Raw genomic sequence first — 57671 nt, 5'->3', positions numbered from 1 at the left:
TGGCAGCGCTATCTGCGCGAACAGGCGCGTGGCCATTGCGGTGGACACAAGCGAAATCGTCAGGACCAGAGTGATCAAAACGCGCATCGAAATTCCTTGTATCGGTGGGGCCGGCAGACGACGAACCGGCCGCGCAAAAAATTTAGCATGATGCGGAAGAAACGATAGGGTGGCGTCGTTTCTTCCTCGGACATAGCAAAAAGGCAAATATGCGCTTCGAAGAGGAACTGGTCGAATTACTGCCGCGCTTGCGCCGGTTCGCTCGCGGATTGGCGCGCCATGCAAGCGACGCCGACGATTTGTGCCAGGCCGCGATCGAACGCGCGCTGAAATCGCGTGACCAATGGCAACAAGGGACAAGACTGGATAGCTGGATGTACCGCATTACCCGCAATCTCTGGATCGACGAGCGCCGTGCCGCGGGCCGGCGCGGCGTTCAGACACCGATCGACGACAAGGTCGTACAGATCGCGGGCCAGGGTGCGGCCGAGGTGGAGGCGGGGGCTTTGCGCGGTGACGTCGATGGCGCGATGGCACGGCTTCCCGACGAACAACGCGAGGTCGTGATGCTCATACTCGTCGAAGGTTATGCCTATCGCGAGGCCGCGGACATACTCGAGGTGCCGATCGGCACCGTTACCTCGCGCCTCGCCCGAGGGCGCGAAACATTGATGTTTTATCTGAGAGAGGCGGCATGAGCTTGGATCCCGAAACGGTCGCTGCCTTCGTCGACGGCGAACTCGACGACCTGACCGCCCGCCGGATCGAGCGCGAGGCCGCAACCGATGCCGCGCTCGCCGCGGAGATCGCACGCCACCGCGCGGTCAAGTCGCGTTTGGCTGCGCATTATGCGCCCATCGCGGAAGAGGCGGTTCCCGATCGGCTGCGCTCGCTGCTCGCGGTCGATGATAAGGTCGACACCAGCCTTGCCGATCGCCGCGATGCAAGGCGCACGCGCTTCGGCGCCATACATTGGGGCGCCATCGCCGCCTCGCTCGTGCTTGGGCTGACGATTGGGCTGCGTCCCTGGATGCCCATAGCCGATGTGGCGAGCGAGGGCGGCACGCTGGTCGCGGCAGGACCGCTCGCCGAGGCGCTCGACATGCAGCTTGCGTCCAGCCAGCCTGGCGACGCTGCGGTACGGATCGGCGTCAGCTTCCAAGACAAGGCCGGGCGCTATTGCCGCACCTTCGAGAGCGCTTCGATCGACGGGATTGGCTGCCGCGAGAGCGAGCGTTGGCAACTCGAACGGACGCTTCGCGGACAGGCGCGAGGCGCCTACCGGCAGGCGTCGTCGGGGGAGCTCGCTGCTGTAGCTGCGACGATGATGGCGGGGGAGCCGCTCGATGGCGCAGCCGAGCAAGCGGCGCGCGATGCCGGGTGGGATCACAGCCGCTAGACTCGAATATCCGCCCGCTTCCGCATTGCAATTCGCCGGTCTAAGTCGCGATTTGCGGAGCTCGCGTTGCAGGTGCGTGCCAGCATTTGGTCCATCGTCAACTTACTCGTTCCCGCTACCAAAACCGGACAGACGGCAATCGGCCAGAACCCACATCAATGATCGTGTGACGGCCCAGTCGCGGTTGTTTTCGTCAAGTCTGGGACGATGAAGGACACGGATCTGCCAGTCAGAACCTTGTGCTCGGGCGTCGCCAGTTCGATCAATATCTTATGGGGGCCGGGAGGAAGGCCGTTCACGACGACGGCGCCATTGTCGCCAGCGGCCGCCCATCGCCAGGGCAAATCATCAACACTGACATGCAGATGGCCTGCGCGCGGCGAGACATCGACGGCGCTTGCTCCAAAGACCGGCAGAATCCGGAAATGCTTCGTCTGATAGGGAATGATGACTGCCCCCCGTGCAAGCGGACCAGCAAGCGGCGGATCGACGAACAGTTCAGCAGGCGGTTCATTGATTATCGGCACGAATTGCGAAGCTTCGCGCCCGGCATCAATCGGCTGCGCGGCTGCGGTGGTCGCCAAGATCGAACCGAGCGCTGCAAAGAGCAGGGTACGGATCATCGCGACGTCTCCTGTGTTCCCGTTTCGCTTGTTGGCACCTCGGCAGGCACAAGCAGCGGTTTGCCTTTTTCGACGATATAGGTCGCGAGTTCAGCGCCATTCGTGGCGGTGCGATTGCGCGCCATATGCGCGACGCCCGCGGGAACAAAGAGAACCTGGCCGGCCGTGACGGTGACCGGCGGTCGACCCTCGAGCTGATATTCGAGTGTCCCCTCGATGACATAGATGACTTCCTCGCCGGGATGGCGATGCCATGGGGCCACCGCACCCGGGGCAATGTCGATGCGCGCTTGGATGGTTTCGCGGCCCGCGATCGACAGGTCGTGCCGCTGCAGGTCGGTGCGCGTGACGCCTGCGGGCGTGTTAGTTGCAGCGGCTGCCGCGCCAGCCGTGAACAGGATGGCGGCAAATAAATTTGAGATTGCGTGCTTCACCTTACGCCTCCTTGCCGATGACCCGGTCGATGCGGGCCTGCAAACGCGGCCCGATCAGAAGGATCGCGGGAATGACGATGACATAGGCGATCGCCCAGGAACGCAGCCATGTCTCGACAAAGCCGGTCGCAAAACCGAGATTGAGCGCGAGGAGGGTGAAGGAAATAATCCCGGTTGTCACGACTCCCATCAGGAGGGCGAAAGCGATTTTCCGTTTCATTTGGATGTTCATGATCCAGGTCCTTATTCATCCGCAGTTTGGCGGCAAAAACCGTCGCGCCATGTCATGGCGACAGGCGCGACGGTTTTGGGTGGGTCAGACGATATTGATGTCGACCGCGATATTGCCGCGCGTCGCCTTCGAATAAGGGCAGATCTCGTGCGCGCGGGCGGTCAGCGTTTCGGCGGTGTCGCGGTCGATGCCGGGCAGGCTGACGTTGAGACGCGCGATCAGCGAAAAGCCCCCATCGTCCAGCGCAAGATCGACTTCGGCGTCGATAGCGGCGTCGGCAGGCAGCCGCAATTTCTGTTCGCTGGCAGCCTTGCCAATCGCGCCGAGGAAGCAGGCCGACCAGCCGGCCGCGAACAGCTGTTCGGGGTTGGTCCCGGTGCGGTTCGATCCGGGCGGCGACAGCGCGATATCGAGTTCGCCGTCCGAGCTGCGCGACGCGCCGTCGCGGCCGCCGGTGGTGTGGGTTTTTCCGGTATAGACGATATTCTGTGACATGATTCTACTCCTGCTATGCTTCGGGGGTTAGGCGGCTAGATACCGGGCCGCGGGGGTGCTGGTGGACAATTCGCCCGCCATGGCCTGCCGGGCTGCCTCGAAGGCGGCCCAGCGGGATTCGTCGTGAAGACTGGGGATTGTCGCAAATTCGCCACGCGCGAGGCCAGTCAGCGCGGCGTCAACGAGCTGGTCGGCGCGCATGACGATCTCGCCGGGCAAATGCTCGACGGGGGTTCCCGCGATGTCCCAGAAATCGGTCGCGGTCGCTCCCGGCAGGACGACCTGCACGCCGACCCCGGTACCGTCGAGTTCGTGACGCAGGTTCTGGCTGAATGCGAGAACAAAGGCTTTGGACCCGCCATAAACACCGTTCAGCACCTCAGGGGCAACCGCGACGATCGAGGCGATGTTGACGATCGTGCCGCGGCCGCGTGCCACGAAGGCGGGCACGACCGCATAGGTCAGACGCATCAGCGCCTCGACATTGAGCGACACCATTGCGCTCATCGTATCGACGTCGGCGTCGAGGGCGCGAGCGGTCGACCCGATGCCGGCGTTGTTGACCAGCAAGGTGATGCTGCGCTCGTTCGCGAGCCGGGCTTCGACGAGAAGAAGTTCGGCGGGGTTCGCAAGGTCAGCGGGCAGCGTGTCGATCTGGCGGCCGGTGGCTTTCCGGATCGCTTGTGCCACGCGCTCGAGTTTGGTGGCGTTGCGCGCGACAAGGATCAGGTCATAGCCTTGGCGAGCCAGGCGATCGGCGTAAAGCGTGCCAATTCCACTCGACGCTCCGGTAATGAGGGCAGTGCCCTTTGCTTCGTTCATCGTTCTTCCTTTCCAACAAGGGATGGATGCCCACCGACCGTGATGGACGGGGCGGACCAGAACGATTTAGTCGTGCGGGAAAATGCCGGTAGCGGGCGAAAGCGAGAGCGAGCCTCTCAATCGCGGCAAGGGTCGGGTCAGGGGCAGTCGAAACCCGTGCATGCGGCGCGTAGCCGCGGCGTCGCCCAGTCAATAAAGGCGCGCACCTTTAGCGGCAGCAGCCCTTGGCGCGGATAGACGATATGCACCGGGCGCGGCTCGCTGTCGCCGTCGTGAAGTACCCGCACGAGCGCGCCCGACTGGAGTTGCCCCGACAGCTGATAATCGAAGAGGCGCGCGATCCCGACCCCGCCGAGCGCCGCTGCCAGATTGCCCGCAGCGCTATTGACGGCAATCCGCGTCCGCGGCGCGCAGATCATCTCCTCGCCGTCGATGCGGTAGGTCCAGAATATTTGCCGGGTGCCGAACAGGATGCCATCGTGAGCGGAAAGTTCGCGCGGGTCCGTGGGCGTGCCATGCCGTTCGAGATAATCGGGGCTCGCACAGGTGATCAGGCGAAAGTCGCCTGTCTTGACCGCATAGAGAGCGCTGTCGGCCAGATGGCCCAGGCGGATGGCGACGTCGATATGTTCATCGACCATATGGGTGCGCCGGTCGGAGACGATGAGGTTCAAGGTGACTTCGGGATATTCGGCCATGAACGACAGCGCGATCGGCATCACATGGTGTGCGCCGAACTCGACCGGCATGGTGACCGTCAGTTCGCCGCGCGGCGTGTTATATTCGCCCGACGCGCGCCGTTCGGCCTCGTCGAGGTCGGCGATAATCCGCCGTGCGGCTTCGACATAATCGCGCCCGGCATCGGTGAGCTGGATGTTGCGGCTGGTGCGGACGAGGAGGTTGGTGCCGAGATGCCGCTCGAGTTCGGCGACCTTGCGGCTGACGCTGGGGAGCGGCGCATTCAGCTTGCGGCTCCCCGCGGACAGGCTGCCCGCGTCGACGACCGCCAGAATCACCCGCATGGCGTCAAGACGATCCATCTGTCTCCCTCTCTTGCCCGCACGCTGAATAGCGGAATTTGCCCGGTCGTCACAGCTGCAAGCAATTGCCGCTCGCGTCGCAAACAAACACCCGCCATCGGCGATCAATGGCGGGTGTTTTCGGGGGTGCGTTGACGAGACTCAGCCCGGGGGACCAGCGAGCTTCTTTCGATATTCTGCGACGGGCATTCCGCCCCAGCCCCAGTCCTCCATCTCGACTTCCTGGAAGATCACCCAGGTCCATTCGGGGGGCTTCTTGAGCACATCGAACAGAACCTGGCTCATTCCCTTATAGATAGCGGCTTTCTGCTCGGGGGTTACATGATCGACACCGGCTTCGGTGCCCTCCTTGGTGACTTGTACGGTTACGATCGGCATGATCTGTCTCCTCGCTCTCGCCGGATCAGTGGCCGGCTGACTGGCCGCCATCGACATGGAGGATCTCGCCCGTCACGAAACCGGCGCTTTCAAGATATAGCACGGCCTCGACGATGTCCGAAATATCGCCCATGCGCCCGACGGGGTGCAGCGCCGACAGGAAGTCATGGGTTTCGGGGGTGTGCATCGGCGTCTTGATCACCCCCGGCGATACGGCATTCACGCGGATACCACGCGCCGCATATTCGATCGCGAGGCTTTTGCTCGCGGCGTTGATACCGCCCTTCGACAGCGCAGCTAGTACCGACGGCACCTGAGACAGGGCATGGTCGACGAGGCTCGTCGTGATGCTGACGATGTGACCGCGGCCGAGCTTTTCCATCGCCGCAATCGCAGCCTGGGTGATGTAGTAGAAGCCATTGATGTTGGTCGAAACGACGTCGGCATATTGCTGTGCGCTGTAATCGGTGAACGGACCGGCAAGGAAAATGCCGGCGTTGTTAACCAGCGTATCGACGCGCCCGAATTTTTCGATCGCTGCGGCGATGACGCGCGGCCCGGTTTCGGGATCGCCGATGTCGCCGGCGATCGTCAGGATGTCGGGATTGTTCGAGGGCTGGATCGAGCGCGACGTGGCGACGACACGATAGTTGCGATCGAGATAGGCGCTGACGAGGGCCGCGCCGATCCCCTGTGATGCGCCGGTGATGACGACGACTTTCTTTCCATTGCTCATGATATTTGACCTTTCTTCGGTTGAATGCGGGCCAAATTTCATTGGTCCGGCCGGCGCAATCTGCGTCGACAGGATCTATCTAGGGCAGGTCATTTTCCGTGATAATCTAGACAGATTGACAGACATCATGCCGATTAACGGCATAATAGCTTAGAGCTTGCTAGCGTCGAGAGCCAGCCGGTTGAACGCAGCACGCAGCCGCGGCGCCGCGAAATCGATGAAGGCACGGACCTTCGGTACGGACCGGCGCCCGGCCGGAGTCAGCAGGTGCGCTGGCTGGACCGGTGGTTCGGCGTCGGCAAGCGCGACCTGCAGCCGTCCCGCCTTCACTTCGTGCGCGACATGATAGGAATAGACGCGCGTCAATCCGCCACCCGCCACCGCCGACGCCACCGCTGCGCGCACGCTGTTGACGATGAGGCGGGGCGCGAAGTGAACGGTGCGCGCGGCGCCGGATTTACCGGCGGCGGCGAAGGCCCAGGATTCCAGCCCGAAATGGGTCAGCGATATGATCTGGTGCCCGACGATATCGGCGGGCGCTTCGATCGGTGGGTGCTGCGCCAGATAATGCGGCGCCGCAACGATGACCCGGCGTACCCCGTCTCCGACCCGCGTTGCGAGCAGCGACGAGTCAGGGAGCTCCGCGACCCGCAGCGCGATATCGACCCCTTCGTCGATCAGGTTGACCGACCGGTCGACCAGAAGCAGGCGCGCCGTGACCAGCGGATAGGCATCGAGGAACTCATCGAGGATGGGGCGCAATATTTCCTCGCCGCTGATCGGCGGCGCGGTGAGCGTCAGGAGCCCTCGCGGCGCGGCGCGTTCGCCCCCGGCAAGCAGATCGGCTTCTTCGAGCTCGGCAAGGATGCGGCGGCACGATGCCGCATAGTGCTGGCCTGTGTCGCTGAGGCGGATGCTGCGGGTCGTGCGGTGGAGCAGTTCCGCGCCCACATGCGCCTCCAGCGAAGCGATCGCGCGACTGATGGCAGTCGGCGAACGGCGCAGGCGACGCGACGCGCCCGCGAGGCTGCCCTCGTCGACGGCCGTCACAAAAATCTTCATCGCATCGATGCGGTCCATCGCCCATCCGAACACAGCTTTGACAGGTTGATGCTACATGCGGCGCGCGGATTGGTCGAGCGTTGGCCGTCCAGCGTGCAAGACCAGCCACGAAAATGCCTGCGAACTAAGAATTTGAAGCGTTTCGTCCGTGGCCATGTTGGCCTCAGGAGAACGATCATGGGAAGGTCAGAATTTGACTATCCAGTAGCACGGCCGGCGTGGAATTCCGGCAAGAAAATTGGAACAAAGCGCCCGCTGAAGCCACGACAGATTTGGGCCATTCGCTTCCATCTGGATCGCGAGCACCGACTTCGAGACCGGGCGCTGTTTGACCTTGCAATCGACAGCAAACTGCGGGGCTGTGATCTGGTGAAGATCAAGATCGGCGATCTAGTGACTGGTGGAGAATTGCGAACGCGGGCAATCGTAATTCAGCAGAAGACGGGCCGACCAGTTCAATTCGAAATCATGTCGGACGCTCGCGGGAGCCTCCTGGCGTGGCTCGAGCGTCGCGGCGGATCGATCGAGGACTATGCGTTCCCCAGCCGCATCGACCACTCCGCCCATATGAGCACGCGGCAATATGCGCGTCTCGTTGATGAGTGGGTCACGGCGGTCGGCCTTCGCAGCGAAGACTATGGAACACATTCGCTCCGGAGAACGAAGGCGTCGATTATCTACAAGGCGACTGGGAATTTGCGCGCCGTACAAATTCTTCTGGGCCACACCAAAATCGAAAACACGGTGCGATACCTCGGCGTTGATGTGGAAGATGCCCTGACGTTGGCGGAAGGCATCGAAGTCTAACGATCAATGCTCGACATCCTAGAGAGCGAGCGCTCCGAATTGCTGCGGAACGCCCGCTCTCTTTGTTTGGGCGCCAAAAGCTGTCAGTCAGCTTTCGGCCAATTGCAGTCCTGCTAAGCATGTGCAGTCCTGATCGCGCAGCTTGAAAAAAGGACGGTGCGAGATGCCGCTTACCGGCAAGCGCCTTGCTCAGGGGAGCTATCAGCTCCTCATAGAGGCGGAAGGCCGTCCCGCGATCAAACGGGAAGTCGCCTTCGCCCTCAGCAGACCATCGCTCATCTTCTTCAGGCGTAACGTCGATATTCGCGCCGACGTCCCAGAGCAGGCGGCGGACATGACCTGCCAGTTCCGCTTCGGTCATGGTGGAGCGGTGCCAGTCGATGCGTTCGCGCGTCACGACCAGACTATGCGTGCCGCGCGGCGTGGGCACGATCATCAAAAAGGCCTCGTCGGCAGCGAGCATGGCCGTGGCGGAAGCCTCGTCAACAAGGGCGGGCTTCACCAGCTCGAAATAGCCCGGCGTCGCAGCGGTCAGCCGGGCGTCGATCGCCTCGAGCGCGGCATCGGCCGTGCCGATATCTCGCCAGAGCGCACGATCTGCATCGCTGCCGGTTTTCATACCCTCGCTCCTCGCGAAGAGCGCGCCGAGTTCGGCAGCCTTGGCGTCGCGTTCTGCGGCAAGTCCGGCAGCGCCCGACGCGGCAGCCGCGCGCGTCGCTGCCGATCGCGCCAGGGCCCGCGAAGTTCGGCCCGCCATAATGTCTTGCAAGACAAGGAGCGCATCACCTTTGGTCAATGGACTCGCCTGATCAGCTTCCCAAAGCACGTCGGCGTAGAGACGTGACCATTCGGCGAACGTCTCTTCGCCGGTGTGAAAGGAGGGATCCCGCTCGGCGAGTTCGACCATCTGCTCGTCGAGCACACCAACCCCGAAGCCGCGCCGATAGGCAAGGGAAGAGGCGGCAGCGATACGCGCCGACGCCAGCGCCGCGGCCGCATCGCCGCCTTCGAGCGTGAGCTTCGCATGCGCGGCAGCGGCCATGCCGAGCGCCTTGCCCTCGACGGTGCGCCCGCGCGGCACCGTGCGTTCGGCCGCGTCGCGCAGGTCGGCGCCGCCTTGCCAGGCTCCTAGAACGTCGGCCAATATTTTGGTGGCTTCAGGTCTTCGGCCGTTTTCCGCTAGCGAGTGGGCGAGAGCACGCACGGCATAAAGTGTGTCGCTCGCTCGATCGCCCTGGAGCTTGCGACGAATATCGAGAGCCCGCGTGCGAAGTGCTGCATCCTCGGCCCAACGCTTCTCCGAATAATATTCGAAAGCGAGCAGCTGGAGGGCATCGGCATGGGCAACGCTGTCTTCGCCATGATATTCGGCAATCAGCGTGGCGCGCTCGGTGAGCAGGGCGATGCGCGCGGCTTGGTCGCTATACGGAAGCGCACTCTGCCGCCTCCTGATGTCCGCCATGCGGTTGTCGAAATCGGCTTTACGCGCTTCATCCTGAACTTGGGCCGATTGCGCTTCGGCAGGCGCTGCATGGGCCACGCCGATCACGCAGGCAATTGCCGCAATCTGTCCGAAAAATCTGCGCATCACCATCCGCCCCCGCTGGTCTGCATAGAGCTAGCTGCTGATCGCCCGGGCGGCAATGCGCCGGCCGCCGATTTGGCGTCTCCATCCAATCGCAACCTGGATCCGGGCCCTACCAGCGCCGCGCGACCGAAGGAGAGCTCGACCTCGCAAGAGGGCGAATTCTCCACCTCACGCCCGCTCGGACCAACCCGAGCGGGCGCTTTTTTTGGCCCCGCTGCAGAGAACGAACGTCCGCTCCTTTATATTTGCCTGACTGCCGACGGGCAGGTCGCGCCCAGCCACTGACGCTGTAGCGGCAGCCGGCGCTGCGATGCATCGCGTTCTTTTTGCGTTTCTGCCTGACCGGGGCAATGGGGTCACCTTACGTACCCCTTGCCACCCAGCAGAGCTCTTCCTCTTTCAAGCCCACTCATAAACGCGGCAAATCAACTGCTCGACCTCCCGTGGAAAGTCGATGTCACCTTCGCTCGCTTGAAAACTCTGTTTCAATACTGCGATGCGGAGGAGCGAGGCAGAGTTTGCCGTCCCGTTCTGAACGTTGAGGTCCGCGCGGTACGCGAGTTCGAGCACGAACAGCCTGACCAACTCGGCCAGCGCGGGGAAGCCCATTTCGTTGAACCCGGCCCGGGCTGCGCCCCAACTTAGAACCCTTGCATCGGACGGCACAGCAATCCTGCAATCTCCGGTCATGAAGGAGATCACGACGGCGGTGTTCCAGATGAGCTTTTCAGAATGCGTCAGCGCTTCCGGGCCATGCTTCGCGATTGTCTCTGTGATGGCACGCAGGACCGCATTCGGTGCCTCAGGATGCGTTCGTGCAACAGGGATACGCGGCCCGGCGTCGCGCGCCGAAGGTTTTGCGAGCTGTCGGACCAAGAGACCTAGCAGCATAGCGGCAGCGTCGGCACGGGCATGCCGGGAAGGACCGGCGGCGCGTTGGCCGGTCGCCGCACCAGCGCATTGGTCTCAGCAAGCCGCGCTTGGCCCGATGCTTCCTGTCGATCGCTGACTTCGACCCCTCTGAAGGATGTCGCCGCACACAGGAAAGCCTCGCGCGGCCCATTGGCTTCGATGTGCCCGAGGGCCGGGAGCAGCTGCCAAGGCAAGGCGTCTGCAACATCCCCGCCCAGAAGACAGGTGATGAGAGGTGAAAGGAAAAGGCGGGCCGTCGTCAGCGCCGCAGTGGGATTTCCCGGGAGCCCGAGAATATGCCGCGCTCCGGCTTTTCCGTACCAGACCGGCTTGCCGGGTTTCATGGCGACGTCGGCGAAAGCGATTTCCAGGCCGAGCGGAGCGAATGCGGCGCGGCCATGGTCCCGATCGCCGCGCGATGCGCCGCCGAGGACGACGATGATGTCGGCCGATGCCGATTCCATTGCGCGCGCGATCATGTCCGGGTCGTCGGGGAGCCTGACCCTCGACACCACCGTCGCTCCTGCGGAATGACAGAGCAGCTCAATCGCTGCGCTCAGGCTGTCCGGAATAACGGATGCGCCGCCCGCTGCGGAGCCCGGCGCGACGATCTCGTCGCCCGTCGCGAGGAGCTGAATGCGCGGGCGCGGCGATACGAGCAGTTCGTGATGGTCGGCGGCCGCCGCTGATATAGCCACCGCCGGCGTAACTTTCGTGCCCTCGGGAATCAGAAGCTGACCCAACGCAAAATCCGACCCCCGCCGCCGAATGTGCGGTTTCCCGAACGGCGGATTATCGATCCTGACGTCGCCTTCGCTTTGGCGGCAATATTCGATCATGACGACGCGATCGGCGGCGCGGGGCACAGGAGCGCCCGTCATCACGCGCATCGTCTCGCCCGGTCCGATTTCCCCTGCGTCGTGGCTGCCAGCATATCTGATGCCGATCGAACGGAACGTCGCGGCGCCTCTGGAAAGGTCACAATCGCGCACGGCATAGCCGTCCATCGCGGCGCAGGCGTGCCGCGGAGAGTCGAGGAGGGCGTGAATTGGCGCCGCCAGATGGCGACCGCCCGCGTCAGAGAGCGGCACGGCTACCGGGTCAAGCGGCCTTGCACCGGAAGCAAGTACGGCTAGTGCTGAATCGAAATCGATCGAGGCTGCGCACGCTGCGGTGATTTCACTCAGCTTACCCATGGGTCGACCGCGCGACATTCGTCAATCCGGCACGTGCGACATCAGCTTGAGTCACCGCCGCCCCGACGACGATCAGAGTGGGTGCGTCAGCGGCGAATGATCGGGTCGCCAGTTCGAGCAGGTCGAGGCGTGTTGTGAGGCGCTGTTCGCCGGGACCGCTGACATGACATGCAATCATCACGGACGTGTCGCCGACCATCCCTGCACGCATGAGGCCCCGCATGATATCTCCGGCGGCCTCGCGTCCCATGTAAAACGCCAAGGTCGATCCACCGCCTGCAAGGGAATTCCAATCGACATCGAGCGCTGCACCGCGCTTGCTGTGCGCGGTGACGAAGCGGACATCGCGGGCGACGCCGCGAAGCGTGAGCGATATTCCGGCCGAAGCGGCGGCGGCGCACGCGGTTGTGATGCCCGGGCAGATGGAGACCGGATATCCAGCTTCGCGCAACGCACTAAGCTCTTCCGCCGAACGGCCGAAGATGGAAGGGTCGCCTCCCTTGAGACGAACGACCCTTTTGCCGGCCGCCGCCGCCTCGACGAGCATCGCATCGATCGTCCGCTGGTCTTTGGAATGCCGCCCCGATCGTTTGCCGACGCTCACCGCATCGGTCTTGGAAGGGATAAGGCTCAGGATGCCGGCTCCTACAAGCGCATCGTGAAAGACGATGTCGGCGCACGCGATCAGCTTCACTGCCTTCATGGTCAGCAGGTCCGGATCACCGGGGCCCGCGCCGACCAGCCACACAGTCCCCGGGGCGAAATCGTCACGCTGCATCGCTTGTCTCCTCGGCCAATATTCTTGCAAGTGCCGGACGGCACGACCCGCAATTGGTGCCGGCCCCGATCGCTGCGCCGATCGCGGCAACGTCGGCGAGTTGCTGGTCGCGGATCGCCGCGGCGATCGTCTTCAGGCCGATGTCGAAACAGATGCAGATGATCGGGCCGCGGTCGGCCGGAGCGCCGGGTGCACGACCGGCTAGCAGCGTCGGGGCGACTTCGGGTGCGGCAAGCTGCGCGATCAGCCAGTCGCGCGGGGGCAGCTCACCGCTTTCTGTGATGAACAGCGCAGCGGCGAGGCGGCCGTCGGCGACGATGGCGACGCGGCGCGTCCCGCGCGCGGCGTCCTGTGCGTCGATCCGCTCACCGCGCGGGAGCAGCGCTTCGATAGACTTCAGGTCGCCGTTGCCGGCGAGTTCCCATAGCGTGCCCGACGGGACGGCGATGCGCGTCGCCCACAGGCATTTCGGCGGCGCGTCGAGTTCGTGCGCCAGCAGCAGGAAGCCGCGCCATTTCGTCGCGACCGCCACGATCGAGGCAGGGGTTCGCTTGAAACCCGGCTGGCCCGAGACGGGGTCGACGAGCGGCCGCGAGAGCAGGCCGGTGCGGCCGCCGCTGCTGGTGCGGTCGGTCCAGTGGATCGGGACGAAGAGTTCGCCGGGGCGCTGTCCAGCGCTGAATTGAACGCGATATATGCTGTCACCCTGCGGCGTGTCGACGCGAGCGAGGCCGCCGTCGATGAGGCCGAGGCGCTCGCCATCGTCGGGATGCACCTCGACGAGCGGCTCCTCGCGGTGGCGCGCAAGCTTGGGCGAGAGGCCGGTGCGCGTCATGCTGTGCCATTGGTCGCGGTAGCGGCCGGTGTTGAGCGTCAGCGGCCATTTTTCGAGCGGCGCGGGCAGGGGCTTTTGCGCAACCGGAACGAGCCGCGCGCGCCCATCGTCGGTGGGGAAATATCCGTCGGCAAAAATCTGATCGCCGCCCCAGCGGAACGGCTGCATGTCGTTGTAGGGGGCGTTGCCGCCCGGCGCCGCGCCGGGCAGCGCGAACAGGCGGCTGCCGTCATTGTCATAGGTCGACAGGCGGCAATGCTCGCGCCAGATATCGGCGGGCCGGTCATAGGCGAAGGCGTTTTTCCAGCCCATGCGCCGCGCGACCTCCTTGACGATCCACCAGTCAGGCATCGCTTCGCCCGGCAGCGGGAACAGCGCGCGCTGACGGCTTATCGTCCGGTCGCTGTTGGTGACGGTGCCGTCCTTTTCACCCCATGCGGCCGCGGGCAGACGGACATGCGCGAAGGCGCCGGTGTCGGTCTGTTCGATGACGTCGCTGACGACGACGAAAGGGCAGGTGGCGAGCGCCTCGCGGACGCGATTGGCGTCGGGCATCGACACGGCGGGGTTGGTCGCCATCACCCACAGCGCCTTGATCCGACCTTCGCCGATTGCGCGGAACATATCGACCGCCTTCAGGCCGGGCTTTTCGGCGATCGCAGGCGCGGCCCAGAAACGCTGGACGCGGTCGCGGTTCTCGGGCGCGAAATCCATATGCGCGGCGAGGGTCGAGGAGAGCCCGCCGACTTCGCGACCGCCCATCGCATTGGGCTGGCCGGTGATCGAGAAAGGCGCCGCGCCGGGTTTGCCGATGCGGCCGGTGGCGAGGTGGAGGTTAGTGATCGCGTTGACCTGGTCGGTCCCCGACGTCGACTGGTTGATTCCCTGGCTGAACATCGTGACCGTGCGCGGCGTCGCGGCAAACAGCTCGTAGAAACGCCTGAGGTCGGCAGCCGGCACTTCGCATGTCCGTGCCACCGACCACAGGTCGTTCCCCTCTCCAAGCTGGTCCCAGAAATCCGCGGGCACCGCGACGTGCGCGGCGAGGTATGTTTCATCGACGACGCCCGCCTCGTGGCAATGCTGGAGCAGGCCGTTCATCAGCGCGACGTCGCTGCCGGGGCGGATCGCGAGGTGCAGGTCGGCTTCCTCGGCGGTTTCGGTGCGGCGCGGATCGATGACGACCAGTTTAGCGCCCCCCTCGCAGCGCGCGCGGATGCGCTGATAGACGATCGGGTGGCACCATGCGGTGTTGCTGCCGACGAGGACGATCAGGTCGGCGGCATCGAGATCGTCATAGGTCGCGGGAACGATGTCTTCGCCGAACGCGCGCATGTGGCCTGCGACCGCGCTCGACATGCACAGGCGTGAATTGGTGTCGATGTTCGCGGTGCCGATGAAGCCCTTCATCAGCTTGTTCGCGACGTAGTAATCTTCGGTCAGCAATTGGCCCGAGACGTAAAAAGCGACGCTGCCCGGGCCGTGGCGCGCGATCGTTTCCTTGAAGCGCTTTGCGACGAGGTCGAGCGCCTTGTCCCAGCTTGCGCGTTTCTTGCCGATCATGGGGTGGAGGAGACGCCCCTCAAGTCCCACAGTTTCGCCGAGATGCGTGCCCTTTGAGCATAGCTTGCCGCGGTTGGCGGGATGGTCTGGGTCGCCTTCAATCCGAACCTCGCGCTCGGCGGTTACCGTCGCGCTTATGCCGCAGCCGACGCCGCAATAGGCGCAGGTGGTGCGGACCGCCTCGGCCATCAGGCCGCGGCCTTCAGCGTGCTCGCGCGGCAGATGAGGACACGGCCGGCGTCGATTTTGACCGGCACCGTCGGGGTGCAGCCCTTGTCGTCGCCGAGCGCCTCGCCGGTCGACAGGCTGATCCGCCAATTGTGCAGCGGGCAGGCGACCGCCCCGCCATAGACAATCCCCTGGCTCAGGCGCCCATGCTTGTGTGGGCAGCGGTCGAGGAGGGCGAACACCTTGCCCTCCGCGGTGCGGAAGACCGCGATATCGTCGCCGCCCGCCACTTGCACGGTGCGGCTCCCGCGAACGGGGATTTCATCGACCCAGCCAATGTCGAGCCAGTCGCCGGTCATGCCATTTCCTCCTGCGGGGTGAAGCGCGCCATTGGCGCATGATGTTCACGCTCGGCGCCCTCGGCGCGCTGCGCCCAGGGATCGTCCTGCGAGAAGCTTTGGGCATAGAGGAAGCGCGCGCGCAGCGCCTCGCGGCCCGCTGCGTCGTCGACGATCCGCGCCTTGATCTGCTCGACCCCGACGCGCTCGATCCACGGCGCGGTACGCTCGAGATAGCGGGCCTCTTCGCGGTAAAGCTGGATGAAGGCAGCGCAATAATCCATCGCCTCCTGCTCGGTCGCGACCTTGCAGAGCAGGTCGGTGACGCGGACGTGAATGCCCCCATTGCCGCCGACATGCAGCTCGTATCCGCTGTCGACGCAGACGATGCCGAAGTCCTTGATCGTCGCCTCGGCGCAGTTGCGCGGACAGCCCGACACCGCGATCTTGAACTTGTGCGGCATCCAGCTGCCCCAGCTCATCCGCTCGATCTTGACGCCGAGCCCGGTCGAATCCTGCGTGCCGAAGCGGCACCATTCGGACCCGACGCACGTCTTTACGGTGCGCAGCGCCTTGCCATAGGCGTGGCCCGACACCATCCCGGCGGCGTTGAGGTCGGCCCACACCGCGGGCAGATCCTCCTTCTTGATCCCGAAGATGTCGAGCCGCTGGCCGCCGGTCACCTTTACCATCGGCGCATCATATTTCTCGACGACATCGGCGATCGCGCGCAACTCGGTGGGGTTGGTGAGCCCGCCCCACATGCGCGGGACGACCGAATAGGTCCCGTCCTTCTGGATATTCGCGTGGAGGCGTTCGTTGACGAAGCGGCTCTGCTGGTCGTCGACATCGTCGCCGGGGAGCGCGCAGAGCAGATAATAATTGAGCGCCGGGCGGCATGATGAGCAGCCGTCGGGGGTGGTCCAGTGCAGTTTCTGCATCACCTCGGGGATCGAGCGCATGTCCTGCGCGACGACTTCGCGGCGGACGTCGTCGTGGCCGAAGCTGGTGCATTTGCACATCGTCTTGGGTCCGGCCTGCACCTCGTCGCCCAAGGTGAGCGCGAGCAGATTTTCGACGAGGCCGGTGCAGCTGCCGCAGCTCGCCGACGCCTTGCAGGTTCCGCGCACCGCGTCGAGGCTGCGCGCCCCCTTGGCGATGCACGCGACGACCTGGCCCTTGGTAACGCCGTTGCAGCCGCAAATCTCGGCATCGTCCGAGAGCGCCGCAACGGCCGCCTTAGGGTCCGCGGCGCCTCCTCCCGAGGCGAAGGACTGGCCAAAGATCAGGAGGTCGCGGAGATCGGAGACATCCTCCTGCTTCTTGAGGAGGTCGAAATACCAGCTGCCGTCGGCGGTATCGCCATAGAGCACGGCGCCGACGATGCGGTCGTCCTTGACGATCACCCGCTTGTAGACGCCGCGGCTGGCGTCGCGGAGAACGATGTCTTCGCACCCATCGCCACCCGAAAAGTCGCCCGCCGAAAACACGTCGATCCCCGACACCTTGAGCTTGGTCGAGGTCACCGAGCCGCGATAGCCGCTGGGCTTCTCGACCAGCCCGTCGGCGAGGCTGCGGCACATGTCCCACAAGGGCGCAACGAGGCCATAGACCTGTCCGTCATGTTCGACGCATTCGCCGACCGCGAGCACGGCGGGATCGCTCGTGACCATATGGTCGTCGACCTGAATGCCGCGCCCGACCGCAAGGCCCGCGTCGCGGGCGAGCGCCACCGAGGGGCGGATGCCGACCGCCATGACGACCAGACTGGCGGGGATCAGCGTTCCGTCTTTCAGCTTCACCCCTTCGACCTTGCCGTCGCCGACGATCTCGGCGGTGTCGGCGCCGGTCAGAATGGTCTGACCGCGCGCTTCGAGCGCGTTTTTCAGGAGCCAGCCCGCAGCTTCGTCGAGCTGGCGTTCCATCAGCGTCGGCATCAGGTGGATGACGGTGACCTTCATGCCGCGCAGCGAAAGCCCGTGCGCGGCCTCGAGCCCGAGCAGGCCGCCGCCGATGACCACTGCGTCGCCGCCAGCATCGGCCGCCGCGAGCATCGTGTCGACATCGTCCATGTCGCGGAACGCGATCACCCCGGGCAAATCCTTGCCCGGCACCGGGATGATGAAGGGGTCGGAGCCGGTCGCGATCAGCAGGCGGTCATAGCATTCGGTAGTGCCGCCGCGCGTCGTTACCGTTTTCGCCGCCCGGTCGATCACGGCGACCGGATCGCCCGCGACCAGTGCGATGCCGTTCGCGGCATACCAGTCGGCATCGTTGATCACGATGTCGTCGAAGCTTTTTTCGCCCGCCAGCACCGGCGAGAGCATGATGCGGTTGTAATTGACTCGCGGTTCGGCGCCAAAAATTGTCACGCGATACCGGTCGGCGTCGCGCGCGAGCAGTTCCTCGACCGCGCGGCAGCCGGCCATGCCGTTGCCGATCACGACCAGATGCTCGCGCGTGTCGGCCTTGGCCTTGAGGGGTGTGTGTTCCATCAGAGCATCCAGTCCAGTTGAAGCCAGAATTTGTCGGTGTCGGTGGCGAAGCCGTCAGCGTTGTAGTGGGCGTAGCGCACTGAGCCGGTGATCTTGCCGAGCTTGGCGCTGGCGAGCAGGTCGATCTCGTCGCCGTAGGACCGCGCCGCGCGGTCGCTGCGATAGTCGTGATAGGCCGCCTGCACGGTGACGGCTTTCAGCGGGCCAACCGCCTTCCAGCTCCATCCCGCGCTCGCATACAGGTCGCGGACCCCATCGGGCGGCGTGACGAGGTATTTGTCGGCCCAGCCCTGGAATTTGAACCCGGTCGCGAGCGGGGTCTGGAAGCTGGTGAGCGCGGTGCCGCCGCTGGCGCCGAGTATCTCGTAGCCGGCCCCCAGACGCGGCCCGCCGAAATCGACCGCGACGTCGGCGAGATAATAGTCGGCGCTATAGTCATTGGGATTGCGGTGCCAGTCCGACTGGCGCGCATAGCTCAGCTGATACGCAATCTTCGCCTTGCCCGCTTTTTGCGACCCGTCGAGGCGGGCACCATAACTCTGGCTCGACATGCGGAAACCCTGCATCGCCGCTTCGTCCTGATCGACGAGATAGGCAAAGCCGCTAAGCTTGCCGACGGGGGTTTGGGCGGCGACATTGGCAAAGACATTGTCGCCCGACACTGCCTGTTGCCGCCCCCCCGCGCCGTCGATGCCCCAGATCGTCCGCACGCTCCACGCATAGGCCAGGTCGACTTTCACGCCCTTCACCGGCGTCACCTCGGCGCGCACCGCGTCATAGCTCTGGCCGTTCTGGCGAAACCCGACGCTGCCGACGAAACGCTCGTCGTCGAAACCGATCCGCTGGCGCCCCGCGGTGACCGCAAAGCCGGGCGCGACGTAGCGCAGCTGGGCGCGGGTGAGGGCGATGTTTCTGGGATCGGCGACGATCGGACGTGTCGCAGCACCGTGGAGTCCGTCGAAATAATCTTCGACGATGGCGAGGTTGCCTTGTCCCTCGATCAGTGCCGACCAGCGATCGGCCTTGGCCTCGACCCCGCCGCGCAGCCGCAGGGTCAGGGCTTCGGCGTTGGCGGCGAGGCCGTCCTGATCGACTGTTTCATAGCGGAGGCGGGCTTCGCCGAGCGGCTTGATCTGGACGGCCTGGGCATGCGCCGTCCCGGCCGGCGCGAGCGCCAGCAAGAATATGAGGGTGCGGGCCATGACTAGATCCGCACGCCTTCTGCGGCGCCCCAGGTCGCGCGCCACTGGCTCTTGACGAAGAGCAGGCCGACCAAGGCGACAACGGCCAGTCCGGCGAAGATGTAGAAGCCCGGCGCAAAGCTGCCGCTCCACTGCTTGGCAAAGCCGAGCGACGAGGCGAGATAGAAACCGCCGATGCCGCCCGCCATGCCGACCAGCCCGGTCATCACGCCGATCTCGGCCGAAAAACGCTGCGGCACGAGCTGGAACACCGACCCATTGCCAGTGCCGAGCGCGAGCATCGCGATCACGAACAGGCCAAGTGCGGCGGGCAGGGTGTCCGCCTGCGGCACCCCGGCGAGCGCCAGCGCCGCGACGACGAAGACCATCATCAGCGCCTTGACCCCGCCGATCCGGTCGGCGAGCGCGCCCCCCATCGGCCGTACCAGCGACCCGGCAAAGACGCACGCCGCGGTGCAATAGCCCGCCATCACCGGGGTCAGGTGGAACTGGTCGGTGAAATAGATCGGCAGCGATGCGGCCAGCCCGACGAAGCCGCCGAAGGTCACCGAGTAAAAGGCCATCAGCCACCAGGCGTCGGCCGTCTTGAGGGGCTGGAAGTAATCGACCAGCTTTTTGGGTGCGGGCGCGTTGGGCGCATCCTTCGCCATGACCAGATAGATAAAGAAGACGATGGAAAGCGGGATGCAGGCGAGGCCGAGCACCGCGTTCCACCCGAACATCACCGCGAGACCGGGCGCGAACAGCGCCGCGAGGACGGTGCCCGAATTGCCCATTCCGGCAAGGCCCATCGCCTTGCCCTGATGCTCGGGCGGGTACCAGCGGCTGGCGAGCGGCAGCGCGATGGCAAAGCTGGCACCGGCAAAGCCGAGCACCACACCCAGCGCGAGCGTGCCGGTGAAGCTGGTCACCCCCATCAACCAGGCGAGGAACAGCCCGGCGATCACGATCACCTGGCTGATCGCCCCGGCGCGCTTGGGGCCGATGCGATCGACGAGCAGGCCGTTGACGACGCGCAGCAGCGCCCCGGCGAGCGTCGGCACCGCGACCATCAGCCCTTTTTGTGCCGGGCTGAGTCCGAGGTCAGCGGAAATTGCGGGAGCCAGTGGTCCCAGCAGCACCCACACCATGAAGGCGAGGTCGAAATAAAGAAAGGCGGCGACCAGCGTCGGCCAGTGCCCGCTGGACCAGAAATTCGATTTGGGCGCGGTGGTCGCCCCTGCATGTGCCATCGTCATCGTCCGTCCCCTTCGTGTGACGGGCAATAAAAAAAGCCGCCAGGACGGCGGCCACGCGGGCGCATCCTGACGGCTTCATTGCCTGTTGGATTACGGGAAAAGGCTTCCCGCCTGCCGCGCGGACCGGCCCCGTCGTTGGAGCCGTAGCCGCTTTATCCTGCCCCGGCAGCAATGCCGAGTGCCCTTAAGCTGCCTGATTCGGGGCCTCACCGCAAGCGGTTATTTCGCAGGTGCAGCATAAAATAAAAACTAAGGAAGATCGGCAAGATAGCCCTGAATATCGTCGGGATCGAAGGCGCGGCCATCGAAAAACCGATCACTACCGAGCAGCAGGCGCCCCTGCACCGACCCGGCCCCAAGCGGGGTATCGATGCCGCCCTCCAGCTTCGAACTCGCCCCCGGCAGCGGTGCTCCCGATCCGGCGAGCGCGGCGCGATAGATGTCGGGGCGGAACACCGCGGCCGCAGTGGCGGCGTCGGCGCTCGAATAGGGCGCCGCGTCCCAGCGCAGCATTTGTGAATAGAGCCACGCCGCCTGGCTGCGCCACGGGAAATTGGCGGCTTCACGGTGCTGGAACATGAAATCGGGATAGTGGATCGCGTCGCCGCCCGGGGTCAGCCGGACGCGGTCGGTGATCGCGCGCAGCACCGCATCGCGCGGCGCGTTAAGATATTCGGGGCGTGACAAGATGTCGGCACTGTCCTCGGCGGTGCCGGGTTCGACGAAATGGGCGGCGGCAGCGTGGAGTGCGCGGAGCAGCGCCTCGACCGCATCGCGGCGCTCATCGACGACGGCGTCGCGCAGCGCGAGCACTTTTTCGACGCCGCGGCGCCAGATCTGCGCAGTGGCGAGCGCGATATGGCCGACGCCGCGTTCGACCGCGATCGAGTTCCAGGGTTCGCCGACGCAAATGCCGTCGACCTCGCCCGCGGCCAGCGCATCGGCGGCAAAGGGAGGGCTGGTAACGACAATATCGATATGGAGGTCGGGACGAATGCCCACCCCCGCGAGCCAGTATCGCAGCATATAATTATGGCTCGAATAGCGATGCACAACGCCAAAGCGCAGCGGCTTGCCCGCAATTTTACGCGCCGCCGCCACGCGCTGCAGCGCCGCGCCGATTGTGGCGGGATCGCCCAGCGTGTCGCCCAGCCCGACATCCTTGGCGAGCTGGGTGGAAAAGGTCACGGCATTGCCGTTGAGCCCCAGCACGAACGGCACCGCCATCGGCACCGCCGGCCGATCGCGGCCAAGCGCAGTGGCGATCGCCAGCGGTGCGATCATGTGCGCGGCATCGGTATGGCCATAGAGCAGACGGTCGCGCACCGTCGCCCAAGTCATGTCGCGGACCAGCTCGATCTGTACGCCTTCGCGCGCTGCAAAACCCAGCTCGTGCGCCAGAATCGGGAGCGCGGCATCGACCAGCGGCAGGAAGCCGATGCGGAAGGTCTCGGCGGTCATTCCATGTCTCCCAGCAGTGCGTCGCTGGTCACGATCGCTTCCGCTATTTCCGAAATGCGGCGGTTGGTGCGCATCGCCTGACCGCGCAGCAAGGCATAGGCGGCGGGTTCGTCGATCGCGCGCCGTTTCATCAGGATCGCCTTGGCGCGATCGATCGCCGCACGTTCGACGAGGGCATTTTTCGCTTCGTCGAGCTCGCGTTGCAGCCGCGAAAAGGCTTGGAAGCGACGGATCGCGAGGTCGATCACCGGCTTGATTCGCTGTTTTGACAGCCCGTCGACGACATAGGCCGACACCCCGGCATCAATTGCGGCGCCCGTCGCCTCGGCATCGCTCTGATCGACGAACATCGCGATCGGCCGCGCCAGCGCGCGCGACATGGCGAAGAAATCCTCGAGCAGGTCGCGGCTGGGGTTTTCGAGGTTGATCAGGACGACTTCTGGCTGTGCCGCTTCGATCTGGGCGGCCAGCGGACCCGCGGTGTCGATCAAGACCAGGTCGTCGAGCCCAGCCTCGCGCAGCCCATCCGAAATGATGGCAGCGCGCGTCGTGCTGGTGTCGATGATCGCGATCCTCATGACGGCGGCTTTACGCTGCAGCGCACAAATCTGCTAGCAGGTTTCAGCTTTTCTATGGATATCTGCTGCCGAATGGCCGCTATTTGACATTTTGAGCTCAAAGCCGTCAGGCAGCTATCGGCCAATCCGCGTCGGTTGATCCGCGTTCGCATGGAACGTCAAATCGGTTCAGGCATTTTCCTTGCGGAAGGAAATCAACGATGCCTGCACGCGCATACTGGAAGGGCCAGATCCGCCTCGCGCTGGTGTCGATCCCGGTCGAAATCTATTCGGCGACCAAATCGGGCGCCGCGGTCAGTTTTCGCCAGATCCACGAACCGAGTGGAAAGCCGGTCAAATATGAAAAGACCGTGCCCGGCATCGGCGCGGTCGATCATGACGACATCGTCAAGGGCTTCGAGCTGTCGAAGGGCAATTATGTCCTGCTCGACGAGGAGGAGATCGAGGCGGTCAAGCTGGAGAGCAAGCGCACGCTCGAGCTGGTCCAGTTCGTCGATGCCGGCGACATCGACATCCTCTATTATGCCAAGCCCTATTATGTCGTCCCCGCCGACGAACTGGCCGAAGAAGCCTATATCGTGCTGCGCGAGGCGCTCCGCCGCACGAAAAAGGTCGGCCTCGGCCAGCTTTCGCTGCGCGGGCAGGAACAGCTCGTCGCGCTGCGCCCCTGCGGCAAGGGCCTGGTGTTGGAGGCGCTGCGCTATGCCGACGAAGTCAACAAGGCCGCCAATTATTTCCGCGACGTCGGCAATGCCAAACCCGACGCCGACCTGCTCGACCTTGCCGAAACGCTGATCGAAAAGAAGAGCGGCGCGTTCGACGCCAGCGACTTTCGCAACCATTATGTCGATGCGATCGAGCGGCTTGTCGCCAAAAAGGCAAAAGCCAAAGGGAAACGCGTGCTGGAAGATGTCGAGGAGCCCGCCACCACCGACCGCGGGTCGAACGTCATCGACCTGATGGCGGCGCTGAAAGCATCGGTCGACGGCAAGAAAAAGCCGCCCGCCGCAGCCGCAAAGAAGGCGCCCGCAAAGAAACCGGCGGCGAGAAAGCGCGCCTGACATGGCGCGCACCGACCCCCTTGCCCAATATAACGCCAAGCGCGACTTCAAGCTGACCCCCGAGCCTGCGGGCAAGGTTGAAACCGGCGCGAAGGCAGACGGCGGGCGCTTCATCGTCCAGAAGCACGATGCGACGCGGCTCCATTACGACTTCCGGCTCGAGGTCGACGGCGTGCTTAAAAGCTGGGCGGTGACCAGGGGGCCGAGCGCCGATCCCGCCGACAAGCGACTCGCGGTGCGCACCGAGGACCATCCGATGAGCTACGCCGATTTCGAGGGCGTGATCCCCAAGGGCGAATATGGTGGCGGCAGCGTGATGCTGTGGGATCGCGGCACCTGGGAGCCGGTCGCGGGCAAGAGCGCGAAGGACATCGACAAGGGCCATCTCCATTTCATCCTCGACGGGACAAGGATGAAGGGCGAATGGCTGCTCGTCCGCATGAAACCGCGGCCCGGCGAGAAGCGCGAGAACTGGCTGCTCCGCAAGATCGACGACGCCTATGCCGGCGGCCCCGATGATCTGGTCGGTCGGCATCTGACGAGCATCCTCACCGACCGGACGATGGCCGAGATTGCGGGCGACGAAGGCGGCGAACAATCGCTGAAGGGCGCCAGGGGCGCCGCCTTTACGAAGAAGATGCAAGCCGCCGCCGCGCACAACAAAGAGGTTGCGAAGCCCAAAGCCAAGGGCGCGCCGCCCAAATTTCGCCCGCTCCAGCTCGCGACGCTCGTCGATGCGGTGCCCGCAGGCAACGGCTGGTTCCACGAGATCAAGTTCGACGGCTACCGCGCGCAGATTGCCGCCGCGGGATCGGACGTGCGTATCTACACACGCAACGGCCTCGACTGGACCGACAAATTCGCCCCGCTGGTCGGCCACATCGCCGCGCTCGATCTGCCGCCCTGCCTGATCGACGGCGAGATCGTCGCCTATGGCAAGGATGGCAACCCCGACTTCTCGTCGCTGCAAGCCGTGCTCAAACGCGGCCATGGCGCGCAGGACACGGGCACCGACCTCCATTTCTTCGCCTTCGACCTCATCGAACTCAGCGGCAAATCGCTCACCAAGCTCGGCAATCTCGAACGCAAGGAGCGGCTCGAGGCGCTGCTGCGCGATGCCGCGCCGCCGGTCGCGGTCGCCGACCATGTCATCGGCGCGGGCGAGAAGCTTTACGCCGCGATGTGCGGCGCGGGGCAGGAAGGCATCATCTCGAAACGCGCCGACGCCGCCTACACCGGCCGCCGCAGCCGCAACTGGGTCAAGGTCAAATGCACCCGGCGCCAGGAATTCGTCATCGTCGGCTGGAACCCCTCGTCGGCGAAGGGCCGCCCCTTCGCCTCGCTCCTCCTCGCGCAGCGGGAAAAGGGCGAACTCGTCTACAAGGGCAATGTCGGCACCGGCTTCGACGCCGCGACGATGGCCGACCTTGCCAGGAAATTCGCGCGGCGCGAACGCACGACGGCCCCGCTCGACGTCGATGCTGCCACCGCGCGCAAGGCGCATTGGCTCCGGCCCGAACTTGTCGCCGAAATCGCCTTCGCGGAATTCACCGCGAGCGGATCGGTCCGCCACGCAAGCTTCCTCGGCCTGCGCAGCGACAAGGAGGCCAAGGACGTGACCCCCGAGAAGAAACAGCCCACGCCTGCACCGGCAAGCGACGTCACGATCAGCAGCCGAGATCGCGTCATCTTTCCTGAGGCAAAGGCGACCAAGGGCGACCTCGCCGACTATTATGCCGCCATCGCCCCGCTGATGCTCCCGCACATGGCGCGCCGCCCGATCAGCCTCGTCCGCTGTCCGCAGGGGCGCGCGAAGAAATGCTTTTTCCAGAAGCATGATTCGGGCAGCTTCGGCGTGCATGTCCACCACGTCCCGATCAAGGAGAAGGACGGGGGCCATGAGGATTATCTCTATGTCGAGGACGGCGACGGCATCCTCGCTTGCGTTCAGATGGGGACGATCGAATTTCACGGCTGGGCGAGCCACGTTGATGCGATCGAACGGCCCGATCGCCTGATCTTCGACCTCGACCCCGATGAAGGGCTCGATTTCGCCGACGTCAAAAAGGCCGCGCTCGACATCCGCCGGCAGCTCGCCGACATCGGCCTCGTCAGCTTTGCGATGCTGTCGGGCGGCAAGGGTGTGCACGTCGTCGTGCCGCTCGATCCCGGCCACAGCTGGGAAGCGCACAAGGATTTCGCCAAACGCTTTGCCGAAGCGCTGAGCCTCGCCGAGCCCGACCGCTATGTTGCGACGATGAGCAAGGCGAAACGCAAGGGCAAGATCTTCATCGACTGGCTGCGCAACCAGCGCGGCAGCACCGCGATCGTGCCATATTCGGCGCGCGCGCGCGAAAATGCGCCGGTCGCGGTACCGATAGGCTGGGGTGCGCTCGCCGATGTCGATAAGGCTGGCGCCTGGACGATTGGGGACGCCCAAGAGCTTCTCGACCGCGCGGCAAGCCCCGACCTCAAGGGGTGGGCTTTCGCAAGCCAGTCACTTCCTTCAATTTGACAGTACAACCCCGAAATCACTCAACCGTCTGCTTCTTGATCTCATTGGCCATAAGCTGCCAGTCCGCAATCGGCCATCAGCGATGCGTCTACTGGCGGGGCCGCGGCGGTTCCAACTTGGCCTTGGGCACCGCTATACCAGAGCGTTCGCTTGGTAGAGGCGCCCGGGTAGGATACGGGTAGCCGAACATGACAAAAGCGGTCGGCTTTTGGCCATCGCAGAATTTTATGTTGGCGGTTATTCGCGCTCCATCAGTTCTCACTATTCGTTCATAGCGACGGAACCAACAATCCTCGTGGTTGAACCGCGGTCCGAATCCTGCCTGCGATAAAGCGCGTTGCAGCTCCTCGGGATCATCGGCATGGGCATCGACCCATATTTGGACGCGCCCTATTTGATCATCGCTAGAAGCAAGAAGGAGTCGTTCCAACTCATTGCGGGGCGGTGTTGTAGGTACCAATGTCGGCTGCTGCGCAAGGAAAGCCGCGAGCAAAAAATTGGAAAGAGTTATCGTCATGCTTCCTCCGAGCCGGGTTGGTGCGGGTCACCGGTAGCATAGCTCTTACGTGGTCAGGGTCGCAGTCTGCCGCAGACCGTCCCCATCCGGTCCTGTCGTCAAGGTGGGATCGGAACACTGTTACTTTCCGGGCATCGGAAAGCGTTTTGCGGCGAATTTCCGTTTCTTGAGATTTGGGTCTCAAAGCTGCCTGACCCCTACCGGCCATTATTCGCCGGTCGGAGAGAGGAAGAAAGACAGGAAATGTGTATCGGACCAGCCACTCTTTTTCCCGGCGGCAAGCGCTGCGATATCCAGTCTCGCCTGCCGCACGATCGTCAGGCGCCGTGACGGGATGACGTAGAGGCGCTGGTCGCCTGCGCCTGCCGCGACGACCAGGTCGGCCGGGAGCGTTGGCGCATGCGCAACGATGTCGGTCGAGCGCGTCACAGGATCGTCGGAGGGACTCGCTCGCGGAAGCCACCAGGTCAGGCCATAGGCGGGGTTGGCATCGCTTCCTTTGAACAACTCGGCCAAGGCCGCGGGATCGACAAGCGCCTTGCCGTCCTGCGTGCCGCCGCGGCGCACGAATTCGCCGACTTTTGCCCATTGCTCTGCGGCGAGTACCAGCCCCTGCGGCATCAGAGGCGCGCCATCCGGTCCATTGCGCCAATCGCCGATCGTCACTCCGACCGGGGTCAGGATGCGGCGCTCGAGATAGCGGCGCGGATCGGCATCAAGGCTTGCGGCGGCCAGCTTGCGGCGTATAATCTCGCCGATTATCTGCATCGGCGCGGGGCCATATTGGAATTTCGTGCCGGGATCGGCGGCGAGCGGGGCGTTCACCGAGTCGAGATAACCCCGTGGCCGACCGACGGTCGACGCCTGTCCACTGGTCATCGCCAGCAATTGCCGGATCGTGATCGCGGCCTTTTTTGGGTCCTCGCGCCATTCGGCGAGCGTGGCCGACGCAGGTTCGTCGAGCGTGAGCAGCCTGTCCTGGACCGCCGCTGCCGCCATCAGGCCCACCAGGCTCTTGGTCCCCGACCAGAGTTCCTGCGGTGTCGAGACGCCATCGGAGGAGCAGCGGACCTTCCCGTCCTCGAGGACGAGCACGGCGACGCCTTGGTGCGCCGACGAATAGGCCAGCGCCGCGGCACAGCCGGGAGCGGGGGCGGCCTGCACCGCCGGGGCTGCTGCGCAGCCCGCGAGCAGGAGAAGGGGGGCAATGCGTTTCAAATCCGGCTCCTGATTCCGATGCTTGTTTTTATCATTATTATCGATAATATTCCGAACTTCAATGATCGTTTGCTCCCGTGTTTTCCCGATCTAGGATGGCACCGGCAGACAGGGAGCCGAACGGGTGGAAATGGCCGCGACGAAGACCGACGACGAGCAGGCGCCGACACAGGACCGGGTTATCGCACGGTTGCTGACCGACGACATCGTCGAATGGCGGATTCCGCCGGGATCGTGGCTGCGCGAGCGTGAGATTGCGGCGCGCTTTGGAGTCAGTCACGCACCCGTTCGCGAAGCCTTTCGGCATCTCGCGAGCATCGGGCTGGTCAAGGTCGTGCCCTGGCGCGGCGCTTATGCGATCGACGTCGACGACCATGGGGCGGATGAGATCTACGAGCTGTGGAAAGCGCTCTTCGGGGTCGTTTGCCGCCTCGCGTGCACGGCGATGAGCGACCGCGACGGGCGCGAGCTGATGCACCGGCTGATCGAATATAAGGATGTGACCGAACGAACCACCAATTCCGCCGAGCATCTCAGGGTCTCGAACCGGATCGGGCGATTCATCGCCAAGCGATCGAATGCGCCGATGGCGCTCGAGTTGCTCGACCGGCTGGCGCTGCTCGCGCGCTGGCAGCACAATGTCTACACCGACGAGTTTGTCGCGACGCACGGCGAGGGCGAGGTCGGCCGCCGGTCGGCGGTGCTCTATGAGCAGCTTTGCCGGCATATCGTCGCGCGCGAACCCGACGACGCCGACCGCGTCGCGCGCGACCTGATTGCCACATCGCAGCAGAATTTCGCCGAGGCGCTGGCGGAATATAAGGCACGGCGGACCAAGGCAAAGCCTGGCCGTCGCCGCGCCCGCGCGTCGTGACGCGGGGTTATGCCGGCCGGCGGAGCCTGCTGAAGGCAGGGCTTGCGGCGCCGATCGCTTTTCAGGCTGCTCCCGCCTTCGCCGCTGGGGGCGATGATGCCATATTCGCGGCCGAACGGCTTTTCGCCGATGTGAAGGCCTACGCCGAAGCGGGCAATAAGCAGTCGGGCGGGGCGGGCGATCGCTGGGCCGCCGACTGGGCTGCGCGGCGGCTTGCTGCGGCGGGCTTTGCGGTCGAGCGCCAGTCGTTCGACGTGCCCTGGTTCGAAGCGGCGACATGCGAATTGGCGCTCGGCGATCGGAAAATCCCCCTGATGGCGCAGCCGCTCGCCGTGCCGACGGGCGTTGGCGGGATCGGGGCGCCGCTGCGGCTTGCGGAGGTCAGCGATCGGCTCGATGGCGCGATCGCGGTGGTGCGGCTGCCGTATCGCCGCTGGTCGAGCCTGCTCGACCGGGCGGTGCGCGATCCGCTGGCCGATGCGCTGGCGCGGGGCGCGGCCGCGGTCATCCTTGTGACCACAGGGCCCACCGGCGAGGCGCTGCTCCTCAATGCGCCGGCCGATGCGCCGCTGTCGGACAATCCGTTGGCGCTGCTGGCGCCGCGCCTTGCGGCGCCCGTCATCGAAGCGGCGCGGCAGGGGCAGCCGGCGATGCTGGTGCTGCGCGGGAAGGGCGGTTCGCGCGTCGCGGAGAATGTCGTGGCGCGGCGCGTGCGCAAGGGGCGCCGCTGGCTCGTGGTCTCGACCCCGCGCTCGGGCTGGACCGATTGCGCGGGCGAACGCGGGCCGGGTTTCGCGATCTGGCTCGCGCTCGCCGAATGGATGCCGCGCGCCTTCCCCGATCATAGCCTGCTCTTCGTCTGCAACAGCGGGCATGAATATGAAAATCTGGGTGCCAGCCATATCGTCGAAAAGGTCGGGCCGCCGCCTGCCGACACCGATCTCTGGCTGCATCTCGGCGCCAATGTCGCGACGCGCGACTATCAGGACATGCCCGGGCGCCTGTTGCCGTTGCCGAGCGCCGATCCCTTCCGCTTCCTGATGACCTCGGCCGCCTTTGTCGATCGCGCCCGGTCGGATTTCAGGGGGTTGCCGGGACTGGAGATGGCTTATCCCTCGACCGAAGGGGTCGCGGGCGAACTCTCCGAAGTGGTCAAGGCCGGCTATCCGCATCATGCCGGAATTTTCGGCGCGCACCGCCATCATCACGCGCCGACCGACAATCTTTCGGTCGTCGCGCCCGCGCCGCTTGCCGCTACGGCGCGAGCGGTTCGCGACTTCCTCACCGCCATCATTCCCGTCCGCCGCTGACCGGCGTCGCCGCGAGGGCGAGTTTCCGGCTTGACTCGCGTCGCCATATGCACAAAATTATCGATAATAATTGCAATAACGACATGGGAGGGATTTATGGGACGCAAGGCGCAGCTTCTTTTCGGCACGGCCGCGCTCTGGGTGGCGGCCGCCGCGCCTGCTTCGGCCCAGGATCGGGCTCCCGAGGCCCTTCCGGCCGATACGGCGGCGGAAGCGGGCGATGACGGCGCGATCGTCGTCACCGCGCGGCGCCGCGAGGAACGCCTTTCCGACGTGCCGACCGCGGCATCGGTGATCGACGCGACGTCGCTCAACGATCGCGGCGGGGCGACCGGAAGCGGCGAGCTCCTCGCCGACCAGCCGAGCGTGCGCTTCAACAATCTCAGCTCGTCGATCACGTCCGAAATTTCGATCCGCGCGTCGTCGACGGCGCGCGCGACCAACGGCGACCCGAGCGTCGGCCTCTATCGGGGCGGCGCCTATATCGCCGGCGGTCCGGTCGGCGGGCGCAACTTCACCCGCCTCGACATGCTCGACATCGGCCGCGTCGAGGTGCTGCGCGGGACGCAGGGCGCGCTATACGGCCGCAACGCGGTCGGCGGCGCGATCAACATCATATCGGCCGAGCCCGAATTCGACCTGTCGGGCTGGGCAAGCGCGCGATACGGGTTCGAGAACAACAGCCTGCAACTGCAGGGTGCGGTGAACGTACCGCTGGGCGACGGGATCGCGGCGCGGATCAGCGGCGACCTGGTCGAACAGGACAAGGGCTTTTTCTACAACCCCGACAATGACGTCTATTTCGACCGGCAGAAGGGGCATGGCCTGCGCGGGCAGATCCGCCTGAAGCGCGGACCGGTCGACGCGGTGATCATGGCCGAGACGCAGCGCCTGACGACGCCGTCTATCCATTATCAGATCTTCATTCCGGCCGGCACGCCGGGCTTTCCGGGCGGCTATATCCAGGACCGTTTCCGCTATCCGTGGAGCACCGCACCGCGGGCCTCGCAGGACGTCGACGGGTTGCAGGCGATCGTGCGCGTCGATCTTGGCGGCGCCGACCTCACCTCGACGACGTCCTTCCGCAAGCGGCACAGCGAATATGATCTCGACAATGATGCGGTCAGTGTTGCCGAGCTGGCGCGTGCGCGCGCCGCGGGCGAAGTCGGGCCGCTGACCCCGCTCGACCCGGGCAGCGCGTCCTATGTGGTGGATACGACCGACAATTTCTCGCAGGACATCCATGTCAGCGGATCGAACGACCGGCTGACTTGGCTGGTGGGCGCGGAAATGCTCCTCCTCGACAGCGATTTTTCGGTGACGACGACGCGCACGCCGACGCTCGCCAACCCGTCGCCGGGCAATATCGCGCCCGCGCGGCTCCATTTCGAAAGCTATGCCGCTTATGGTTCGCTCGGCTTCGACCTGACCGACAGCCTCAATGTCACCGGCGAACTGCGCTATACGCGCGACAGTCGCAGCATCACCGCGCGGCTCTATGATCTCGGGACGGGGCTCCCGACCGGCGGGCCGTCGCGGATCATCGACGATAGCATCACCGCCAACAATCTCTCCTACAACGCGACGCTGTCCTATAAGCTGACCTCCGACATCCTCGCCTATGCCAAGGTCGGGAGCAGCTATCGCGCCGGCGGCTTCAACACGCGCCTGTCCGACCCGCGCGCGCCGAGCCCGGTGCAGGTGTTGTTCGGCAACGAAAACAGCACCAGCTACGAGATTGGCGTAAAGGGCAGCCCGGTGCGGCGCGGCTATTTCGCGGTCGCGGGCTATTATACCGAGCTTCAGGATCTGATCGCGCAGGTCGACGACGGCTGCGCGCTGACCAACCCGACCTGTCCGGTCGCAGCGGTGAGTTATCTCACCAACGCCGGCGATGCGAAGAGCTGGGGCATCGAAGCCGAATACAGCCAGGGCTTCGATCTGGGCGAAGGCAACGGTCGTCTGGCGCTTAGCGGGTCGCGGCAGGGCGGCAAGGTGAAGAGCGGGCGGTACGACGGACTCGACCTTGCGCAGGTGCCCGACTGGCTCGCCGCGGCCAACCTCAACCTCCGTTACCCCGTCGCGAACGATGTTTCGCTGACCGGCAACATCCTCGTCAGCGGCCAATGGGGCGGAAAGCAGGAGCTGACCGCGACCTCGGTCGACCTCGACGACTATGTGCTCGTCAACCTGCGCGTCGGGGTCGAGTTCGGGAAGGTGAGCATCAGCGCCTTCGCGAACAACCTCTTCGACAAGGTCTACTATGTCGCGCAGGCGCCGACGATCAACCGCTACAGCCAGCCGCGAGTAATCGGGGTCGAGGGACGTATCTCCTTCTGATCCGGCGGCCACCGCGCCGGATTCTGCGGCGCCTCCTTTCGAAACGTGTAACGAAGAGGACGGGAGAGACGATATGGTTGAACGCAAGACATGGGCGTGGCTCGCCGCGGGTGCGGCCGTCATCGGCGCGGGCGCCTTTGCGCAGGGCGGTGTGACCGGCGGTGAAAGGGGAGAGGCGCGCCCGATGGTGCAGTTGCCACCGGCAGCGGCCACTGCGGCGAATGGCACAGCGCCTGCTTCGGCAGGAGTTTCGTCTGCCAGCCTTACCACAACCGTCGGCGGTTATACCTACGACTGGACGGCGCTGCAGGCGGCGATCGATGCCGACGCCGAAGTCGCGAACGGCTATTTCATCGTCGGGAACGCCACCGACGCCGACCATCTGTTTGCATATGAGAAGGGCAGCTTCGGAATCGATCGGGTGACGCCGCTCGCTTCGGCCACCAAATGGTTTGCAGGAACGCTCGCCATGCGGATGGCGCAGGCGGGGATTGTCACGCTGGACGACCCGATGCGGCCGCCGCTCGCCTTCTGGACGACGACCGGGACCAAGAAGGACGTCAAGCTGAAGCATGCGCTGTCGATGACGTCGGGGTTCAACGGCAGCCCGCTGGTCGGAGGGTGCCAGCTGACACCGGCGCTGATCCTGTACAATTGCGCGAAGAATATTCACGACCTGCGATACGACATCCTGCGTCCCGGCAACGCGCCGGGCGCGCAATATAGCTATGGTCCGCACGGGATGCAGATCGCCGCCGCCTATCTCGAGGCGAAGGATGTAAGCATCCAGCCCGGAACAACGCCGGCGCGTCAGCGCACCTTCCACGAACTTTTCGCCCAGCATGTCACGACGCCGCTCGGGATGACGAGCACGACATGGTATGATCCGGCGGGCAGCGCGCCGACGAACCCGTGGGTGGCGGGGGGCGCCTATTCGACCCCGCGCGACTATGCCAAGCTGCTGCGCGCGCTCCTCGGCGGCGCCTTCGTGACCGATATGACCGTCTTTACCCAGCCGCGCACGACGGGCCTGCCGCGCGTCTTCGTGCCCTCGGGGGCCTCGAACTGGGAATATGCTCTGGGCTCCTTCGTCGAATGCGACACGCCATCGGCCTGCGCGACATCGACGATCAATTCGGCGCCGGGCGCTTATGGATGGACGGGCTGGATCGATCGCGGAACCGGCTATTACGGCCTGATCGCGACCGAGATTTCGAGCGGCGGAGATCGTAAGGGCACCGAACTGGAACAAGAGATGCAGGGCCTGATCGAAGCGGCTATCGCGAGCCGCGTGCCTGCGCCTTAAAATCTTGTTCGCAGCGCTTTTGGTTCGAGTGTCTGCTTCTCCAGATTTCGAACCAAAAGTTGCCTGACCGTAATCGGCCAACTCAAGTCATCTACTGAGATCAGGCGCGATCGAACATCTCGCGTCTCGCGGCCTGACGTGCGTGGCTCTGTCCATTGACATCGGTTTCAAGCCAATTCGCTGGGCACCGGCATGTTCGACCGAAGGCGGCGACGTTTGGACATGATCCAGGCCCCCGAAAGCACCAATGGCACGATCACACCGAGCGCCGCTGATTTCAATCGTTCAACGTCGCCCAGTTGAAGGAGCGGGTCGAGAAGATGGTCGAGCAACCCGATGATATAATAGGAGACGGCAAAAACACTGAGCCCTTCGACGAGCGACTGGAGGCGAAGTTGGACCATCGCGCGCCGGTTCATGCTCGCCAGCGACGCTTGGCTTTGCTTGTTCAAGGCGACCGTTTGCTCAAGCGAGAGAAGGCTGGCCGTTCGATTAATTCTCTCGCTGAGGCGATCGAGCCGGCTCTGCGAGATTTCGCAGGTCCGCATGGCCGGGAGAAGGCGCCGCTCTATGAAGTCGGACCAAGTCGAGTATCCAGGTAGACGAGCTTCGCGAAGGGCCGAAAGCCTGTCGCGCGTCAGGAGATGGTAACTGCTTGTCGCGCCGAGACGGAAACGCGCGCGCCCCGCGCGGCATTCGACCTCGGCCGACAGATCGAGCAACTCGTGCAAGATTTCGGCTCGATTGCCCGACGGTGCGTTCATCCGCTCGGTAATCTTGGCGTGGCGAGCCTCTGCGGCGGTGATCCAGGGCATCAAATCTCGAGCGACGGGAAAGCCCAAGAGCGCCAACTTTCGATAATTGCCGATTTCAAGGAGCGTTTGCACCAACCGCGACGCCTCGTCATTCTGAAGCCCAAGATCCTCGACAAGGATTTTTCCGGCTTCCGTGCCCTTTATGGTGAAGTCGCTCCAAATCCGAGCAACGCCGCCGAAGGCCAGGCTGCTCACGATACGGGTCGGATCGAAGCACGCCTCTGCCTCCCAGTCGAAATCGGTCCGTGACCCGATCAGAATCTCGACCGATCGGAAAATCTCTCCGGGCATTCCGCGAAGCCAGGAAGAGTCGCCGGGCGGTGCACGGCCGGAAGCTTCTGTCGTTACAAATGTGATCGTCGAAAATTCGGTATGCGCTTCCCACACGCAATGCATGTCGTCCTCGTCGACGGTGAAGCGGCTGGCGCCCTGTGCGGCGCGCCCCTGCGATACGCGGTGCAGCCAGTCGCCCAGCCGGGCAATATCTTCGTCGCCATGCAGGATCAGCCACTGGCGCACACGCGCCGGAATCTTCGGTACCTGCAGGGTTCGCGTATGCATGATCTCGCTCAGCGAGACCCGCAGTCCGTGATCGCCGGGGCCGCGGTCGCTGGCGTTATCTTGACCATACATGACTGGGTGACACCCGGTTACTCAGCTGTCTTCGTCCTCGCGGCAACGCCGGTGCCCGAAGAAAATATAGACGAGCTTCGTGTCAGCAACGAAGCGCGAGTTCTGAATTTGGTGCGGCGGGATCGTCACGATGTCGCCCGCGCGCAGGCGTTCCGTTTTGCCGCCGCTCTTCGTTTCGATTTCGCCCTCGAGAATGATTGAGATCTCGCGCAAAGGGTGCTGCGAGTTGCCGGTTTCTGGCATCTTCTGGCCGGCGGCAAAGCGGCCGGTGCCGATTTCGATCACGTTGGCAGCGGGATCGACGAAGCGCCAAATCCCGAAAAGTGGATCGGACACATCGTCCGTCCACGTCAGTGCAGTCTTCTCCATGCCGGCCTCTACTGGTTGACCGGGTTGCGGAAAATCGACGGCGTGCCGACGTAAAGTAGCTTCACATCGACCTTCGTCTCGTTCCACGCGCTGTGCGGTGCCTGGGAGCGGAAATGCATGCTGTCGCCCGCGCGCAGAACTGTGCGCAACTCGCCGACCTGCGACATCAATTCGCCGTCGATTACGTATAGAAAATCCTCGCCGTCGCGCTGATCGATGGGAAAGCGATGGCCGGGCGGAATGATCATCAGGATCGCATCCATTTTCTGGTCTGGCAGCATCGAGCTGAGCTGGTGATACACGACTGGTGAGTCGAGTTCGATCAGTTCGGGACTGCTCGCGCGGCTGACGATATTCTCGTCCTTCGGCATCTCCATGAAATAGCCGATATCGACGCCCAAGGCCCTCGCCAGCGAGGCCAGCGACACCAATGACGGCACCGTCTGATTGCGCTCCGCCTGCGACAGGAAAGGAGCCGACAGGCCGCTCGCTTCCGCGACCGCCTGGAGGGTCATGCCGAGTTCCTGGCGACGGCTTTTTATCCGTCCGCCAATGGCCGGCTTCGGAGCCTTTTGATCCTGCTTCAAAAATGACATTTCTAAACTTTCCCGGTTTTTCGGTGTTTGGTGCAGGCTGGCGGTGTGCCGATCTTCGATCAACCCACCGCCGGCCCCGCGCATATTCAGAACTTGGCTGAGAACTCGACACCGTAGGTTCGCGGCCGGCCCTGGTAATTATAGTCAGGCGCCACGACCTCCTCATAATAACGCTCGTTCAGGAGGTTCTTAGCCCAAACCCCGAGCGACCAGCCCTTTTCATGCTCGATCGCGATGCGCCCGTTCACGAAATTGATCGCATCGCGTACTGGTACTCCGACGAAGGTGCCACCTTCGTGGAAGTAGGTTTTGCCGCGGCGCTGCCAATCCGCGCGGAACACGGCGCTGAGGCTCGCAGTCAGCGGCGCGACATATTCGGTGCCGGCGCTGATGGTCAGCTTGGTCGTATAAGGGACCTGGTTCCCGACCGCGGCTGGGTTCGCCGCATAGGCCTTGATCTCCGCATCGGTGTAGCCGAGGCTTCCGAACAGCTTGAACCCCGTTGCCGGGCGCAGAGTCCATTCGATTTCGAGGCCCTTCACATCGACGCGATCGATATTGGTGACGATCTGCGCGTTCACCGAGCCGTTGAAGTTGAATGCCTGCAGATTCTTCGCTCTCGTGAAGAAAACCGCGCCGTTGAGCGTCAGGAGATTATCGAACAGCTCGGATTTCGCGCCGATCTCATAGCTTGTGGCGACTTCCTTCTTGTAGATCGGCGAGGAGATCGGAACGCCGGTGAAGGGGTCGGACTCGGTCCCAGGTGCATTGAATCCGCCGGAACGGAAGCCCTGAGCGACCGTCGCATAGACCTGCATGTCGCCCGAGGGTTTCCAGCGTAGCGTGCCCTTGGGCTGGAACTGGGTGAAGGTTGCATGGCGCGTTGCCGGGCCGGTGATCGGAAGTCCGAAGCCATCAACACGATAGGGGGCGACACGCGGGTCGGTCTGCCGGCGGCGGTCGCTGTCGAAGCGCCCCGAGAGCGTCAGCTCGAACTGGTCCGTAAGGTCATAGTTGAACTGCGCGAACAGGGCGTAGGCAAAGTCCTTGTTGTCCTCGGCGAAATAGCGCCGCGTCTGGTTCGGCGTCGCGGGATTGAAGTCGAGTTCGGGGATCACGCCGAAGCCCAAATCCTCGTTGGTGCCGGTCAGGAGCGAGCGATCGCGCCAAAGGAAATAGGCACCGAAGATATAGCGGAAGCGCTGCGCCGAGGGCGACGTGATCCGAATTTCCTGGCTCCAGTTCTTGATGTCGTTGTCCTGGAACGTCGTGTTGTAGGGGGCCGGGAATTGCGCGTCGGCGCCGTCGGGATCGCCGCTCGGACCGAGCGCAAGGGTGCGCGGATTGTTGCAATTGACGAGGCCGTCGGAGACCGCGCCGAAACCGAAGAGATAGCATTGATTGTCGTTCGAATAGTCATAGCCGTCGAAGGCGACGACGTGCTGGACATTGCTGTATGCGGTCGTCGAAGTGAGAACCCCGATTGGCGTGTCGATGTCGATCTTCAACGAGAAATCGAGAAGGTCGCGGTCGTCGAAGCCGAGGTTGTTGGACTCGGGCGCGACGACGTCGTTGGCGACATCTACGTTCGGCACGGGATCGATGAACGGCCGGTCCGATGCCTGGAGCAGCGGGCGCGCGAAATAGGCGGCACCGCCCTGGCGCGTCGAATAAAAGCCTCGCAGGTCGACCGAGACCGCGTCCGACGGCGTGAAGTCGATACGGAGGCGGGCGGTGGTGTCCTCGAAATAGTCGACCTTCTTGTTCAAGAAGCTGTTGGTGATGTAGCCGTCGCTTTGCGTGCGCGAGACGCCTGCGCGGATGAGCAGAATATCATCGATCAAAGCGCCGCTGATCGCAGCGCTCGCATTGAAGGCGTCGCCGTTGCCATAGCCGACGCGGAAATTGCCGGAGAATTCGTTCGACGGTTTCTTGGTCGTGATGTTGATCGCGCCGGCGATGGCGTTGCGACCGTATAGCGCGCCCTGCGGCCCACGCAGCACCTCGATCTGCTGTATATCGAAGAATTCCTGCTTGAACTGGAGCGGGCTCGACAACAGCACGCCGTCGATCGAGATCGCAACGGGGGTCTCGCCGTTGCGGATTTGCCCCACGCCGCGAATGTTGATCGCGACATTGCCCGAATCCTGCGCGTCGGCGACGGTGACGTTCGGAACGAGCTGCATGAAGTCGGTGGCGCGGGTGAGGTTCGCACGCTCGATTGATGTCTCCCCGATCGCTGTCACAGCGACGGGCGAATCCTGCAGCCGTTCTTCGCGCGAACGGGCGGTGACGACGATATCTTCGGAATCGTCCGATGCGTTCGATTGCGGGTAGGTATCTTGTGCGAATGCCGTTGCCGGAATTGCTGCGATGCTGCCGAGCAGCGCCAAAATTGAAGCGCTCGTCCGAAGCTGCTTCTGCATGTGCGGTCCTCCCTTTTTGATCATTCCCTTACCGCGAGGCGACTCCGCAGCATCGCATCGTGACATCAAAATATAATCAAAAAATTTGATGTCAATTAATATTTGACATATCAAATAATGTGACGCAGACAAATGGAAGAGGTCGGATGCCACACGGTGGCTCAATCGATCCGACATCATTACAGTTCATGGGAGGAAGGCCGCGGCATGCGAGTAGCGACGGACGTTGGAGGGACTTTTACCGACCTGGTCGGGATCGGGCCGAACGGTATCGTGACGGCAAAGGCCGACACGACGCCGCCCGATTTCGATCGCGGCGTCCTCGCGGCGATCACGAAGGCAGGGGTTTCTCCCGCCAACTTCGATTTCTTCGCCCATGGTACGACGGTCGTGATCAACGCGCTCTTGTCACGCACCGGCGGCCGCACGGCGCTGATCACCACGGAGGGCTTTCGCGACGTGCTCGAGATCGCGCGTGGCAACCGTCCCGACCTCTTCAACTTCGCCTTCGAAAAGCCGTCGCCCTTCGTCCCTCGATATCTGCGCTTCGAGATGCGCGAACGCGTCGGACCCGACGGCGATATACTTCTTCCCATCGATATGTCGTCGCTCGATGCGATCGGGGACGAGCTCGAAGCGCAGCGCGTCGACGCGGTCGCGGTCTGCTTCCTGCACGCCTATGCCAATCCCGAGCATGAAGCGGCGGTTTGCGCGAGCCTTCGCGCGAAATGGCCGAGCCTTTCGGTGGTCGGATCGAACGAGGTTTGCCGCGAATGGCGCGAATATGAGCGGACGAGCACGACCGTTCTCTCGGCCTATGTCCATCCGATCGCAAAGCGCTACCTCGGGTCGCTCGAAAAGGGGCTTCGTGAACGCGGCCTCGCTTCAGTCCCCTACATCATGCAGTCGAACGGCGGCGTCACTACGGTCGAAGGGGCGCGGAACAACCCGATCGCGCTCGTCGAATCGGGGCCTGCCAGCGGCGTGCTTGGCGCGGCGGCGCTCGGCCGGCGTATCGGTGAGCCGAATCTCATCGCGCTCGATATCGGCGGCACCACGGCGAAGACCGCGCTCATCCGAGACGGACAGGCGCGGATCACCACCGATTACAAGATCGAGTGGGACCGGACGAGCCCCGGCTATCCGATCCGGACCCCGGTGGTCGATCTTGTCGAGATCGGTAACGGCGGCGGCTCGATCGCCTGGACCGACGAGGGCGGCCGCCTTCATGTCGGCCCGAAGAGCGCCGGTTCGACGCCCGGGCCCGCGGCTTATGGTCGGGGCGGCACCGAGCCGACCACCACCGATGCGAATTTGGTTCTCGGCCGGATCAATCCCGATCTTTTTCTTGGCGGCGAGCACAAGCCGGACTTCGACAATGTGACCAAGGCGTTCGGGAAGTTCACGCGGCAGCTCGGCGGTAGTGTCGAGGATGTCGCCCGCGGCGTGATCCGGATCGCCAACGCCAATATGGTCAACGCGCTCAAGCTTGTGTCGCTCAACCGCGGCTTCGACCCGCGCGAGTTCGCGCTGATCGCTTTCGGCGGGGGCGGCGCGATGCACGCGGTGTCGCTCGCCAAGGACCTCCAGGCCCGCAAGGTGATCATCCCGGTGAACTCGTCGGTCTTCTCGGCCTGGGGCATGCTGATGTCGGACATCCGGCGCGACTTCCTGATGACCCGGGTCGAGGACATTTCGGCTTTTCCGTTGGACCGGCTGAACACCGTCTATGGCGAAATGGAAGCTGATGCCGGCGCGGTCTGCGTTCGCGAGGGCATGGACGCCGCGAAGCTTCGCTTCGAGCGTTACGCCGACATGCGTTATTGCGGCCAGGAGCATACGGTGAAGGTGCCCGTCGCGGGCGGTGCGATCGACCGGGACGCGGTCGAAGCGGCGATTGAGGCGTTCCACGCCGAGCATCACCGCGAGTATACCTTCAGGCTCGATAGCGACGTCGAGCTCGTCAACTATCACGTCGTCGCGCTCAACGAGACCGACAAGATCGACCTGCCCGAACGGCCCAAGACAGGCGCGACGGCCGATTCGGTGATTACCGGCCGGCGGACCGTCGATTTCGACACCGACGGGGTACATGAAAGCGCCGCCTACGACCTTGCCCACTTCGAACCCGACATGGAAATACGCGGGCCGGCGATCCTCGAGGACAGCACGACGACGATCGTCGTCAACCCCGGCTGCACCGCGCGCATGGACGTGGTCGGCAACATCCACATTGAACTGGGGAACTGAAGATGACCCGCCACGATCCCTTCACGCAGGAAATCATCAAGAACGCGCTCGTCGCGGTCGGCGACGAGATGTTCCTCGCCATGGCGAAGACGAGCATGAGCCCGATCATCTACGAGGCGCTCGACTATTCGGTGGGCATCACCAACGCGCGCGGCGACCTGATTGCGCAGGGCAATGGCACCACGGTGTTCCTCGGCATGATCGACTCGCTTGTTCGCGATATCCTGGAAAAGTTCGCGGGCGACATTCACCAGGACGACGTCTTCATCTCGAACGATCCGTATAAGGGCGGCGGAACCCATCTTTGCGACGTCGCGATCGTCAAGCCGATCTTCGTTGCGGGCGAACTCGTAGCCTTCGCGATGAATAAGGCGCATTGGGTCGACGTCGGCGGCATGGCAGCAGGCAGCTTCACGACCGACGCGACCGAAATCTTCCAGGAGGGTCTCCAGATCCCGACTGTGAAGATCATGGAGCGCGGCAAGCCGGTCGGCGGCATCCTCGAAATCCTCCAGAGCAATATCCGGCTTCCCAAGGATTCGATGGGCGATTTCTGGGCGGGCATGGCGGCGAACAAGGTTGCCGAAGTCCGGATCGTCGAGCTGTTCGATCGCTATGGCGCGGCGTCGATGCACCAGGCGATGGACGATCTCCTCGATTACGGCGAGGCGATGATCGCCGCCGAGTTGAAGCGACTGCCGCAAGGAACCTTCTATGCCGAGGACTGGATCGACGATGACGGGATCACCGACCAGCCGCTGAAGGTTTGCGTGAGGATCGATATCACTGAAGACAAGTTCAAGGTCGATTTCACCGGTAGCGCGCCGCAGACAGCGGGGCCGATCAACAATTCGCGTACCGGCCTCGTCTCGGCGGTCCGCACGATCTTCAAGGCGCTCACCAATCCCGGCATCGCTGCGAACGGCGGCTGTTTCCGCGCGATCGAGGTGGTCTGCCCCGACCGCACCTTGTTCACCGCCGAGCGGCCGGCTCCCGTATCGACCTATTGGGAAACGATGCTCTATGCGCAGGATCTGATCTGGAAGGCGCTCGCCGAACATCTGCCTGACCGCCTGACCGCGGGCCATGTCCTGTCCGTTTGCGCGATCGTCTTTTCGGGACCGCACCCGAAGACCAAGGCACCGACGATCCTCGTCGGGCCGCTCGTCGGCGGCTGGGGCGCGATGCAGGATCGCGACGGCCTCAACGGCCAATTTTCGGTCGCCGACGGCGAAACTTATAACTTTCCGGTCGAAGTCACCGAAGCCAAATATGGCGTTCACGTTAGGAGCTATGCATTCCACGACGACGACGGCGGCGCGGGCCGGTTCCGCGGCGGCAAGGGCGTCGCACTCGAATATGAGATTCCGAATGACGGTTGGGTTTTCACCGGCAGCTTCGGCCGCTTCAAATTCCCGCCTTGGGGCGCGGCCGGCGGACAGCAGGGCTCATCCAACTATGCCGAGATTTTGCGCCAGGGGCAGCGGTCGGACCCGCCCGAGCGGCTCGGCAAGCCGGCGCGCGTTCCCTTGGCGAAGGGCGACGTAGTGCGCATGGTGACCGCGACCGGCGGCGGCTGGGGCGACCCGAAGCTGCGCGCGCGCGAAGCGATCGAAGCCGACCTGCGCGACGGCTTCGTAACGCCCGACCAGGCGGCGCGCGACTATGGCCACAGCACGTAACGCGAAGCCGAAGTCATCGTCATGCCTATCGATGCAGGGCCCATCCTGTTTTCCAATGCCCGGATTTTCGACGGACATTCGCCCTTTCTTTCCGAACCCTCATTTGTGGTGGTTCGGGGGGACAGGATCGAGAGCGTCTCGGCCCGCAGGCCGGACGCTCTCGATTTCCGCGAGGTCGATCTTGGGGGCATGTCGCTGCTACCGGGGCTAATCGACGCGCATTTCCATGCCTTCGCGACCGAGACCGACACCGCGAAATGCGAGACCTACCCGAAGACCTACGAAGCGCAGCGGGCGCGGCTCATCCTCGAAGCTGCCTTGCGGCGAGGCTTTACTTCGGTCCGTGACGTCGGGGGAGGCGATCATGGGACCTGGCTCGCCGCCGAGCAGGGGCTGTTCGCGTCACCGCGCCTCTTCTTTTGTGGTCGTGCGTTTAGCCAGACCGGCGGGCATGGCGACGCGCGAGTGCCTCATGAACAAGCCGAACTTTGCGGCTGCACCCCGCGCGGGGCGCTTGCAGATCTCGTCGATGGCGCCGATGCGCTGCGCAAGGCGGCGCGCGAGGCCTTGCGCCAAGGTGCACATCATCTGAAACTGTTCCTGTCGGGCGGGATTTCGACGCCGAGCGATCCGATCGACTATCAGCAATTCTCCGACGACGAGATCGCGGCGGTCGTCGACGAAGCGTCGCGCCGCGGGCGCTACGTCGCTGCCCATGCTTACACTGCCGACAGTATCACCCGAGCAATCCGGCTCGGCGTCCGGTCGATCGAGCATGGCAATTTGATCGACGTGGCGGCGGCTGGGTTAGTGGCCGCGGCCGGAGCTTTCGTCGTTCCGACGCTGGCCACCTACGATGCGCTTCATCGCTTTGGCCGGGAAACCGGCGCTCCGACGCATACGCTGGAGAAGCTTGCGGAAGTCCGCGAACAGGGACTTGAGGCTATTCGCATCTGCCGGGCGGAAGGCGTAGCGCTCGGTTTTGGCACCGATCTTCTTGGGCCGCATCATCGCCTCCAGCGCGAAGAGTTTCGTCTCCGTAGCGCGGTTGAGACGCCTTTCGAAACATTGCAATCGGCAACATCAGTCAACGCCGCACTGCTGAACATGGCCGGCAGTCTGGGCGAGATTGCGCCGGGAGCCTTCGCTGACTTTCTGGTCATCGATGGAAATCCCCTCGAGGACATCGCGTTACTTGAGACTGACAGCAAGGCCGTCGCGCAAATATGGTCGCGAGGCAGGCGGATAGAGCCTTTGGCGCACATAGCGTTGCCCTGCCAGCACGAGAAGGAGGTAGCATGACAGATAAAGAGCGCCCTCGCCAAGACGGTCTCATGCTCATAGCGGAACCGGCGCATTCATCTCCAGGGAAGGCGCATAAGGACTCTTTTCCGGGCTCCGCATGTTCGAAGAAGCCCGGTGTCGGCTCGGCGGCAATCGCCGCGGCTCTGTTGTTCAGCAGATCACGTGACTTATATGGCCGCCCCTAACGCCTGCGGCTGAAGCGCTCGAGCGGTACATCCGTCATCCGATATGTGTGGGAGCTCGGAGTGCTCAATACGTTGCACGATCCGTTGCCGATTGCCAAGACGTTGGCGGATTTGCTTGTACGGCGATAAAGCAAAAGGAACGTCCGCTTTTCTGCCTATTGTCCCGAAGAGCGGACGGTCTGAAATCGGCCACAACACGAACTTTGCCGGCCTGATAGCAAGACTGTCTTCCCTCCGACGGCTCGCGTGATAAAGCGGCCATGCGGGCCAACGCGGACGCCCGGTCAGGCGGCAAACGTCGCCCAAGTTCCGCTCCATTTAGCCGCAATTTGCGGCGGGAGCGCGCTTGGCATGACGAATCTCGAACCTTCTCCTCCTTCCCTCAGCCTGACCCGGCTGTTCCTCAAATTCCTGCGCTTCGGTTGCCTCGCCTTTGGCGGACCGGTCGCGCAAATCGCGATGGTGCGCCAGGCGCTGGTCGACGAGGAGCGCTGGATTTCCTCCGAGCGTTTCAACCGGCTGCTGGCGGTCATGCAGATATTGCCAGGGCCGGAAGCGCATGAGCTTTGCGTCCATCTCGGGATGGTGGCGCGCGGACGCATTGGCGGACTACTTGCCGGACTTGGCTTCATGTTGCCGGGCTTCTTCCTGATGCTGCTCGCCGCCTGGGCCTATGACAGCTGGATCGTCGGCCAGCCCGGAACCGCGAGCATCTTCTTCGGCATCCAGATCGTCGTCCTCGCGATCATCCTGCGCGCAGTGCACCGGATCGGCAGCCATATTCTCGAAGACTGGCTGCTATGGCTGCTGGCGGGCGCAAGCTTTGCCGCGACGATGATCGGGGTGCCTTTCTGGATTCCCCTTCTCGCCGGTGGGCTGATCTATTCGCTAGCTGCGCGCAAGGCGCTAGCCGTCGCCGTCTTGGCAGGAGCGTTCGTACTGGCGTTCGTCCTTCCGTCGACCAACGCGATTCATCCGGGCGTCGTCGGCGCCGCGGTTGTGCCCGCGACGACGCTCGCGCTCTTCATCGCCGGGCTCAAGGGCGGACTCCTGACCTTTGGCGGTGCATATACCGCGATCCCCTATGTCCGCGCTGATACCGTCGGGCGCGGCTGGCTTTCCGATGGTTCGTTTCTCGATGGCGTCGCGCTTGCCGGCGTCCTCCCGGCGCCGCTCGTCATCTTCGCAACCTTCGCAGGCTATGTCGTCGGCGGCTGGGAGGGGGCAATCGCGATTACGGTGGGCATGTTCCTTCCCGCTTTCGCCTTTTCGATGATCTTCTTCGAACGGCTCGAAGCCGTTGTAGAGAATCCGGCGCTGCACCGGCTGCTCGCCGGCGTCGCGGCCGCGGTCGTCGGTGTCATTGCCGCGACCCTCGTCCAGCTCGGCTGGTCGACCGCCGAGCGCGCGTCGAGCCTCGGGCTGTCGCTGGCCCTGTTCGCCGTCGCGCTTGCACTGGTGTGGAGGCTCAAGGGCAAGCTCGTGATGCCGGCGCTCGTTATCGGCGGTGGTCTTGGGGGTTGGCTGCTCGCTCTTTGAGGATGTGCCCGCCCGTTCGTTGAACGCGATGGCCGCCGGCCAACCAGCGGGCGCCTCTATCTCCCCGGCCACTCCGGGTGCAGTTCGTCGATGACATAGGCGTGCTTTGCTTCGCCCTGGGCATGGCCTTCGACGAGATGCGGGTGATCGGGCGGCAGGTCGTCATGGTGGTGCGCGAGCACGTCGGGATCGCCTTGCGGCCATATCCGGATTGCGATGAGCGTGCCGACGAGCGCGAGCACCGCGCTCGCGCCGAGTGCAGCGTCCATGCCGGCGCGGGCGCCGACCTGCCCTGCAAGCGGGTAGGCGACAAGCCAGCACACATGGCTGAGCGCAAATTGCGCGGCGAACAAGGCAGGGCGATCCTCGGCGCCGGAAGATCGGCGCAGCAGTCGGCCCCCCGGCGTGATGCTTGCCGCATAGCTGAGGCCGAGCGCGAACCATCCTATCAGGATGATCGGCCAGTGATGCGACGGGTCGGTGACGGCCCAAGCCACCGTGAGCAGGGCAAGGATGGCGGTCATGAAGGCGGCCGCCGCGATCATGATGCTGCGGTCGGCGAAACGGTCGAGGAGACGGGGGAGAAGCAGCGCCGCGATCATCGAGCCGCCGCCGAAGGCCGCGAGCGTGATCGCAACCTCGCTTTGCCCGAGGCCGAGCACGCCGCGCACGAGCACCGGCGTGTTGACGATGACCATCGCGCTCGCCGCGGCGGCGGCGAGTGTCACGGCTAGCAGACCGCGCAGGCGCGGCGTCTTAAGATATTGGCGGGTGCCGCGCGTCGTCTTGTCGTAAATCCCGCCGTGCTGCGTCTTCGCGACGGTGCGGGGCAGCGTCACCGAGAGCACGAGCAGCGCCGAGCAGGCAAAGCCGATCGCGGTGCCCGAGAACAGCCAGTGGAAGTTCATCATGCCGAGCAGCGCGGCGGCGAGCACCGGGCTCGCGAGACTCTCCATGTCATAGGCGAGCCGTGACAGTGATAGTGCCTTGGTATAATCCTTTTCATCCGGAAGAACGTCGGGGATCGTTGCCTGAAAGGTCGGCGTGAATCCGGCCGACGCCGACTGGAGGATGAAAATCAGCAGGTAAATCTGCCAGACCTGATCGACGAAGGGCAGGGTGAGCGCGACGAGACCGCGCACGACGTCCATTGCGACGAGAAAGGCCTTGCGCGGCAGACGGTTAGCATAGGCGCCGACGACCGGTGCGACGCCGATATAGGCGACCATCTTGATTGCCATTGCCGTTCCCAGAACCGCGCCTGCGTTTGCGCCGGCGATCTCGAACGCGAGCAGCCCCAGCGCCACGGTCGCGAGGCCGGTGCCGACGAGCGCGATGATCTGCGCGAGGAAGAGGTGGCGGTAGGTGCGGTTGGCAAGCACGTCGAGCATGATCAAATTCCCGGCAATTGCCTCCGGCCGGATGCTGCCGGCTGGAGGTCAGGTCGCCCCCTCGTCAGACGACGCGGCGCAGGTCGCTATAGGCGCCGTCGGTGCGCAGCGTAATCGTCACCGGCCCGTCCGATCGGTTGCGCCAGAACCAGCCGTGTTTGCCGTCGAAGGCAGCAACAAGTTCGCCGGACTCACCGGCGGTATCCGTGCCCTTGCCATAGCCGTGATATGCGATGCCGGGCGCATCGGCGTGGGTGTCGAAATTGACCTGGCCGCCTTCGACCGACCAGTTGAAGTTCACGCGTGCGCCTTTGGCCATCGTCGCCTTGATCTCGGCGCCCTGGCCCGGCGCAAGGGTCAGTTTCATCGTGTCCGAGCGGGTAGCGGCCGCTGCGCCCACCGCCGCAACCTCTGCGGGTGCTGTCTGTGAAACCGGGGCAGCGGGCGCGGCGCCGGCAGCGGCATCGGCTGCGGCTTCCTCGGCAAGCTGGGCCTTGATCTCGCCCATCTGGGTAAGGCCAAGCTGGCGGCCGACGCCCGTCGGATCGACCGCATATTCGCTGGGGAGCACGACCGCGACGAGGATCGCGCCTGCTGCGACGATTGCAATTGCGGTCGCGCGCAATAGTTGACGGCTGGTTGGCAAGTCTTCGATTTGGGGTTTCTGGCTGTTGAACATAATGGATTTCCTTTGGATTAGCTGATGGCGTAGCCGGCAAGCTGGTAGCCGACGAGGACGAAGCCTGCGGTCATCAGCAGCACATTGACGGCGAAGGCGTGGCGGATGAAACTCGGCGTCCGGCGCCAGAAGCCCATGAAGATGAGGATCGCGCCAAGCGCGAGCAACTGCCCGATCTCGACCCCGATGTTGAAGGCGAGCAGGTTTGCGATCAGGCCGTCCTGCGCAATCTCGAACTCGATGATCTTGGTCGCGAGGCCAAAGCCGTGAAAGAAACCGAAGACCAATGTCGCCGCCTTGGTATTCGGCTGAAAACCGAACCATCTCTGGAACGCGCCGAGATTATCGAGCGCCTTATAGACGACCGACAGGCCGATTATCGCGTCGATGATATAGGCGTTGGCGCTGATCCCGGTGAGCACGCCGAACAGCATCGTTGTCGAATGGCCGATCGCGAACAGCGTTACATAAAGACCGATGTCCTTCATCCGGTAGAGGAAGAAGATGACACCGAACAGGAACAGCAGATGGTCGTAGCCGGTGACCATATGCTTGGCGCCGAGATAGACGAAGGGCCAGAACAGGACGCCGCTGCTTTCCTGGATATAGCCTTTGTCGCCCTCGGCGACGTTATGCGCCAACGCTTCGGCGCCTGCGGCGAGGGTGAGAAGGATCAGGCTGAGCGCAAGTAGGAGCCTCTGAATATTGGTTCCCGGCGGTGCGGTCGTTCGAATGAACATGCGGATATTCTCCTTGGTTATGGGTGCCCCGCGCACCGCAATGATGCGCGGGGCGAGCGGTCAGGCCGGTAAAGGCCGGGCCGCTGGGGGCTCGGTTGTCTGGTCGTTTGCCCCGCGTCCGTGGACCATGCGGTAGAGCGCGGGCAGGATGAGCAAGGTCAGAATCGTCGAGGAGACGATGCCGCCGATCACCACTGTAGCGAGCGGTCGCTGAACCTCGGCACCCGCGCCGACATTGAAGGCCATCGGCACGAAGCCGAGGCTCGCGACCAGCGCGGTCATCAGCACCGGACGCAGGCGCGTCAGTGCGCCCTCGCGGATCGCCTCCTCCAGCCCACTGCCGCTTTCGCGAAGCTGGCGGATGAAACTCAGCATGACGACGCCGTTGAGCACCGCCACCCCGGACAGGGCGACGAAGCCCACCCCGGCCGAGATCGACAGCGGCATGTCCCGGATGAGCAGCGCGGCGACGCCCCCGGTGAGCGCGAGCGGCACCCCCGAGAAAACGATCGCCGCATCCTTGGTCGAGCGGAAGAGCGCATAGAGCAGGGCGAAGATCATCAGCAGCGCGGCGGGCACGACGATTTGCAGGCGCTTTGCCGCCGAGATCAGCTGCTCGAACGTGCCGCCATAAGCGACCCAATATCCGGGCGGCACCTCGACCTCGGCATCGACCTTGGCTTGAAGCTCCTCGATGAAGGAGCCGAGATCGCGGCCGCGCACGTTCGCAGTCACCACGACGCGGCGCTTGCCGTCCTCGCGGCTGATCTGGTTGGGGCCGATCACAACCTCGACCTTTGCGACATCGGCGAGCGGCACGAAACCGCGCAGCCCCGCGTCGGGCGCCGCACCCATCGTCACATCGGCCGACGGTCCGATGGCGGGAAGCGGGATGCGTAACCTGCCGATCTCGTCAACCCGCTCGCGAACAGTCTCGGGCAGGCGGACGATGATCGGGAAACGCCGATCGCCTTCAAAAATCTGCCCCGCCTGAACCCCGCCGATCGACACCGCCACGACGTCCTGAATATCGCCGACGTTGAGACAAAAGCGAGCAAGCGCGTTCCGGTCGGGGGTGATTTGCAATGTCGGCAGGCCGGTCACCTGTTCGAGGCCGACATCCTGCGCGCCTGCAACTCCGGCGGCGATGCCCTCGATCTGTTCGCCCACTTCGAGCAAAGTATCGAGATCGTCGCCGAAGACTTTAACCGCGACGTCGGCGCGCACCCCGGACAAGAGTTCGTTGAAGCGCATCTGGATCGGCTGCGTGAACTCGTAATTGTTGCCCGGGATTTGCTCCACGGCGGCCTGCATTTCGCGGACCAGCTGTGCCTTGGGTTTTCGGGGATCAGGCCAGTCGGCGCGATCCTTCATGATGATGAAGGTGTCGGCGACCGACGGTGGCATTGGGTCGGTCGCGACTTCCGCCGTGCCGATCTTCGCCACCACCCGGTCAACCTCGGGAAATTGTTTGATCCGCGCTTCGAGCGTGGCCTGCATCGCAACGGCCTGACTGAGGCTGGTGCCGGGAATGCGGAGCGCGTGGAGCGCGATATCGCCCTCGTCGAGGTTCGGAATGAATTCCGAGCCCATCCGGCTTGCAGCGAACCCCGAAATCACGACAAGCGCAACCGCGCCGGCAACGAAAGCGGTGCGCAGCCGCATCGCCTTGTCGAGCGCGGGGGCATAGAGGCGCCGCGCCCAACCCATCAACCGGCTTTCCTTCTCCTCGACCTTGCCGGTGACGAACAGCGCGACGGCTGCTGGCACAAAGGTCAGCGACAGGATCAGTGCCGCGGTCAGCGCCATCACGACGGTGATCGCCATCGGGTGGAACATCTTGCCCTCGACCCCGGTGAGCGCGAAGATCGGCACATAGACGAGCGCGATGATCAGCATCCCGAACAGCGATGGCCGGATCACCTCAGACGTTGCCGTTGCTGCGAGCTGGAAACGCTCGTCGCGGTCGAGCAGGCGGCCGAGGCGGTGCTGTGCCTCGCCGAAGCGGCGGAGGCAGTTTTCGACAATGATGACCGCGCCATCGACGATCAGCCCGAAGTCGAGCGCGCCGAGACTCATCAAATTGCCCGACACCCCGCCGCGCACCATGCCGGTGATCGTCATCAGCATGGTGATCGGGATGACCGCCGCCGTGATCAGTGCGGCGCGGACGTTGCCGAGCAGCAGGAACAGCACGACGATGACGAGGAGCGCGCCTTCGATCAGATTCTTCTCGACGGTCCAGATCGCGCGTTCGACAAGATCGGTGCGGTCATAGATGGGAGTTGCCTTGACCCCGGCGGGCAACGCCTTCGCCGCCTCTTCGAGCCGCTCGGCGGCGGCGCGGGCAACGATGCGGCTGTTCTCGCCCGCGAGCATGAACACCGTGCCGAGCACAACCTCCTTGCCATTTTCGGTCGCGGCGCCGGTGCGCAGCTCCTCGCCCATGCCGATGTCGGCGACGTCGGCAACGCGGATCGGCACGCCGCCCCGGTTGCTGACGATGATCATCCCGAGTTCGTTTATGCCAGCGGCCTGTCCCGGCGTGCGCACGAGATATTGCTCGCCATAGCGTTCGACATAGCCCGCACCGCGATTGTCGTTGTTGCGTTCGAGCGCCTGCACGACGTCGCCGAGCGTCAGCCCATAGGCCGAGAGCCGCGCCGGGATCGGGGTCACATGATATTGGCGCTCATAGCCGCCAATGCTGTTGACCTCGGTCACTCCCGGCGTGCTCCGCAGCTGCGGCCGGATCACCCAATCCTGCAAGGTGCGCAAATCCTCGGGGGTATAAGCACTGCCGTCGGGCTTCTTGGCGCCCGGTTCGGCCTCCAGCGTATACATGAAGATCTCGCCGAGGCCGGTCGCGATCGGCCCCATTTCGGGGGTGACACCGGGCGGGAGTTGTTCGCGTGCCGATTGCAGCCGTTCGTTGATGAGCTGGCGAGCGAAATAGATGCTCGTGCCATCCTCAAACACCGCAGTGACCTGAGAGAGACCGTAGCGCGATACCGAGCGGGTATATTGCAGCCCCGGCAGGCCGGCGATTGCCGTCTCGACGGGGAAGGTGACGCGCTGCTCGGCTTCGAGCGGCGAAAAGCCCGCCGCCTCGCTATTGATCTGCACCTGGACGTTGGTGATGTCGGGGGTGGCATCGATCGGGAGGCGCTGAAAGCTCCAGACGCCGATTGCGCAGAGCAAAGCGACAATTGCGAGGACCGACCAGCGAAAGCGGATAGCGGCCGCGATCAGTCGTTCGAGCAAAGGGAGTTTACCCGGTGAGGCTGAATCAATGGTCATGGCTGGCCCCCGACTTCTCGATGTCCGCGCGGATCAGGAAGGCGCCGTCCACAACATAGACTTCGCCGGGCGCGAGTCCGCCGAGCACTTCGGCCCACTCGGGAGTGCGGCGACCGATTTCGAGCATCCGCACCTCATAGGTGGTGCCGACCTTGGCGAAGACGACCTCGAAGTCGCGGAAGCGCTGGATCGCCTTGGTCCGCACCGCGAGCGGGACATTTGCTTGCGACACGGCAAAGCTGCCTTCCACGCCTATGCCGGGCCGGAACTCGCGCGACGCGACCGGTGGGAGGTGGACGTGCGCGAGCATGGTCTGGCTTGCGACATCGGCGGTCGGCAGCACTGCCTCGACCTCGGCCTGGAAGCGCGCTTCGCCCGACAGGCTTTTGAGGCTCACCGGCTGCCCGACCCGCACCCGCTCGGCATCGCGCGGATAAACGAAGAATTCGGCGTGGAGTTTGGTCGGATCGGCAATCACGAACAGCGCACGGTCGCCGGTTGTGTCGCCGACATTGACATTTTTCTCGACAATCGTGCCGCTGATCGGGGCTGGCACCGTATAAATCTGGAGCGAATGGCTCGATTCCACCCGGGCCAGCACCTGGCCGCGGCGGACCTGCTGACCGAGTTTGCCGTTCAGCGATACGATCAGGCCCGGCAGCCGCGCGCGGACATCGGCCTTGCCCTCAGGGGTAATCTCGATCCGGCCGCCCATGTCGATGAGGTCGCTGACTGTTGCCGGTCCTGCGGCCTCAACCTTGACCCCGCCAGCCTTGGCGGCTTCGGGGGCGATCACCGTGCGGCCTTCATAGGACTGATAGGCCCATTTGTGACTGCGGCCACTTGTCGACGCGGCGACGCGAACGTCGAAGCTGTGTGGTTCGGTGACCACCCCGCTGCCGCGCAGGAAATCCTCCTGCGGCGCAAAGCTGAAGCGATCGACCTTGCCGCCGAGGCGGCCGAGCTCGATCGTCAGCTTGACGTCCGAGGGTTTGACCGGCTTGTCGTTCCGATAAGCGTAAACGCGAAACTCGGGATCGACGCCATCTTCGAAGATGGTGATCTCGAGCGCAAAATCGCCGTCGCGCAGCATCCGGCCGCGGTGCGGGCCGCGCTCATATTCGCCGGCCTTCGCCGCTATGGTTTCCTTGTTCTCCGTGCCGCTGTCGCCGCAACCAGTGAGCAAAGCGAGGGTGATGACCGACGCCGCCCCGAGCAGATATTTGGTCATCGTGTCGTCTCCATGTTGGCAAGCAGGGGTGTGTGGCGGCCGGTCAAACGGTCGAGCCGAACGCCCAGAAGGTGAAAGCGGCGCAGCAGCTCGATCCGCCGTGCTCGCGCGTCGGACACCGCGGCCTGCGCTTGCGAAAATTCGAGGAAGGTGAAAGCCGTGCCGCCGCGCGCCAGCCCGTCGCGAATCAGCCGCACCGCGCGCGTCGCGCTGGGCAGCACTTCGGCATCGATGCGCTTGACCTCGGACGCAATGAGCTGCCGATCCGCGACAATCTTGCCGATCTCGCGCTCGATCTCGACCCGCGTCACTGCGACATCGGCTTCGATGGCGCGCTTCTCGGCCTGCGCCCGCGTCACATTGCCGCGATTGGCATTTTTGGTGCCGAGCGGGATCGAGCCCCCGACCATGATGGCGAGGTCATTGCCTTCGCCGAAGTGGCGAAGGCCGACCCGCCCGCTCGGATCGGCGACATTGCCGGTCTCGGCGAGCCTCACCTTGGCGTCGGCGGCCGCGAGTTCGGCCGCGAGGATCGCGACGTCGGCCGAATTTTCCTTGGGCGGCACGGCGAGATCGAGCGTCTCGAAAATGGCGGGGTCGAGCTTGAAGTCGCCGCTTCCACCCCACCATGCCGCGAGATTATTGCGCGCGTTCCGTGCACTTTCGCGCGCCTGCTCAAGTGCGATTTCAGCCTGCGCGACATTGGTCCGCGCGCGCTCGGCCGCGAACCAGGGATCGAGCGCGCCGGTGACGCGCTTCACCACATCGAGCTCGACACGCTGGAGATCGGCAAGCCGCGCTTCGGCGACGGGGATCGCGGCTTCGGCGGCCAGCGACTCGACCCATGCCGCCTGCACGCGCGCCAGGCGATCGAGCAGGCGGACGCGGTTTTGCGCCCCGACGATGGCAATGTCGGCCCGCGCCGCGCCAATGCGCGCCTCGCGCTTGCCGCCGCGTTCCCACGTCCGCTCATACCAGCCGGTCGCCTGCGACCGGTTCAGCGGCGAATAGGGTCCGGTCCCGGCGAAATCCTCGAAGTCGACCCCGACCACATCGCGCGGACGGATATCGGCCTGCAATATCGCGGCGTCGGCGGCTTCGAGGCGCGCGGCATTGGCAGCGATAGCGGGATCGCTCGTCGCGACCCGCGAAAGCGCTTCGTCGAGGCCTAGAGTTTGCGCCGATGCGGACTGCGCTGTGAAAACGAGCAGGACCGCCCCGCAGAGCATGGCTCTACGCGCGGCAAGCGCGCCGGAGCGCGCACGAGGAAAGGAAAACATGAGATAGCGGCCTCGCTGAAAGGCGTGGGAACATCCCCGCGCCACTCAGGTGACGCGGCGTCTAGGCGTTCAGCGAGGTGCTTCTGGGTGGCCGCTCGGGTCCGGGCAATCGCAGCCCGACGATATGTCGTTCTCGAAAGACCTGGTGAAGGCTGGCGGGCGAAATCGTGGCCTGGCCTGCGGCGGCTTCGGGGACGAGCAGATTAGGGCCGCTGTCGCCATGGTGATGATGACCGCCGCCGGCGCGATCGCCGGGCTCGTCCTCGCTATCTGAGGTGTCTTCATGATGCTCGGCATGCGCGTCCTGGTAATCGTGGACGGTATCGACCGAGAAACTGGCCGGGGCATCATGATCGTGCGCGAGCATCAGTCCCGGCGCGTGCTGGATTTGATTGGCCGCTTTGGCCGGAACGGTCGCCGCATAGAACAGCATAAGCGCAACGCAGAGCGTGGCAATCAGGCGGTCCATTGCAAGAGCGAGCGAGTTCGGCACCGGTAAGCGTGTAATCGCGGGCGTAGCGATTGACAAGCAGCGGCGATTTGAAAGTCGGAATGTCCGGAACAGCCCGGTCCGCGCCGCAAAGCGGAATGTCTCCTAACGGCCAAAACTGTCGAGAATTCGGCCGTCGGTCGAAGCTTGAAAAAATGATGCGCTACAATTCGCTGATGAGACCTGAATTTGCCTCAGCTTCGATATCGAACGGCGGCCACGAACGCCGCCAAGGCAGGCGATTGCTGGCGGCGGCTCGGATAGTAGAGATGATAGCCGGGGAACGGTGGGCACCAATCTTCTAACACGGGCGCAAGCTCGCCGGCGTCTAAGTGAGTCTGCACGTAGTCGCGAGGCAGGTAGCATAAGCCGAGACCATCGACCGCAGCCTGGCGGACGATGGCGATGTCGTTCACGACCAGCTGCCCCTCGACGCGCACGTTCACGGCGCGACCCTCTTTCTCCAAATCCCAGACCGAAATCCCCCCTTTGGCCTGGTGCCGGAGATTGATGCAGTTGTGGTTGGCAAGGTCGTCGGGCGTTTGCGGCAATCCATGGGTCGCCAAATATCCCGGTGATCCGGCGATCGCCATTTGCATGTCGGGACCGATGCGTACCGCGACCATGTCCTGGGCGAGCGTTTCACCGAGCCGAACGCCGGCGTCGAAGCGATCGGCAACGATGTCCACAAAACCATTATCGACCGTCAAATCGACTATGAGGTCCGGATAGAGTGGCAGCAACTTCACTAGGGCGGGCAACAGGATGCTCTCGGCTGGCTGGTCACCGGTCGTGATGCGCAATGTCCCTGCTGGTTTGTCGCGGAGCTCGGTCAGCGCTGCGAGCTCGTCGGCGACTTCGTCGAAGCGGGGACCGACGCGTTCCAGCAGCCGCTCGCCCGGCTCTGTGGTCGAGACGCTTCGGCTGGTCCGCGTGAGCAGGCGCACGCCGAGCCGCTCTTCCAGCTTGCGGATCGTATGGCTGAGGGCAGACGGTGAGACACCTAGCTTGGCGGCCGCACGCGTGAAGCTTCGCTCGCGCGCCACGGCCAGAAAGGCCACAAGATCGGACATGGTTTCGCGTTGCATTGTTGAATCCTGCTCACAGCCGCATGCCGATCATAGCGGGTAATCCGCATGATGTAGATGGCCTAAATGGGGGGCATGGAAACGACCCGCTCCCAGATCCACGCCCGAGAACCCGCGATAGAGCCCTCCGTAGCTGGTGGCTGGACAGCGGTGTTCGCGCTGACCCTCTGCGTGTCGACGCTGATCGCGTCAGAGTTCATGCCGGTCAGCCTCCTAACACCGATAGCATCCGGCCTGGCGGTGACCGAAGGCCAGGCAGGGCAGGCGATCGCGGTTTCAGGTATCTTTGCCGTGGTCACCAGCCTCTTCGTCGCTTCGGCCACGCGAGGCCTTGATCGACGCGCTCTTCTGTTGGCCCTCACAGCCTTGATGATCGTTTCGGGCGCGATTGTCGCGTTCGCGCCCAATTATGAGATTTTCATGGTGGGCCGGGCGCTGCTCGGCGTGGTGATTGGCGGGTTCTGGTCGATGTCGACCGCAACCGTCATGCGGCTGGTATCGAAGGATGCCGTGCCGCGCGCGCTGGCGTTGCTCAACGGCGGCAATGCGCTTGCCACGACGATCGCGGCGCCACTGGGCAGCTATCTGGGGCAATATATCGGATGGCGCGGTGCGTTCTTCTGCGTCGTCCCGCTCGCCGCGGTCACGCTCGCCTGGCAGTTCATGACCCTTCCGAGCATGCCGAGCCGCGAGCGGGCGAGCGGCGTTGCGGCTTTCAAAGTTCTTCGTCGCCCGCAAGTGCCGCTCGGCATGCTCGCGGTCGCGCTCTTCTTCATGGGCCAGTTCGCGCTCTTTACCTACCTGCGGCCGTTCCTGGAGACCGTCACCGCGGTCGATGTGACCACCCTGTCGCTGATGCTGCTTGGCCTCGGTGTGGCAGGCCTCGCCGGAACTTATGCCATCGGGATCGCGCTCAAGCAGTCGCTTTACGGACTGCTGATTTCGATGCCGCTCGCGATGGCCGCAATCGCCGGCGGGCTTGTCGCCGCTGGCGCCTCCACCCTTGGCGTCGCCATCCTGCTTATGATGTGGGGTCTGGTCGGCACGGCTGCCCCCGTCGCATGGTGGACCTGGGTGAGCAGAGCGTTGCCCGATGAAGCAGAGGCCGGCGGCGGGCTCATGGTTGCGGTGGTCCAACTGGCGATCACTCTTGGCGCCGCATTCGGCGGAATGTTGTTCGACGCCTGGGGCTACCAGGCCACCTTCCTCGCAAGCGCAGCGCTGCTCATGTCATCCTCGCTTGTCGCGGTCCTCGCCGCGCGGTCTTCGCAGGCTGCAATCGATCGGGCTGCTCAACCCAACGCCGCCACTGCGGCTTCCTGAAACCGGAGAAAACGCATGAAACTTTCCCAGATCAATGGCCCGGTGCTGGCGGGCCGAAACCTGATGCGAGGCGGCCTGCTGGCGATCTCTGCGCTTTTCGCCATCGTCCAGCCAGCGCTGGCGCAAACTGAACCGAGCCAACCCAATGGAGCACCTGTGCAACTCACCCAGACCTGGGACAAAGTTTTCCCCAAGAGCGACAAGGTCGATCACCAGAAGGTCACCTTCGCCAATCGTTACGGCATCACCCTCGTCGGCGATCTCTATCTGCCTAAGAACCGAGGTGATCGCCTTCTGCCCGCCATCGCTGTCGGTGGCCCGTTCGGCGCGGTGAAGGAGCAATCCTCGGGCCTCTATGCCCAGACAATCGCTGAGCGTGGCTTTGTCACTTTGGCCTTCGATCCATCTTACACCGGCGAAAGCGGCGGCGCGCCCCGCAATGTCGCATCGCCCGACATCAACACCGAGGATTTCAGTGCGGCGATCGACTATCTCGGGACCCACGATTCGGTAGACCGCGAGCGGCTCGGTATCCTCGGCATCTGCGGCTGGGGCGGGATGGCGCTCAACGCCGTGGCGGTCGACAAGCGGGTCAAGGCTGTGGCCGTCAGCACGATGTACGACATGACCCGCGTCATGTCGAAGGGCTACAACGACAGCGTGACGCTGGAGCAGCGTACAGCGACCCTTGAGCAGCTCGGCCGTCAACGCTGGGAGGATGCTGAAAAGGGGATGCCTGGTTATGGCCCGCCCATGAATGAACTGAAGGGCGGCGAGGCGCAGTTTCTTGTCGACTATCACGACTACTACAAGACTCCGCGCGGCTTC

General features: G+C 64.1%; 48 protein-coding genes (1 of these 48 running past the window's edge). 15 read left to right on the top strand and 33 right to left on the bottom strand.

The genetic code is table 11. The features are described from left to right. Positions 1-87: the beginning of a S8 family serine peptidase gene (locus A3E77_RS14375; protein ID WP_293647117.1), read on the bottom strand. Its footprint begins 1182 nt before the window's first position; the window shows 87 of its 1269 coding nt (coding positions 1-87); it begins with the start codon at positions 85-87; the stop codon falls past the left edge of the window. A 122-nt stretch (positions 88-209) separates the two neighbouring features. On the opposite strand from A3E77_RS14375, the gene A3E77_RS14370 reads away from it, so the two are divergent. Continuing rightward, the gene (locus A3E77_RS14370; protein WP_293647115.1) at positions 210-698 is read left to right on the top strand and encodes an RNA polymerase sigma factor; all 489 of its coding nucleotides are present in this window, start codon (positions 210-212) and stop codon (positions 696-698) included. Continuing rightward, on the top strand, positions 695-1399 hold the full coding sequence (locus A3E77_RS14365; protein WP_293647113.1) for an anti-sigma factor: 705 nt from the start codon (positions 695-697) through the stop codon (positions 1397-1399). The genes A3E77_RS14370 and A3E77_RS14365 overlap by 4 nt, the downstream gene beginning before the upstream one ends. Before the next feature lie 155 nt (positions 1400-1554). Here A3E77_RS14365 and A3E77_RS14360 read toward each other — a convergent pair whose 3' ends face one another. The 9 genes from A3E77_RS14360 to A3E77_RS14320 form a co-directional block, all read right to left on the bottom strand. Next, positions 1555-2022 carry a DUF6130 family protein gene (locus A3E77_RS14360; protein ID WP_293647111.1) on the bottom strand — a complete coding sequence of 156 codons (468 nt, stop codon included), beginning with the start codon at positions 2020-2022 and terminating at the stop codon, positions 1555-1557. After that, the gene (locus tag A3E77_RS14355; protein WP_293647109.1) at positions 2019-2456 is read right to left on the bottom strand and encodes a cupin domain-containing protein; all 438 of its coding nucleotides are present in this window, start codon (positions 2454-2456) and stop codon (positions 2019-2021) included. The genes A3E77_RS14360 and A3E77_RS14355 overlap by 4 nt, the downstream gene beginning before the upstream one ends. A gap of 1 nt (position 2457) precedes the next feature. Beyond that, positions 2458-2688, bottom strand: coding sequence for a DUF2798 domain-containing protein (locus A3E77_RS14350; RefSeq protein ID WP_293647107.1), 231 nt, complete (start codon positions 2686-2688; stop codon positions 2458-2460). Positions 2689-2772: 84 nt separating this feature from the next. Then, positions 2773-3183 carry an organic hydroperoxide resistance protein gene (locus tag A3E77_RS14345; protein ID WP_293647105.1) on the bottom strand — a complete coding sequence of 137 codons (411 nt, stop codon included), beginning with the start codon at positions 3181-3183 and terminating at the stop codon, positions 2773-2775. Between the two features lie 27 nt (positions 3184-3210). After that, positions 3211-4005: an SDR family NAD(P)-dependent oxidoreductase gene (locus A3E77_RS14340; RefSeq protein WP_293647103.1), complete on the bottom strand. Its 795-nt coding sequence runs from the start codon at positions 4003-4005 to the stop codon at positions 3211-3213. 137 nt (positions 4006-4142) lie between these two features. Continuing rightward, positions 4143-5045 carry a LysR family transcriptional regulator gene (locus tag A3E77_RS14335; RefSeq protein WP_293647101.1) on the bottom strand — a complete coding sequence of 301 codons (903 nt, stop codon included), beginning with the start codon at positions 5043-5045 and terminating at the stop codon, positions 4143-4145. Between the two features lie 141 nt (positions 5046-5186). Then, positions 5187-5423, bottom strand: a complete 237-nt coding sequence (locus A3E77_RS14330) for a tautomerase family protein (RefSeq protein WP_056369379.1) — start codon at positions 5421-5423, stop codon at positions 5187-5189. 25 nt (positions 5424-5448) lie between these two features. Continuing rightward, positions 5449-6159 carry an SDR family NAD(P)-dependent oxidoreductase gene (locus tag A3E77_RS14325; RefSeq protein ID WP_293647099.1) on the bottom strand — a complete coding sequence of 237 codons (711 nt, stop codon included), beginning with the start codon at positions 6157-6159 and terminating at the stop codon, positions 5449-5451. Positions 6160-6309: 150 nt separating this feature from the next. Next, on the bottom strand, positions 6310-7239 hold the full coding sequence (locus A3E77_RS14320; protein ID WP_293647097.1) for a LysR family transcriptional regulator: 930 nt from the start codon (positions 7237-7239) through the stop codon (positions 6310-6312). A 159-nt stretch (positions 7240-7398) separates the two neighbouring features. Between A3E77_RS14320 and A3E77_RS14315 the strand changes: the two genes are divergently transcribed. Further along, a complete protein-coding gene (locus A3E77_RS14315) occupies positions 7399-8028 on the top strand; it encodes a tyrosine-type recombinase/integrase (RefSeq protein ID WP_293647207.1) in 630 nt (209 codons plus the stop codon). A 1987-nt stretch (positions 8029-10015) separates the two neighbouring features. Here A3E77_RS14315 and A3E77_RS14310 read toward each other — a convergent pair. The 10 genes from A3E77_RS14310 to A3E77_RS14265 form a co-directional block, all read right to left on the bottom strand. Beyond that, positions 10016-10507 (bottom strand): hypothetical protein, encoded by a 492-nt coding sequence (locus A3E77_RS14310; protein ID WP_293647095.1) that lies wholly within the window; start codon positions 10505-10507, stop codon positions 10016-10018. Beyond that, the gene (locus A3E77_RS14305; protein WP_293647093.1) at positions 10498-11724 is read right to left on the bottom strand and encodes a molybdopterin molybdotransferase MoeA; all 1227 of its coding nucleotides are present in this window, start codon (positions 11722-11724) and stop codon (positions 10498-10500) included. Before A3E77_RS14305 ends, A3E77_RS14310 begins: the two co-directional genes overlap by 10 nt. After that, positions 11717-12502: a uroporphyrinogen-III C-methyltransferase gene (gene cobA, locus A3E77_RS14300; protein ID WP_293647091.1), complete on the bottom strand. Its 786-nt coding sequence runs from the start codon at positions 12500-12502 to the stop codon at positions 11717-11719. Before cobA ends, A3E77_RS14305 begins: the two co-directional genes overlap by 8 nt. Continuing rightward, complete coding sequence (locus A3E77_RS14295) at positions 12492-15089, bottom strand: nitrate reductase (protein ID WP_293647089.1); 2598 nt, start codon at positions 15087-15089, stop codon at positions 12492-12494. The genes cobA and A3E77_RS14295 overlap by 11 nt, the downstream gene beginning before the upstream one ends. Next, positions 15089-15427, bottom strand: coding sequence for a nitrite reductase small subunit NirD (nirD, locus tag A3E77_RS14290; RefSeq protein ID WP_293647087.1), 339 nt, complete (start codon positions 15425-15427; stop codon positions 15089-15091). The genes A3E77_RS14295 and nirD overlap by 1 nt, the downstream gene beginning before the upstream one ends. Then, positions 15424-17901: a nitrite reductase large subunit NirB gene (nirB, locus tag A3E77_RS14285; protein WP_293647085.1), complete on the bottom strand. Its 2478-nt coding sequence runs from the start codon at positions 17899-17901 to the stop codon at positions 15424-15426. The genes nirD and nirB overlap by 4 nt, the downstream gene beginning before the upstream one ends. Further along, on the bottom strand, positions 17901-19103 hold the full coding sequence (locus A3E77_RS14280; RefSeq protein WP_293647083.1) for an alginate export family protein: 1203 nt from the start codon (positions 19101-19103) through the stop codon (positions 17901-17903). The genes nirB and A3E77_RS14280 overlap by 1 nt, the downstream gene beginning before the upstream one ends. Positions 19104-19105: 2 nt before the next feature. Continuing rightward, on the bottom strand, positions 19106-20341 hold the full coding sequence (locus A3E77_RS14275) for a nitrate/nitrite transporter (protein ID WP_293647081.1): 1236 nt from the start codon (positions 20339-20341) through the stop codon (positions 19106-19108). A 249-nt stretch (positions 20342-20590) separates the two neighbouring features. Beyond that, the gene (locus tag A3E77_RS14270; RefSeq protein ID WP_293647079.1) at positions 20591-21802 is read right to left on the bottom strand and encodes a CmpA/NrtA family ABC transporter substrate-binding protein; all 1212 of its coding nucleotides are present in this window, start codon (positions 21800-21802) and stop codon (positions 20591-20593) included. Then, positions 21799-22380, bottom strand: coding sequence for an ANTAR domain-containing response regulator (locus tag A3E77_RS14265; protein WP_293647077.1), 582 nt, complete (start codon positions 22378-22380; stop codon positions 21799-21801). The genes A3E77_RS14270 and A3E77_RS14265 overlap by 4 nt, the downstream gene beginning before the upstream one ends. Before the next feature lie 200 nt (positions 22381-22580). Between A3E77_RS14265 and ku the strand changes: the two genes are divergently transcribed. After that, the gene (gene ku, locus A3E77_RS14260; RefSeq protein WP_293647075.1) at positions 22581-23441 is read left to right on the top strand and encodes a non-homologous end joining protein Ku; all 861 of its coding nucleotides are present in this window, start codon (positions 22581-22583) and stop codon (positions 23439-23441) included. 1 nt (position 23442) lies between these two features. Continuing rightward, complete coding sequence (ligD, locus tag A3E77_RS14255; protein ID WP_293647073.1) at positions 23443-25956, top strand: DNA ligase D; 2514 nt, start codon at positions 23443-23445, stop codon at positions 25954-25956. Positions 25957-26680: 724 nt separating this feature from the next. Here ligD and A3E77_RS14250 read toward each other — a convergent pair. After that, positions 26681-27691 (bottom strand): serine hydrolase domain-containing protein, encoded by a 1011-nt coding sequence (locus tag A3E77_RS14250; protein ID WP_011542780.1) that lies wholly within the window; start codon positions 27689-27691, stop codon positions 26681-26683. A gap of 130 nt (positions 27692-27821) precedes the next feature. Here A3E77_RS14250 and A3E77_RS14245 point away from each other — a divergent pair, with 130 nt between their 5' ends. The 4 genes from A3E77_RS14245 to A3E77_RS14230 all read left to right on the top strand — a co-directional run bounded on the left by A3E77_RS14245 (position 27822) and on the right by A3E77_RS14230 (position 33521). Then, complete coding sequence (locus A3E77_RS14245) at positions 27822-28565, top strand: GntR family transcriptional regulator (RefSeq protein WP_088474317.1); 744 nt, start codon at positions 27822-27824, stop codon at positions 28563-28565. Continuing rightward, complete coding sequence (locus A3E77_RS14240) at positions 28562-29875, top strand: zinc-binding metallopeptidase family protein (protein WP_088474318.1); 1314 nt, start codon at positions 28562-28564, stop codon at positions 29873-29875. Before A3E77_RS14245 ends, A3E77_RS14240 begins: the two co-directional genes overlap by 4 nt. Positions 29876-29971: 96 nt before the next feature. Beyond that, entirely contained in the window at positions 29972-32215 is a 2244-nt protein-coding gene (locus A3E77_RS14235) for a TonB-dependent receptor (protein ID WP_088474319.1), read from the top strand. A 73-nt stretch (positions 32216-32288) separates the two neighbouring features. After that, entirely contained in the window at positions 32289-33521 is a 1233-nt protein-coding gene (locus A3E77_RS14230; RefSeq protein ID WP_088474320.1) for a serine hydrolase domain-containing protein, read from the top strand. 167 nt (positions 33522-33688) lie between these two features. Here A3E77_RS14230 and A3E77_RS14225 read toward each other — a convergent pair whose 3' ends face one another. The 4 genes from A3E77_RS14225 to A3E77_RS14210 are packed head-to-tail and all read right to left on the bottom strand — an operon-like array spanning position 33689 to position 38360. Beyond that, a complete protein-coding gene (locus tag A3E77_RS14225) occupies positions 33689-34969 on the bottom strand; it encodes a DUF3422 domain-containing protein (RefSeq protein ID WP_293647071.1) in 1281 nt (426 codons plus the stop codon). Between the two features lie 21 nt (positions 34970-34990). Further along, a complete protein-coding gene (locus A3E77_RS14220; RefSeq protein ID WP_293647069.1) occupies positions 34991-35338 on the bottom strand; it encodes a cupin domain-containing protein in 348 nt (115 codons plus the stop codon). A gap of 8 nt (positions 35339-35346) precedes the next feature. Further along, complete coding sequence (locus tag A3E77_RS14215) at positions 35347-36018, bottom strand: helix-turn-helix domain-containing protein (protein WP_293647067.1); 672 nt, start codon at positions 36016-36018, stop codon at positions 35347-35349. 2 nt (positions 36019-36020) lie between these two features. Beyond that, on the bottom strand, positions 36021-38360 hold the full coding sequence (locus A3E77_RS14210; RefSeq protein ID WP_293647065.1) for a TonB-dependent receptor: 2340 nt from the start codon (positions 38358-38360) through the stop codon (positions 36021-36023). A gap of 207 nt (positions 38361-38567) precedes the next feature. Here A3E77_RS14210 and A3E77_RS14205 point away from each other — a divergent pair, with 207 nt between their 5' ends. The 4 genes from A3E77_RS14205 (at position 38568) to chrA (ending at position 45321) form a co-directional block, all read left to right on the top strand. Then, complete coding sequence (locus A3E77_RS14205) at positions 38568-40610, top strand: hydantoinase/oxoprolinase family protein (protein ID WP_293647063.1); 2043 nt, start codon at positions 38568-38570, stop codon at positions 40608-40610. A gap of 2 nt (positions 40611-40612) precedes the next feature. Continuing rightward, positions 40613-42292, top strand: a complete 1680-nt coding sequence (locus tag A3E77_RS14200) for a hydantoinase B/oxoprolinase family protein (protein WP_293647061.1) — start codon at positions 40613-40615, stop codon at positions 42290-42292. Between the two features lie 21 nt (positions 42293-42313). Further along, a complete protein-coding gene (locus tag A3E77_RS14195; RefSeq protein WP_293647059.1) occupies positions 42314-43594 on the top strand; it encodes a metal-dependent hydrolase family protein in 1281 nt (426 codons plus the stop codon). Between the two features lie 539 nt (positions 43595-44133). After that, positions 44134-45321, top strand: a complete 1188-nt coding sequence (gene chrA / locus A3E77_RS14190) for a chromate efflux transporter (RefSeq protein ID WP_293647057.1) — start codon at positions 44134-44136, stop codon at positions 45319-45321. Between the two features lie 56 nt (positions 45322-45377). On the opposite strand, the gene A3E77_RS14185 is transcribed toward chrA, so the two are convergent. From A3E77_RS14185 to A3E77_RS14150, 8 genes are all read right to left on the bottom strand, one after another. Next, positions 45378-46712 carry an MFS transporter gene (locus A3E77_RS14185; RefSeq protein ID WP_293647055.1) on the bottom strand — a complete coding sequence of 445 codons (1335 nt, stop codon included), beginning with the start codon at positions 46710-46712 and terminating at the stop codon, positions 45378-45380. A gap of 64 nt (positions 46713-46776) precedes the next feature. Further along, a complete protein-coding gene (locus tag A3E77_RS14180; protein ID WP_293647053.1) occupies positions 46777-47391 on the bottom strand; it encodes a transmembrane anchor protein in 615 nt (204 codons plus the stop codon). A gap of 17 nt (positions 47392-47408) precedes the next feature. Continuing rightward, a complete protein-coding gene (locus A3E77_RS14175) occupies positions 47409-48131 on the bottom strand; it encodes a HupE/UreJ family protein (protein WP_293647051.1) in 723 nt (240 codons plus the stop codon). 60 nt (positions 48132-48191) lie between these two features. Then, positions 48192-51431: an efflux RND transporter permease subunit gene (locus tag A3E77_RS14170; RefSeq protein ID WP_293647049.1), complete on the bottom strand. Its 3240-nt coding sequence runs from the start codon at positions 51429-51431 to the stop codon at positions 48192-48194. Continuing rightward, entirely contained in the window at positions 51421-52662 is a 1242-nt protein-coding gene (locus A3E77_RS14165; protein WP_293647047.1) for an efflux RND transporter periplasmic adaptor subunit, read from the bottom strand. The genes A3E77_RS14170 and A3E77_RS14165 overlap by 11 nt, the downstream gene beginning before the upstream one ends. Further along, positions 52659-53891 carry a TolC family protein gene (locus tag A3E77_RS14160; protein ID WP_293647045.1) on the bottom strand — a complete coding sequence of 411 codons (1233 nt, stop codon included), beginning with the start codon at positions 53889-53891 and terminating at the stop codon, positions 52659-52661. The genes A3E77_RS14165 and A3E77_RS14160 overlap by 4 nt, the downstream gene beginning before the upstream one ends. Before the next feature lie 112 nt (positions 53892-54003). Then, entirely contained in the window at positions 54004-54411 is a 408-nt protein-coding gene (locus A3E77_RS14155; protein ID WP_293647043.1) for a hypothetical protein, read from the bottom strand. A 215-nt stretch (positions 54412-54626) separates the two neighbouring features. Then, entirely contained in the window at positions 54627-55520 is an 894-nt protein-coding gene (locus A3E77_RS14150) for a LysR family transcriptional regulator (RefSeq protein ID WP_293647041.1), read from the bottom strand. Between the two features lie 150 nt (positions 55521-55670). Here A3E77_RS14150 and A3E77_RS14145 point away from each other — a divergent pair, with 150 nt between their 5' ends. Together A3E77_RS14145 and A3E77_RS14140 are read left to right on the top strand one after the other, a co-directional pair. Next, complete coding sequence (locus tag A3E77_RS14145; RefSeq protein ID WP_293647039.1) at positions 55671-56843, top strand: MFS transporter; 1173 nt, start codon at positions 55671-55673, stop codon at positions 56841-56843. Between the two features lie 15 nt (positions 56844-56858). Further along, the coding region (locus tag A3E77_RS14140; RefSeq protein WP_293647037.1) for an alpha/beta hydrolase at positions 56859-57671 on the top strand (813 nt) is incomplete at its 3' end.

It is taken from the genome of Sphingopyxis sp. RIFCSPHIGHO2_12_FULL_65_19, assembly GCF_001830555.1.
Taxonomy (GTDB): Bacteria; Pseudomonadota; Alphaproteobacteria; order Sphingomonadales; family Sphingomonadaceae; genus Sphingopyxis.
The sequence above is the reverse complement of the archived record's forward strand: the minus strand, read 5'-3'. Positions and strand labels throughout refer to the sequence as shown.

What these genes read in the sequence shown, in the direction of transcription:
- A3E77_RS14370 (WP_293647115.1), top strand. Translation starts at nt 210, where the DNA reads ATGCGCTTCGAAGAGGAACTGGTCGAATTACTGCCGCGCTTGCGCCGG.
- A3E77_RS14365 (WP_293647113.1), top strand. Translation starts at nt 695, where the DNA reads ATGAGCTTGGATCCCGAAACGGTCGCTGCCTTCGTCGACGGCGAACTC.
- A3E77_RS14360 (WP_293647111.1), bottom strand. Translation starts at nt 2,022, where the DNA reads ATGATCCGTACCCTGCTCTTTGCAGCGCTCGGTTCGATCTTGGCGACC.
- A3E77_RS14350 (WP_293647107.1), bottom strand. Translation starts at nt 2,688, where the DNA reads ATGAACATCCAAATGAAACGGAAAATCGCTTTCGCCCTCCTGATGGGA.
- A3E77_RS14345 (WP_293647105.1), bottom strand. Translation starts at nt 3,183, where the DNA reads ATGTCACAGAATATCGTCTATACCGGAAAAACCCACACCACCGGCGGC.
- A3E77_RS14340 (WP_293647103.1), bottom strand. Translation starts at nt 4,005, where the DNA reads ATGAACGAAGCAAAGGGCACTGCCCTCATTACCGGAGCGTCGAGTGGA.
- A3E77_RS14335 (WP_293647101.1), bottom strand. Translation starts at nt 5,045, where the DNA reads ATGGATCGTCTTGACGCCATGCGGGTGATTCTGGCGGTCGTCGACGCG.
- A3E77_RS14330 (WP_056369379.1), bottom strand. Translation starts at nt 5,423, where the DNA reads ATGCCGATCGTAACCGTACAAGTCACCAAGGAGGGCACCGAAGCCGGT.
- A3E77_RS14325 (WP_293647099.1), bottom strand. Translation starts at nt 6,159, where the DNA reads ATGAGCAATGGAAAGAAAGTCGTCGTCATCACCGGCGCATCACAGGGG.
- A3E77_RS14320 (WP_293647097.1), bottom strand. Translation starts at nt 7,239, where the DNA reads ATGGACCGCATCGATGCGATGAAGATTTTTGTGACGGCCGTCGACGAG.
- A3E77_RS14315 (WP_293647207.1), top strand. Translation starts at nt 7,399, where the DNA reads ATGGGAAGGTCAGAATTTGACTATCCAGTAGCACGGCCGGCGTGGAAT.
- A3E77_RS14310 (WP_293647095.1), bottom strand. Translation starts at nt 10,507, where the DNA reads ATGCTGCTAGGTCTCTTGGTCCGACAGCTCGCAAAACCTTCGGCGCGC.
- A3E77_RS14305 (WP_293647093.1), bottom strand. Translation starts at nt 11,724, where the DNA reads ATGGGTAAGCTGAGTGAAATCACCGCAGCGTGCGCAGCCTCGATCGAT.
- cobA (WP_293647091.1), bottom strand. Translation starts at nt 12,502, where the DNA reads ATGCAGCGTGACGATTTCGCCCCGGGGACTGTGTGGCTGGTCGGCGCG.
- A3E77_RS14295 (WP_293647089.1), bottom strand. Translation starts at nt 15,089, where the DNA reads ATGGCCGAGGCGGTCCGCACCACCTGCGCCTATTGCGGCGTCGGCTGC.
- nirD (WP_293647087.1), bottom strand. Translation starts at nt 15,427, where the DNA reads ATGACCGGCGACTGGCTCGACATTGGCTGGGTCGATGAAATCCCCGTT.
- nirB (WP_293647085.1), bottom strand. Translation starts at nt 17,901, where the DNA reads ATGGAACACACACCCCTCAAGGCCAAGGCCGACACGCGCGAGCATCTG.
- A3E77_RS14280 (WP_293647083.1), bottom strand. Translation starts at nt 19,103, where the DNA reads ATGGCCCGCACCCTCATATTCTTGCTGGCGCTCGCGCCGGCCGGGACG.
- A3E77_RS14275 (WP_293647081.1), bottom strand. Translation starts at nt 20,341, where the DNA reads ATGACGATGGCACATGCAGGGGCGACCACCGCGCCCAAATCGAATTTC.
- A3E77_RS14270 (WP_293647079.1), bottom strand. Translation starts at nt 21,802, where the DNA reads ATGACCGCCGAGACCTTCCGCATCGGCTTCCTGCCGCTGGTCGATGCC.
- A3E77_RS14265 (WP_293647077.1), bottom strand. Translation starts at nt 22,380, where the DNA reads ATGAGGATCGCGATCATCGACACCAGCACGACGCGCGCTGCCATCATT.
- ku (WP_293647075.1), top strand. Translation starts at nt 22,581, where the DNA reads ATGCCTGCACGCGCATACTGGAAGGGCCAGATCCGCCTCGCGCTGGTG.
- ligD (WP_293647073.1), top strand. Translation starts at nt 23,443, where the DNA reads ATGGCGCGCACCGACCCCCTTGCCCAATATAACGCCAAGCGCGACTTC.
- A3E77_RS14245 (WP_088474317.1), top strand. Translation starts at nt 27,822, where the DNA reads ATGGCCGCGACGAAGACCGACGACGAGCAGGCGCCGACACAGGACCGG.
- A3E77_RS14235 (WP_088474319.1), top strand. Translation starts at nt 29,972, where the DNA reads ATGGGACGCAAGGCGCAGCTTCTTTTCGGCACGGCCGCGCTCTGGGTG.
- A3E77_RS14230 (WP_088474320.1), top strand. Translation starts at nt 32,289, where the DNA reads ATGGTTGAACGCAAGACATGGGCGTGGCTCGCCGCGGGTGCGGCCGTC.
- A3E77_RS14225 (WP_293647071.1), bottom strand. Translation starts at nt 34,969, where the DNA reads ATGTATGGTCAAGATAACGCCAGCGACCGCGGCCCCGGCGATCACGGA.
- A3E77_RS14220 (WP_293647069.1), bottom strand. Translation starts at nt 35,338, where the DNA reads ATGGAGAAGACTGCACTGACGTGGACGGACGATGTGTCCGATCCACTT.
- A3E77_RS14215 (WP_293647067.1), bottom strand. Translation starts at nt 36,018, where the DNA reads ATGCGCGGGGCCGGCGGTGGGTTGATCGAAGATCGGCACACCGCCAGC.
- A3E77_RS14210 (WP_293647065.1), bottom strand. Translation starts at nt 38,360, where the DNA reads ATGCAGAAGCAGCTTCGGACGAGCGCTTCAATTTTGGCGCTGCTCGGC.
- A3E77_RS14205 (WP_293647063.1), top strand. Translation starts at nt 38,568, where the DNA reads ATGCGAGTAGCGACGGACGTTGGAGGGACTTTTACCGACCTGGTCGGG.
- A3E77_RS14200 (WP_293647061.1), top strand. Translation starts at nt 40,613, where the DNA reads ATGACCCGCCACGATCCCTTCACGCAGGAAATCATCAAGAACGCGCTC.
- A3E77_RS14195 (WP_293647059.1), top strand. Translation starts at nt 42,314, where the DNA reads ATGCCTATCGATGCAGGGCCCATCCTGTTTTCCAATGCCCGGATTTTC.
- chrA (WP_293647057.1), top strand. Translation starts at nt 44,134, where the DNA reads ATGACGAATCTCGAACCTTCTCCTCCTTCCCTCAGCCTGACCCGGCTG.
- A3E77_RS14185 (WP_293647055.1), bottom strand. Translation starts at nt 46,712, where the DNA reads ATGCTCGACGTGCTTGCCAACCGCACCTACCGCCACCTCTTCCTCGCG.
- A3E77_RS14180 (WP_293647053.1), bottom strand. Translation starts at nt 47,391, where the DNA reads ATGTTCAACAGCCAGAAACCCCAAATCGAAGACTTGCCAACCAGCCGT.
- A3E77_RS14175 (WP_293647051.1), bottom strand. Translation starts at nt 48,131, where the DNA reads ATGTTCATTCGAACGACCGCACCGCCGGGAACCAATATTCAGAGGCTC.
- A3E77_RS14170 (WP_293647049.1), bottom strand. Translation starts at nt 51,431, where the DNA reads ATGACCATTGATTCAGCCTCACCGGGTAAACTCCCTTTGCTCGAACGA.
- A3E77_RS14165 (WP_293647047.1), bottom strand. Translation starts at nt 52,662, where the DNA reads ATGACCAAATATCTGCTCGGGGCGGCGTCGGTCATCACCCTCGCTTTG.
- A3E77_RS14160 (WP_293647045.1), bottom strand. Translation starts at nt 53,891, where the DNA reads ATGCTCTGCGGGGCGGTCCTGCTCGTTTTCACAGCGCAGTCCGCATCG.
- A3E77_RS14155 (WP_293647043.1), bottom strand. Translation starts at nt 54,411, where the DNA reads ATGGACCGCCTGATTGCCACGCTCTGCGTTGCGCTTATGCTGTTCTAT.
- A3E77_RS14150 (WP_293647041.1), bottom strand. Translation starts at nt 55,520, where the DNA reads ATGCAACGCGAAACCATGTCCGATCTTGTGGCCTTTCTGGCCGTGGCG.